At 74.1% G+C, this 55,912-nt stretch carries 58 protein-coding genes, 2 tRNA genes and 1 riboswitch (1 of these 61 cut by a window edge); of the genes, 26 read left to right on the top strand and 34 right to left on the bottom strand.

Annotated features, from left to right (window positions below):
- Positions 1-739, top strand: the final stretch of a protein-coding gene (nhaA, locus tag GCU56_RS16245; RefSeq protein ID WP_163482788.1) for a Na+/H+ antiporter NhaA. 1,910 nt of this gene lie to the left of the window's left edge; 739 of the gene's 2,649 nt are visible here — the last part of the coding sequence; its start codon lies off the left edge, out of view; the stop codon is at positions 737-739.
- Here the strand turns inward: nhaA and GCU56_RS16240 are convergent.
- From GCU56_RS16240 to GCU56_RS16225, 4 genes are all read right to left on the bottom strand, one after another.
- Entirely contained in the window at positions 711-1,571 is an 861-nt protein-coding gene (locus GCU56_RS16240; protein WP_163482787.1) for a nucleotidyltransferase domain-containing protein, read from the bottom strand. The genes nhaA and GCU56_RS16240 overlap by 29 nt on opposite strands.
- Before the next feature lie 107 nt (positions 1,572-1,678).
- The gene (locus tag GCU56_RS16235; RefSeq protein ID WP_163482786.1) at positions 1,679-2,701 is read right to left on the bottom strand and encodes an acetamidase/formamidase family protein; all 1,023 of its coding nucleotides are present in this window, start codon (positions 2,699-2,701) and stop codon (positions 1,679-1,681) included.
- Positions 2,698-4,134: an APC family permease gene (locus GCU56_RS16230; protein ID WP_345771884.1), complete on the bottom strand. Its 1,437-nt coding sequence runs from the start codon at positions 4,132-4,134 to the stop codon at positions 2,698-2,700. The genes GCU56_RS16235 and GCU56_RS16230 overlap by 4 nt, the downstream gene beginning before the upstream one ends.
- Positions 4,135-4,213: 79 nt before the next feature.
- Positions 4,214-5,257 (bottom strand): ABC transporter substrate-binding protein, encoded by a 1,044-nt coding sequence (locus GCU56_RS16225; RefSeq protein WP_163482785.1) that lies wholly within the window; start codon positions 5,255-5,257, stop codon positions 4,214-4,216.
- A gap of 20 nt (positions 5,258-5,277) precedes the next feature.
- On the opposite strand from GCU56_RS16225, the gene GCU56_RS16220 reads away from it, so the two are divergent.
- Positions 5,278-5,727, top strand: coding sequence for a MarR family winged helix-turn-helix transcriptional regulator (locus GCU56_RS16220; protein WP_163482784.1), 450 nt, complete (start codon positions 5,278-5,280; stop codon positions 5,725-5,727).
- 9 nt (positions 5,728-5,736) lie between these two features.
- Here GCU56_RS16220 and GCU56_RS16215 read toward each other — a convergent pair whose 3' ends face one another.
- Positions 5,737-6,045 (bottom strand): hypothetical protein, encoded by a 309-nt coding sequence (locus GCU56_RS16215; protein WP_163482783.1) that lies wholly within the window; start codon positions 6,043-6,045, stop codon positions 5,737-5,739.
- Positions 6,046-6,106: 61 nt separating this feature from the next.
- On the bottom strand, positions 6,107-6,691 hold the full coding sequence (locus GCU56_RS16210; protein ID WP_163482782.1) for a hemerythrin domain-containing protein: 585 nt from the start codon (positions 6,689-6,691) through the stop codon (positions 6,107-6,109).
- A gap of 128 nt (positions 6,692-6,819) precedes the next feature.
- Between GCU56_RS16210 and GCU56_RS16205 the strand changes: the two genes are divergently transcribed.
- Complete coding sequence (locus GCU56_RS16205) at positions 6,820-7,080, top strand: hypothetical protein (protein ID WP_163482781.1); 261 nt, start codon at positions 6,820-6,822, stop codon at positions 7,078-7,080.
- Between the two features lie 18 nt (positions 7,081-7,098).
- Here the strand turns inward: GCU56_RS16205 and GCU56_RS16200 are convergent, their stop codons facing one another.
- Complete coding sequence (locus tag GCU56_RS16200; protein ID WP_163482780.1) at positions 7,099-8,277, bottom strand: acyl-CoA dehydrogenase family protein; 1,179 nt, start codon at positions 8,275-8,277, stop codon at positions 7,099-7,101.
- A gap of 104 nt (positions 8,278-8,381) precedes the next feature.
- Between GCU56_RS16200 and GCU56_RS16195 the strand changes: the two genes are divergently transcribed.
- On the top strand, positions 8,382-9,413 hold the full coding sequence (locus tag GCU56_RS16195; RefSeq protein WP_163482779.1) for an ion channel: 1,032 nt from the start codon (positions 8,382-8,384) through the stop codon (positions 9,411-9,413).
- 1 nt (position 9,414) lies between these two features.
- Here the strand turns inward: GCU56_RS16195 and GCU56_RS16190 are convergent, their stop codons facing one another.
- From GCU56_RS16190 to GCU56_RS16185, 3 genes are read right to left on the bottom strand one after another with little or no spacing between them, the layout of a single operon-like run.
- Positions 9,415-9,921: a mycothiol transferase gene (locus tag GCU56_RS16190; RefSeq protein ID WP_163482778.1), complete on the bottom strand. Its 507-nt coding sequence runs from the start codon at positions 9,919-9,921 to the stop codon at positions 9,415-9,417.
- 38 nt (positions 9,922-9,959) lie between these two features.
- Positions 9,960-10,085, bottom strand: coding sequence for a hypothetical protein (locus tag GCU56_RS24705; protein ID WP_275585926.1), 126 nt, complete (start codon positions 10,083-10,085; stop codon positions 9,960-9,962).
- Positions 10,086-10,132: 47 nt separating this feature from the next.
- Positions 10,133-11,368 (bottom strand): serine/threonine-protein kinase, encoded by a 1,236-nt coding sequence (locus GCU56_RS16185; RefSeq protein ID WP_163482777.1) that lies wholly within the window; start codon positions 11,366-11,368, stop codon positions 10,133-10,135.
- A gap of 95 nt (positions 11,369-11,463) precedes the next feature.
- Between GCU56_RS16185 and GCU56_RS16180 the strand changes: the two genes are divergently transcribed.
- Positions 11,464-11,670, top strand: a complete 207-nt coding sequence (locus tag GCU56_RS16180; protein ID WP_163482776.1) for a hypothetical protein — start codon at positions 11,464-11,466, stop codon at positions 11,668-11,670.
- A gap of 31 nt (positions 11,671-11,701) precedes the next feature.
- On the opposite strand, the gene GCU56_RS16175 is transcribed toward GCU56_RS16180, so the two are convergent.
- Both GCU56_RS16175 and GCU56_RS16170 read right to left on the bottom strand, forming a co-directional pair.
- Positions 11,702-12,205: a DUF2505 family protein gene (locus tag GCU56_RS16175; protein ID WP_163482775.1), complete on the bottom strand. Its 504-nt coding sequence runs from the start codon at positions 12,203-12,205 to the stop codon at positions 11,702-11,704.
- Positions 12,206-12,274: 69 nt separating this feature from the next.
- The gene (locus GCU56_RS16170; RefSeq protein WP_163482774.1) at positions 12,275-12,655 is read right to left on the bottom strand and encodes a hypothetical protein; all 381 of its coding nucleotides are present in this window, start codon (positions 12,653-12,655) and stop codon (positions 12,275-12,277) included.
- A gap of 107 nt (positions 12,656-12,762) precedes the next feature.
- Between GCU56_RS16170 and GCU56_RS16165 the strand changes: the two genes are divergently transcribed.
- From GCU56_RS16165 to GCU56_RS16135, 7 genes are all read left to right on the top strand, one after another.
- Positions 12,763-13,248, top strand: coding sequence for a hypothetical protein (locus GCU56_RS16165; protein WP_163482773.1), 486 nt, complete (start codon positions 12,763-12,765; stop codon positions 13,246-13,248).
- Positions 13,249-13,331: 83 nt separating this feature from the next.
- The gene (locus tag GCU56_RS16160) at positions 13,332-14,183 is read left to right on the top strand and encodes an MFS transporter permease (RefSeq protein ID WP_345771883.1); all 852 of its coding nucleotides are present in this window, start codon (positions 13,332-13,334) and stop codon (positions 14,181-14,183) included.
- A 122-nt stretch (positions 14,184-14,305) separates the two neighbouring features.
- Positions 14,306-14,665 (top strand): MmcQ/YjbR family DNA-binding protein, encoded by a 360-nt coding sequence (locus tag GCU56_RS16155; RefSeq protein WP_163482771.1) that lies wholly within the window; start codon positions 14,306-14,308, stop codon positions 14,663-14,665.
- Positions 14,666-14,797: 132 nt separating this feature from the next.
- A complete protein-coding gene (locus GCU56_RS16150) occupies positions 14,798-15,256 on the top strand; it encodes a hypothetical protein (protein ID WP_163482770.1) in 459 nt (152 codons plus the stop codon).
- Between the two features lie 184 nt (positions 15,257-15,440).
- Positions 15,441-16,703 (top strand): alpha/beta fold hydrolase, encoded by a 1,263-nt coding sequence (locus GCU56_RS16145; RefSeq protein ID WP_163482769.1) that lies wholly within the window; start codon positions 15,441-15,443, stop codon positions 16,701-16,703.
- Positions 16,704-16,929: 226 nt separating this feature from the next.
- A complete protein-coding gene (locus tag GCU56_RS16140) occupies positions 16,930-18,579 on the top strand; it encodes a multicopper oxidase domain-containing protein (RefSeq protein WP_163482768.1) in 1,650 nt (549 codons plus the stop codon).
- Positions 18,576-19,757, top strand: a complete 1,182-nt coding sequence (locus GCU56_RS16135; RefSeq protein WP_163482767.1) for an FAD-dependent oxidoreductase — start codon at positions 18,576-18,578, stop codon at positions 19,755-19,757. The genes GCU56_RS16140 and GCU56_RS16135 overlap by 4 nt, the downstream gene beginning before the upstream one ends.
- Before the next feature lie 503 nt (positions 19,758-20,260).
- Here GCU56_RS16135 and GCU56_RS16125 read toward each other — a convergent pair.
- The 5 genes from GCU56_RS16125 to pstS all read right to left on the bottom strand — a co-directional run bounded on the left by GCU56_RS16125 (position 20,261) and on the right by pstS (position 24,617).
- Complete coding sequence (locus GCU56_RS16125) at positions 20,261-21,070, bottom strand: hypothetical protein (RefSeq protein ID WP_163482766.1); 810 nt, start codon at positions 21,068-21,070, stop codon at positions 20,261-20,263.
- A 1,022-nt stretch (positions 21,071-22,092) separates the two neighbouring features.
- Positions 22,093-22,317, bottom strand: a complete 225-nt coding sequence (locus GCU56_RS16120; RefSeq protein ID WP_163482765.1) for a hypothetical protein — start codon at positions 22,315-22,317, stop codon at positions 22,093-22,095.
- A 691-nt stretch (positions 22,318-23,008) separates the two neighbouring features.
- On the bottom strand, positions 23,009-23,323 hold the full coding sequence (locus tag GCU56_RS23495) for a tyrosine-type recombinase/integrase (protein WP_204332229.1): 315 nt from the start codon (positions 23,321-23,323) through the stop codon (positions 23,009-23,011).
- Between the two features lie 49 nt (positions 23,324-23,372).
- Positions 23,373-23,449, bottom strand: a tRNA-Ile gene (locus GCU56_RS16110).
- Positions 23,450-23,513: 64 nt separating this feature from the next.
- Positions 23,514-24,617, bottom strand: coding sequence for a phosphate ABC transporter substrate-binding protein PstS (pstS, locus tag GCU56_RS16105; protein ID WP_163482764.1), 1,104 nt, complete (start codon positions 24,615-24,617; stop codon positions 23,514-23,516).
- A 440-nt stretch (positions 24,618-25,057) separates the two neighbouring features.
- Positions 25,058-25,219: riboswitch (cyclic di-AMP (ydaO/yuaA leader) on the top strand.
- Positions 25,220-25,230: 11 nt separating this feature from the next.
- Here pstS and GCU56_RS16100 point away from each other — a divergent pair.
- Positions 25,231-26,448, top strand: coding sequence for a M23 family metallopeptidase (locus tag GCU56_RS16100; RefSeq protein ID WP_163482763.1), 1,218 nt, complete (start codon positions 25,231-25,233; stop codon positions 26,446-26,448).
- A gap of 66 nt (positions 26,449-26,514) precedes the next feature.
- Here GCU56_RS16100 and GCU56_RS16095 read toward each other — a convergent pair whose 3' ends face one another.
- From GCU56_RS16095 to GCU56_RS16080, 4 genes are all read right to left on the bottom strand, one after another.
- Positions 26,515-27,108 carry a hypothetical protein gene (locus GCU56_RS16095; protein WP_163482762.1) on the bottom strand — a complete coding sequence of 198 codons (594 nt, stop codon included), beginning with the start codon at positions 27,106-27,108 and terminating at the stop codon, positions 26,515-26,517.
- 30 nt (positions 27,109-27,138) lie between these two features.
- Positions 27,139-27,951: a DUF2382 domain-containing protein gene (locus tag GCU56_RS16090; protein WP_163482761.1), complete on the bottom strand. Its 813-nt coding sequence runs from the start codon at positions 27,949-27,951 to the stop codon at positions 27,139-27,141.
- A 125-nt stretch (positions 27,952-28,076) separates the two neighbouring features.
- Entirely contained in the window at positions 28,077-28,847 is a 771-nt protein-coding gene (locus GCU56_RS16085; protein ID WP_163482760.1) for a TetR/AcrR family transcriptional regulator C-terminal domain-containing protein, read from the bottom strand.
- 123 nt (positions 28,848-28,970) lie between these two features.
- Positions 28,971-29,864 carry a maleylpyruvate isomerase N-terminal domain-containing protein gene (locus tag GCU56_RS16080; protein ID WP_163482759.1) on the bottom strand — a complete coding sequence of 298 codons (894 nt, stop codon included), beginning with the start codon at positions 29,862-29,864 and terminating at the stop codon, positions 28,971-28,973.
- 127 nt (positions 29,865-29,991) lie between these two features.
- Between GCU56_RS16080 and GCU56_RS25270 the strand changes: the two genes are divergently transcribed.
- Both GCU56_RS25270 and GCU56_RS16070 read left to right on the top strand, forming a co-directional pair.
- Positions 29,992-31,119 (top strand): GGDEF domain-containing protein, encoded by a 1,128-nt coding sequence (locus GCU56_RS25270; RefSeq protein WP_345771882.1) that lies wholly within the window; start codon positions 29,992-29,994, stop codon positions 31,117-31,119.
- A 369-nt stretch (positions 31,120-31,488) separates the two neighbouring features.
- A complete protein-coding gene (locus GCU56_RS16070; protein ID WP_163482758.1) occupies positions 31,489-31,989 on the top strand; it encodes a DUF3145 family protein in 501 nt (166 codons plus the stop codon).
- A 224-nt stretch (positions 31,990-32,213) separates the two neighbouring features.
- Here the strand turns inward: GCU56_RS16070 and GCU56_RS16065 are convergent, their stop codons facing one another.
- The 6 genes from GCU56_RS16065 to GCU56_RS16040 all read right to left on the bottom strand — a co-directional run bounded on the left by GCU56_RS16065 (position 32,214) and on the right by GCU56_RS16040 (position 38,870).
- Positions 32,214-33,626 (bottom strand): carboxyl transferase domain-containing protein, encoded by a 1,413-nt coding sequence (locus tag GCU56_RS16065; RefSeq protein WP_163482757.1) that lies wholly within the window; start codon positions 33,624-33,626, stop codon positions 32,214-32,216.
- A gap of 84 nt (positions 33,627-33,710) precedes the next feature.
- On the bottom strand, positions 33,711-34,952 hold the full coding sequence (locus GCU56_RS16060) for a beta-ketoacyl-[acyl-carrier-protein] synthase family protein (RefSeq protein ID WP_163482756.1): 1,242 nt from the start codon (positions 34,950-34,952) through the stop codon (positions 33,711-33,713).
- A 91-nt stretch (positions 34,953-35,043) separates the two neighbouring features.
- Positions 35,044-35,280: an acyl carrier protein gene (locus GCU56_RS16055; RefSeq protein WP_163482755.1), complete on the bottom strand. Its 237-nt coding sequence runs from the start codon at positions 35,278-35,280 to the stop codon at positions 35,044-35,046.
- Between the two features lie 90 nt (positions 35,281-35,370).
- Entirely contained in the window at positions 35,371-36,339 is a 969-nt protein-coding gene (locus GCU56_RS16050; protein WP_163482754.1) for a beta-ketoacyl-ACP synthase III, read from the bottom strand.
- Positions 36,336-37,538, bottom strand: coding sequence for an acyltransferase domain-containing protein (locus tag GCU56_RS16045; protein ID WP_163482753.1), 1,203 nt, complete (start codon positions 37,536-37,538; stop codon positions 36,336-36,338). Before GCU56_RS16045 ends, GCU56_RS16050 begins: the two co-directional genes overlap by 4 nt.
- 153 nt (positions 37,539-37,691) lie before the next feature.
- Positions 37,692-38,870 (bottom strand): helix-turn-helix domain-containing protein, encoded by a 1,179-nt coding sequence (locus GCU56_RS16040; protein ID WP_163482752.1) that lies wholly within the window; start codon positions 38,868-38,870, stop codon positions 37,692-37,694.
- Positions 38,871-38,909: 39 nt separating this feature from the next.
- Here GCU56_RS16040 and GCU56_RS16035 point away from each other — a divergent pair, with 39 nt between their 5' ends.
- Genes GCU56_RS16035 through GCU56_RS16025 form a run of 3 tightly spaced genes read left to right on the top strand, consistent with a single transcriptional unit; the run spans position 38,910 to position 41,427 of the window.
- The gene (locus GCU56_RS16035; RefSeq protein ID WP_163482751.1) at positions 38,910-39,611 is read left to right on the top strand and encodes a phosphatase PAP2 family protein; all 702 of its coding nucleotides are present in this window, start codon (positions 38,910-38,912) and stop codon (positions 39,609-39,611) included.
- A complete protein-coding gene (locus GCU56_RS16030) occupies positions 39,608-40,171 on the top strand; it encodes a pirin family protein (protein ID WP_163482750.1) in 564 nt (187 codons plus the stop codon). The genes GCU56_RS16035 and GCU56_RS16030 overlap by 4 nt, the downstream gene beginning before the upstream one ends.
- A gap of 2 nt (positions 40,172-40,173) precedes the next feature.
- Positions 40,174-41,427: a M20 metallopeptidase family protein gene (locus GCU56_RS16025; protein ID WP_163482749.1), complete on the top strand. Its 1,254-nt coding sequence runs from the start codon at positions 40,174-40,176 to the stop codon at positions 41,425-41,427.
- Positions 41,428-41,436: 9 nt separating this feature from the next.
- On the opposite strand, the gene GCU56_RS16020 is transcribed toward GCU56_RS16025, so the two are convergent.
- Positions 41,437-42,387: an FAD-dependent oxidoreductase gene (locus GCU56_RS16020; RefSeq protein WP_345771881.1), complete on the bottom strand. Its 951-nt coding sequence runs from the start codon at positions 42,385-42,387 to the stop codon at positions 41,437-41,439.
- On the bottom strand, positions 42,384-45,185 hold the full coding sequence (gene aceE / locus GCU56_RS16015) for a pyruvate dehydrogenase (acetyl-transferring), homodimeric type (protein WP_163482748.1): 2,802 nt from the start codon (positions 45,183-45,185) through the stop codon (positions 42,384-42,386). The genes GCU56_RS16020 and aceE overlap by 4 nt, the downstream gene beginning before the upstream one ends.
- 363 nt (positions 45,186-45,548) lie before the next feature.
- On the opposite strand from aceE, the gene GCU56_RS16010 reads away from it, so the two are divergent.
- From GCU56_RS16010 to GCU56_RS15990, 5 genes are all read left to right on the top strand, one after another.
- Positions 45,549-45,974, top strand: a complete 426-nt coding sequence (locus GCU56_RS16010; protein ID WP_163482747.1) for a DUF3052 domain-containing protein — start codon at positions 45,549-45,551, stop codon at positions 45,972-45,974.
- A 98-nt stretch (positions 45,975-46,072) separates the two neighbouring features.
- Positions 46,073-46,534: a peroxiredoxin gene (locus GCU56_RS16005; protein WP_163482746.1), complete on the top strand. Its 462-nt coding sequence runs from the start codon at positions 46,073-46,075 to the stop codon at positions 46,532-46,534.
- A gap of 92 nt (positions 46,535-46,626) precedes the next feature.
- A tRNA-Val gene (locus GCU56_RS16000) sits at positions 46,627-46,698 on the top strand.
- 32 nt (positions 46,699-46,730) lie between these two features.
- Positions 46,731-47,114 carry a VOC family protein gene (locus GCU56_RS15995; protein ID WP_163482745.1) on the top strand — a complete coding sequence of 128 codons (384 nt, stop codon included), beginning with the start codon at positions 46,731-46,733 and terminating at the stop codon, positions 47,112-47,114.
- Positions 47,115-47,243: 129 nt separating this feature from the next.
- Entirely contained in the window at positions 47,244-47,642 is a 399-nt protein-coding gene (locus tag GCU56_RS15990) for a hypothetical protein (protein WP_163482744.1), read from the top strand.
- 19 nt (positions 47,643-47,661) lie between these two features.
- On the opposite strand, the gene GCU56_RS15985 is transcribed toward GCU56_RS15990, so the two are convergent.
- Entirely contained in the window at positions 47,662-48,477 is an 816-nt protein-coding gene (locus GCU56_RS15985; RefSeq protein ID WP_163482743.1) for an alpha/beta hydrolase, read from the bottom strand.
- Between the two features lie 203 nt (positions 48,478-48,680).
- On the opposite strand from GCU56_RS15985, the gene GCU56_RS15980 reads away from it, so the two are divergent.
- Positions 48,681-49,598: an alpha/beta fold hydrolase gene (locus GCU56_RS15980; protein WP_163482742.1), complete on the top strand. Its 918-nt coding sequence runs from the start codon at positions 48,681-48,683 to the stop codon at positions 49,596-49,598.
- Positions 49,599-49,628: 30 nt separating this feature from the next.
- On the opposite strand, the gene GCU56_RS15975 is transcribed toward GCU56_RS15980, so the two are convergent.
- The 4 genes from GCU56_RS15975 to GCU56_RS15960 form a co-directional block, all read right to left on the bottom strand.
- Positions 49,629-50,624 (bottom strand): NAD-dependent epimerase/dehydratase family protein, encoded by a 996-nt coding sequence (locus GCU56_RS15975; RefSeq protein WP_163482741.1) that lies wholly within the window; start codon positions 50,622-50,624, stop codon positions 49,629-49,631.
- A gap of 36 nt (positions 50,625-50,660) precedes the next feature.
- On the bottom strand, positions 50,661-52,070 hold the full coding sequence (locus GCU56_RS15970) for a wax ester/triacylglycerol synthase family O-acyltransferase (protein ID WP_163482740.1): 1,410 nt from the start codon (positions 52,068-52,070) through the stop codon (positions 50,661-50,663).
- 97 nt (positions 52,071-52,167) lie between these two features.
- Positions 52,168-53,079, bottom strand: a complete 912-nt coding sequence (locus GCU56_RS15965; protein WP_163482739.1) for an alpha/beta fold hydrolase — start codon at positions 53,077-53,079, stop codon at positions 52,168-52,170.
- Positions 53,080-53,097: 18 nt separating this feature from the next.
- A complete protein-coding gene (locus tag GCU56_RS15960) occupies positions 53,098-55,038 on the bottom strand; it encodes an FUSC family protein (protein ID WP_345771880.1) in 1,941 nt (646 codons plus the stop codon).
- A gap of 78 nt (positions 55,039-55,116) precedes the next feature.
- On the opposite strand from GCU56_RS15960, the gene GCU56_RS24085 reads away from it, so the two are divergent.
- Both GCU56_RS24085 and GCU56_RS24080 read left to right on the top strand, forming a co-directional pair.
- Positions 55,117-55,449, top strand: coding sequence for a GNAT family N-acetyltransferase (locus tag GCU56_RS24085; protein ID WP_345771879.1), 333 nt, complete (start codon positions 55,117-55,119; stop codon positions 55,447-55,449).
- Positions 55,450-55,460: 11 nt separating this feature from the next.
- On the top strand, positions 55,461-55,625 hold the full coding sequence (locus GCU56_RS24080; RefSeq protein WP_239522396.1) for a hypothetical protein: 165 nt from the start codon (positions 55,461-55,463) through the stop codon (positions 55,623-55,625).
- Positions 55,626-55,912: the final 287 nt, after the last annotated feature.

Raw genomic sequence — 55,912 nt, 5'->3', positions numbered from 1 at the left:
GCGGGCCCTGCCGATGCTCGGACCCCGGCGCGGTGCCGACCAGCGCGCCGCCGTCGACGCGGCGGCCACCGTGCCGGCCGACCTGCCCGAGACGCCCGACCGGGACGGCGCCTTCCCGCGGCTGACCGACGAGCAGCTGGCCCTGCTGGAACGGCACGGGTCGCGGCGGCGGTGCGAACCCGGCGACACCCTCTTCCGCGAGGGCGACCCCGGCTACGACTTCCACGTGGTCCTCTCGGGCGCGGTGGCGATCGTCGAGGACCACGGCCGCGCCGACCAACGGGTGATCTCCGTGCACGGGCAGCGGCGGTTCCTGGGTGAGCTCGACCTGTTCAGCGACGACCCGGTGTCGCTCACCGCGCTGGTCATCCGGCCCGGTGAGGTCATCCGCGTCCCCGACGACCGGATGCACGACGTCTTCCGCTCCGACCGGGCGCTGAAGGAACTGGTGCTCCGGGCCTTCCTCGTCCGCCGGTCGATGCTCCTGGAGCTGGCCGCCGACCTCCGCATCGTGGGCCGGGCGGGATCGCCGGACAGCCGGCGGTTGCAGCAGTACGCCAGCGCACGCCGGCTCACGGCCGCCTTCGTCGACCTCGACGGCAGCGTGGACGACGCCGCGCTCCTGGCCGAGCTGGGCGTGGCGGAGGCGGACCTCCCGGTCGTGGTGTGGCGGCGCGGCGAGCTGCTGCGCAACCCCACCGACGCCGAGGTCACCGCGGCGATCGAGGGCCGGGACTGAGGTCGCGACCGGCCGCGCAGGCGCTCGACACCTCGGCCACGAGGTCACCCGCGGCCGCGACGGCACCCCGCAGCGTCGCGGCGTCCGTGCCCAGGGCGGCGAGGACGGCCTGCGCGCGGCCGGCGAAGCCCGGCGGGGCCCCCGGCAGCCGGCCGGCCGCGGCGACCGCGCCCTTCTCGGTGACCAGCCACCGCCCGGCCCGGCCGTGCAGCGCGGCGGCGGACAGGCCGACCGCGCGGAACAGGCAGCCGGCGACGTAGGCGGTGTCGCCGCGGGCGGCGCCCTTCCCGGCGATCGTGACGCAGAACCGGGCCTCCTCGAGGCGGGCCACCAGCGCCGCGCCGAGCGCCGGCGGGTGGTCGGCCACCTGGCGCCGGAGCGCGGCGAGCTCTCCCGAGGGGTCGGCCAGGACCACGCCCAGGGCCAGCTCCCCGGCGTAGGCGGCGTCGAGGAAGCCCAGCGGGTGGCCGACCTGGGCGTGGAAGGCGACCCGCCCCGCGCGAGCGTCCCGCCCGGCCGCGGCGACCCGGTCGACGTCCCGGTAGATCCAGTCCACCGCCCGGCCGCCGATCCGCAGCCAGGCGCCGCCGTCCACCCAGGGGCCCCACTCACCGGGCCGGGTCACCGTGGCTCCGGGGCCGGACACCTCCCGGGCCAGCGTGCCCAGGGCGCCGGTGTCCAGCGGCGGGCGGTAGTACAGGCCGAGGTCGGTGTCGGAGTCGGCCGTGTGGTCGCCGCGCGCGCGGCTGCCGCCGAGGGTCACGCCGACGACGCCGGGCACGGTCGCGAGGCGGGCGGCTAGCTCGGCGATCTCGGGCGGCACCTCGGGCACGCACCCAGGGTGCACCGGCCCGGGCCCCCTCGGGACGGCGGCGCGGACGGTGTCCACGTACCGCGACCCGACGCACCCGGCGGGGAGCCGGAGCTCCCCGCCGGGCCTCAGCGCGAGCCGAGATAGGCGGCGGCGGTCTCCCGCAGCCGGTCGTGCACCCCGTCGACGGCGACGGCGCCGCCGAGGTACCGCTTGGGCAGCTTGGCGACCATCGTGTAGTTCGTGTCGACGACGTTGCCCGCCGGCGCCAGCCCGGCCTGGCTGACCAGCTGGTAGGCGTCGAGCGGGTCCCAGCCGGTCAGCTGCGCCGCCCAGGTCACCAGGTCGTGCTGGCTGACGCGGAAGGCGTCCTCCAGCGGCCGGACCGAGCCCGTGGACATGAGGAACTCGTCGCTCTCCAGCCGCGGCCAGGCCGGTGCTCCGCCCTTGACCAGGTCGACGACGACGACCGTGCGCATCGCGGCCTCGACGGCGGTGCCGCAGACCTCGCCCTCGCCCTGACGGCAGTGCCCGTCACCCAGGGAGAGCTGCCCGCCCGCGACGTTGACGCCGAAGTACAGCGTCGTCCCGGCCCGGGCCTCGGGGGTGTCCATGTTCCCGCCGTGCGCGCCGGGGGTGATGCTGGCGAACACCTCCCCGCCGGCCGGCGCGACGCCGATGGTGCCGTGCATCGGGTCGAGCGGGAGCTCCACCTCGGGGCCGCCCCGACGCGGCCGGAACAGGCAGGTGCCCCGCTCCCGGTCCACCTCGTAGACCCAGACCAGCTCCTCGAGCGCCTCGTGCAGCATCGCGGTCGAGTGCGTGGTGGTCAGCGCGCCGAAGTGCGGGAACGTCGTCGACACCGCCCAGTCACGCACCGGTGCCATCTCCACGAGGTGCACGGCGAGGGTGTCCCCGGGCTCGGCGCCCTCGACGGCGATCGGCCCGGTGACCGGGTTGAGGTAGGGGAACTCGCACACCCGGCTGGGCAGGTCGTCGACGCCCCGCACCGCACCGCCGAAGCAGTCCTCCGTGGTCAGCTCCACGACCGTGCCGGGCGCCACGGTGAGCAGCGGCTCGCCGCCACCGAAGGTGTACCGCAGCTGGTCGGCCGCCGGCTCCAGGGTGACGACCTCGAGGGACGCCGTCACGGTCGCTCCTCGCCGCGCAGCTCCGGCTTGCGGCCCGTGGCCACCAGGAAGGCCAGCAGGAGCACGCCGATCCCCAGCCACACGAAGCCGAGCTCCTGGGCGGCGACGTCGGCGTTGTAGACGACGTAGGCCAGGATCGCGAACCCGAGCACCGGGACGACGAGGTGCAGCCACCAGTTCCGGCTCTTCCGGCGCACCACGTAGTGCACGACGACGGAGACGTGCAGCAGGAGGAAGGCCGACAGGGCGCCGAAGTTCACCAGGGTGGACAGCAACGTGATGCCGTCGTCTCGGGTGGTCATGTACCAGCCGAGCACCAGCGAGACGAGGGCGACCAGGAAGGTGGCGTTGACCGGGACCCGACGGACCGGGTGCACCTGGGCGAGGAAGCCGGGCAGCTGGCGGTCACGGGCCATGGCGAACAGCAGCCGGGAGGTGGCCGCCTGGGCCACCAGCGAGTTGGCGAAGCCCCACGCCACCGCCGTGGCCACCGCGGTGAGCGTGGAGAGCCACTCCCCGCCGGCGACCGCCGCCGCGTCGTAGAACGCCGTCCCGGCGGCGTCGCCCTCGGCGATGAGGGTGTCCGGGTCGGGCACCAGCAGGGCGGCGATCCAGGTCTGGACGATGAACAGCGTCCCGGCCAGCGCCAGCGCGGCGATCATGGCCTTGCCGATCGAGCGGGCCGAGTCCCGGTTCTCCTCGGCGAGGGTCGAGATCCCGTCGAACCCGAGGAAGCTCAGCACCGCGATGGAGACGGCGCCGAAGACGAGCTCCAGCGAGAAGGTGTCAGCGTCGTAGATCGGCGAGAAGTCGAAGCCGCGGCCCTCCCCGGAGGCCAGCGCCACCACGCCGATGACCAGGAAGATGGCGAGCACGATCAGCTCGGCGACCAGCATGACCTTGTTCACCCGCGCGGTGAACTCGATGCCGAAGTAGTTGACGACGGTGTTGAGGACGACGAAGGCGATCAGCCAGACGAGGACCGGCACCGAGGTGACGATCGAGTTCATCGCGATCGCGGCGATGAGGTAGAGCAGTGCGGGCACCAGCACGTAGTCGAGCAGGATCATCCAGCCGGCGATGAAGCCGACCGGCTGGGCGATGCCGCGGCCGGCGTAGGTGTAGACCGACCCGGCCATCGGGAACGCCCGCGACATCTGCGAGTAGGACGCCGCGGTGAAGGCCATCGCCAGCCCGCCGACGGCGTAGGCCAGCGCCACCATGCCCCCGGAGGCCTGGAAGACGCCGCCGAAGATGCCGAACGGCGCGATCGGGACCATGAAGATCAGGCCGTAGACCAGCAGATCGGTGAAGGTCAGCGACCGCTTGAGCTCCTGGCGGTAGCCGAACTCCTCCACGCCCGGGTCGCCGGTCGCGTGGACGGGACCGCCGGGGTCACCGGTCGTGCTGTGGGTGGTACGGGGGTCGCTCACGGCCACTCCTCTTCCTCCGGCTCGCGGGCCGGGCGGGGAGAGAGTAGGCCGCGGTGTTTCCAGATGGAAGCAAATGCCGTCAGGCGGTGGGCACCTCGTGGAAGGCCAGTCCGTCGGCTCGCGCGAGGCGTGGTGGTTGCGCCGCCGGCCGGGCCACGCGGCCGCGGCCGGGGCCGGTGAGGGTGGCGGCCAGGCGGACCCCGTCGTAGACCCCGCGGGCGTAGGCGCACACCACCGGCGCCGTCGGCCCGGCGCGCCGCGCGTGCCGCTCCTGGAGGGCCAGTTGGCTCTCGTCGGCGGCGCCGTCGAGCGCGGCGAAGGACGGCATGCTGGCGAACAGCTCCCCGGTCCGGTCCCCGCCGATCGCGTACAGGCCGTTCTCCTCCAGCGCGCCGGACAGCCGCGCCACCCGGCGGTCCAGGCCCGCACGGGCGAACTCGCGGTTGAACGCCACCAGGTCCCGGCCCACCAGGCTCAGCAGGACGGCGTCCGCACGGGAGCGCCGCACCAGGTCCAGCATCCGGCCGGGGTCGCTCGGACCGAACGGCACGAGCATCTCGCCGACGACCTCCGCGCCCAGCCCGTGCAGGACCGACGCGGCGGCGCGGTGCACCGCCTGCGGCCAGACGTAGTCGTTGCCGACCAGCACCCAGCGCCGGGCGTGGCGGTGGCCGACCAGCCAGGCGAGGGCGGCGGCGTGCTGGTGCCGCGGGGACGGGCCGGTGCGCAGGACGCCGGGGCGTCGTCCGCCGCCCTCGTGCGGCGGGGTGAAGACGTAGCGCACCCGGCCGGCGAGGGCCGTCTCGAGCGCACGGTGGACGTCGCTGGTGTGGTAGCCGACGAGGACGTCGAAGGCGCCCGCCTCGTGCAGGGCGGCGGCCTCCGCGGCGACCACCGCCGGCGGCCGGCCGGAGTCGATGGTCACCAGCTCCACGGCCCGCCCCCGGACCCCGCCCCCGGTGTTGGTCTCGTCGGCCGCGAGCGCGGCGAGGTCCAGGGCCGACGGAGCGGTCAGTGCCAGGGGGCCGGAGAGCGGCACGGCCAGGCCGATCCGGACGACGTCCGGGCGGCGGGGGGTGAGGGCGGCCGCCCACCCCTCCACGGGACCGGTCGGGTCGGGCACCCGCTGAGTATGGTGCGGCCATGGCTGTCGAGCAGCAGGCAGACCGGGTGGCGGCGGTTCCCGACGTCACCCTGGTGGAGCTGCTGACCGTCGCCCAGCGGCGGGTCGCGCGCGGTGTCGGAGCGGTGCTCGCCGAGGACGGCGCCACGCTGGACGGCTACCGGGTGATGCGCTGCCTGGCGGCCAGCCCCGGGCGGTCGATGGGGGAGCTGGGCGCTGCGCTCTCCCTTCCGGCGCCGACGGTGACGCGGCTGGTCGACGGGCTGGTCGACACCGCGGCTGCCTACCGGCTGCCCGACCCGGGGGACGGACGGCGGGTCCGCGTCCACCTCTCGGCGCGCGGGCGGAGCCGGCTCCTGCGGCTGGAGGGCCTGGTCCGGGCCCACGAGTCGGCGTTCGCCGCGACGCTGGGCGCCGAGCGGGTGCAGGCGCTGGTCACGGCACTGGCCGCCGTCCAGCCGGGGGACTGACCGCCTCGCTCAGTCGGTGGCCGGCGGCAGCAGGCGCGGCATGAACACCTCGTCGATCGGGCGGGGACCGACGTATTGGCGGCAGGTGCAGGGCACCCAGGCGTGCCCCGACCAGCGGCCGCGCTTGTCGTAGGTGTCCCGTCGCAGTTCGGCGTAGCAGGTGTTGGTCTCGGTGTCGTGCTGGCTGAGCGTGTGCCCGCAGCCGCACAGCGGAGCCGGCGGCGCCGGGGGCGGCTTCGGCCGGCGACGACTCAGCCGGCCGCCCAGGAAACCGAACGCGAGCAGCGCCGCGCCGACCAGCAGGCTGACAGGTTCCACCGGCGTTGCTCCTCCCCGGACGTCGCCCCCCGACGGTAGCGCGGCCGGTCGGCCCGGCGCGTCAGCCGGCCGTCTTCCCCCGCCCGCTGACCGCGTCGCGCAGGTGGTCGAGGAGGCTGGCGACCGGGCCGAGCACGGTCCGGACGCCGGCCTCGTTGGGCGTCATCGGGTGCGCCCGGGTCGGTGCGATCGCCTTGACCCGCTGCACGGCCTCCGCCATCCGCACCAGCTCGTCCCGGTCGAAGGTGGCCCGCAGTTCGGCGAACATCCGGCCCTCCTCGTGCTCGACGTGCTCCCTGATCTCCCGGACGAGGGTCAGCACCTCGGTGTCGAAGCCGGGGTCGCCGGGGTCCATGCGTTCGAGCCGCTTCATTGTCTCCTCGGCCTCGGCGTGCTCGTGCTTGGAGCGCTCGGCCTCCGTCTCGTCCACCTGCTTCTCCACCCGGGGGTAGACCTGCGTCTCCTCGGCGACGGAGTGCTTGACGATGCCGATGGTCACCTCGTCCACGAGCTCCCGCTTGCGCCGCAGGGCGTCGGGGCCGGTCTGCCCGACCAGCGTCTCGAGCTCGGTGAAGACGCGGTCGAACTCGCGGTGATCGGCGCTGAGCAGGTCCACGACGTCACGCTGGTCCTCGGTCTGGGTCACGGTCGCCTCCATCCTCGACGGGCACCCCTGGTGTGCCCTCCCGGCGCGGGCGGCACACCCCGGTCCGGCATCGTCCGGTTCGCCCGGTCGGGTTGTTTCGGGCTTGTGAACTGGGGCACAAGGGAGGCGTGGAGTCCTATGCCGTGGGGTTCGCCCGACCGGACCGCTGGTCACCGGGCAGGCCCACCGAACAGCGCCACCCGTGGCACGCGGTGGAGGCGCACCGGCCGCCCGCCGAGCTGGACGGGGAGGTCGAGCTGGCCGTGTGCGGGGCCATCGTGCAGGTGTGGGGATCGCAGAAGTGGGAGCGGGTCGGCGCCGGGCGCACCGCCTGCCCCGAGTGTGGCCGGCTGACCTCGGTCGCCCAGCCGCTCAGCCGCGCCGGCTGAGGCGCTCGCCGACCGCGGTCACTGCTGGGGGCGCCGTCCGCTGATCGCGGACAGCCCGGTGATCTCCCGCCCGACGATCAGGGCCTGCACCGAGTCGGTGCCCTCGAAGGTGAACACCGCCTCCATGTCGGCGTGGTGCCGCGCGACGTGGTTCTGCAGCAGGATGCCGTCGCCGCCCAGGATGTCCCGTGCGTCGGCGACGATCGCCCGGGCCTTGGCCGCGTGGTTCATCTTCGCCAGGGAGGCCATGGCCGCCGTCATCCGGCCGGCGTCGGCCAGCTTCGACAGTCGCCAGCACATCAGCTGCATCGAGGTGATCTCGGCCAGCATGCGGGCCAGCTTGTCCTGGACCAGCTGGTAGCCGGCGATCGGCTGGCCGAACTGCTCGCGGCGCAGCGCGTGCGCGAGGGCCAGTTCGTAGGACGCCGTGGCCAGGCCCAGTGCCCGCCAGGCGACGGTGTACCGGGTCCGGTCGAGCACCTGGGAGACGTCCCGGAACGAGGAGCAGTTGGCCAGCTTGTTCTCCACCGGCACCCGGACGTCGGTCAGCGTGATCTCCGCCTGCCACACCGCCCGCAGCGCCGTCTTGCCCGTCATCACCGTCGCCTGGTAGCCCGGGGTCCCCTTGTCGACGACGTATCCGCCCACCTGACCGTCCTCGCCGCGCGCCCAGACCAGCACGTGGTCGGCGATGGAGCCGTTGCCGATCCACTTCTTCGCCCCCGTCAGCACGTAGGAGTCGCCGTCCCGCCGGGCCCGGGTCTCCAGCGCCACCGCGTCCGAGCCGTGCTGGGGCTCGGTGAGGCCGAACGCGCCGATCTTCTCCATGCGGGCCATGGCCGGGAGCCACCGCCGGCGTTGCTCCTCGTCGCCCAGGAGCGCGATGGACTGCATGGCCAGGAAGCTGTGCACGCCGTAGAAGGTGCCGATGCTGCCGTCGGCGCGCGCCCACTCGGCGGCCACCAGCCCGGCCGTGACGGCGCTCATGCCGGGGGAGCCGTACCCCTGCACCGTCCCGCCGGAGATGCCCAGCTCGGCGATCTTCGGCACCAGCTCGAACGGGAACTCCGCCCGCTCCCAGTAGTCGTTGATCCGTGGGGTGACCTCCCGCTCGCAGAAGGCGCGGACCCGGTCGCGCAGCTCGATCTCCTCCGGCTCGAGGAGGTCGTCCAGGGCGTAGAAGTCGGGACTGGTCACCCGGCGGACGGTACGACGGCACTCGGCGCGCCGCCCGTCGGTCCCCGCGGTGACCGGCGGAGCGGTGAGCGCTACCGTCCCCCGGTCGCCGTCAGGGAGGTCGGGTGCCGTTCCTCATCGCACGTCTGCTGCGTGTGGTCCGCCTGCGGCTCAGTGGGTGGCGGCTGCCCCTGGCGGTCGCCGTCTTCGTCTTCCTCTCCAGCTGGCTGGCCATGGCCCTGCTGGAGCCGGCCGACAGCGAGATCGCCGCGCCGGGCACGTACTGGTGGTACTTCGTCATCACGTCCGCGACGGTGGGGTACGGCGACGTCTTCCCGACGTCGACGGGCGGCCGGCTGGTCGGCCTCTACGTGGTCGTCGGCGGCATCGTCACGCTCACCCTGCTGTTCACCTCGCTGGCCGCCGCCCTGCAGTCGGTCAAGGGCAAGAGACTGAGGGGACTGGTCACGCTGGACCTCGCCGACCACGTCGTCCTGCTCGGCTACACGCCGGGCCGCACCGCGCGCATCGTCGCGGAACTGACCGCCGAGGAGCGCGTCCAGGTGGTGCTGTGCGCCTGGGACGACGTCCCGGAGGACCCGCTCCCCGAGCTGCCTGCCGTGCACTTCGTCCGCGGGGACCTCGGCTCCGAGGACGTGATGACCCGCGCCTGCGTGGGACGCGCCCGGACGGCGGTCGTCGACGCCCGCGACGACAACGAGACGCTGGCGGTCGCGCTGGCCGTCACGCACGCCAACCCGGGCATCCACCTGGTCGCCGCGCTGCGCGACCTCGGCCGGCTGAGCACCCTGCGCTACGTCCACGAGGGCGTGCAGGCGGTCCAGTGGCACATGCCGTACCTGCTGACCGAGGAGGCCAACGACCCCGGGATCGCGCAGGTCTACAACGACCTGATGACCAGCGGCGGGCACGGCAACACGTACTCGACCCGCGTTCCCCCCGGCTTCCCGCACGCCACGTTCGGCGAGTGCCAGACCTGGTTCGGGCGGTCGTTCGGAGCCACGCTGCTGGCCGTCCGCTCCGACGGCGGGTTGGTGGTCAGCCCGCCGTGGGACACCCCGGTCCCCACCGGCACGACGCTCTACTACGTCGCCGGTCGCCGGATCGAACCGGCGCGGCTGGCCGCCGGCCGCTGACTCAGGCGCCGAGCAGCCCGCGCAGGTACGCGGCCTGCCCCAGGTGCTGGAGGTCGTCGGACAGCACGCTGACCAGGCGGACGCCGAGGGTGACCGGCGGATCCCACCGCCGGTCGACCACCCGGTCCAGGTCGTCGTCGGACAGGCCGCGCAGGAACTCCGCCGTCCGGGCGTGCACCGCCTCGGAGTACTCGAGCAGCAGCTCGGCCGACGGCACCCGGACGGCGGCCACCTCCTCGCTGCTCATGCCGTAGCCGGTGGCCGCGTCGTCCAGGGGCAGCGCGAACCGGCCGGCGAAGCCCTGCGCCGTCCACACCTGCTCGGTGCCGGCGACGTCCGCGACGTGGTCGTCCTGCACCCGGAGCAGGTGCCAGACCAGCCAGCCGATCGGGTTGGTGTCGGGTGCGGCTCGACGCTCCAGGGCGTCGGGAGCGAGGCCCTCGAGGGTGCCGGCGAGGGTCTCGCGGACCTGGTCGTAGGCGTACAGGAGGAGGTCACGGCTGCGCATGACGGCCCGCTACCCAGCATGCGGGCGGTCCATGGCTGTCAGGAGGGGGAGGCGGGACGGTCCTCCGGCTCACTCTCTCCCTCGAGGTCGGCCGCCTGCTCGGGGGTCGCCATCTCGAGGGCGATGTCGCGGGGCTCAGGGCTCTCCGGCTCGGGCGTCGTCATCCTGCGAGCCTGCCCCAGAACCGCCGGCGCCGCCCGGGCGCGGCCGGTCAGAACCAGCCGAACGCGGCCCCCGCCACCGCCACGAGGCCGCCGACGACGGCCAGGACGAGCAGCAGCGTCAGGAGCACGGGGACGACCACCCAGCGGCGCTTGAACCGCCACCGGCGATGTGGGACGGGCGCCCCTCCTGACGCCGGGACCCTTCCGGACGCCGAGGTCCGCGCCGGCGCCCGTTCGGGGCCGACGCCCTTGCGCTCACGCCGCCGGTCGGCGAGGTGGCGGGCCTGGTCGCGGGCGTCGCGGGCCACGGTCCCGAGGGCGTGCTTGGACGCGGAGGCGAGCGCGCGCAGGTCGGCGGCGTCGAACCGCTCGACCCGGCCGCCGTCCGGCGCCGGCTCGGCGGGGACCGGAGGGGCGGGCACGTCGACCGGCGGGGTCCAGGGCGGGGGGACGGCCCCGGACAGGACGGCCTGCAGCTGCTGCCGCGCCTGCTCGACGGTCAGGCGCTGGGCGGGGTCCTTGGTCAGCAGGCCCCGGAGGACCGGCTCGAGCGGGCCGGCGAGGCGGGCCGGTTCGGGGTCCTCGGTGACCACGGCCATGAGGGTGGCCATCGGCTCGCCCCGGGCGAAGGCGAGGTGCCCCTCCACGGCGGTGTACAGCGTCGCGCCCAGCGACCACAGGTCGACCGGCGGCTGGGGCGAGTACCCGTTGGCGCGCTCGGGTGCCATGTAGGACGGCGACCCGATGATGGCGCCGGTCGTGGTGATCGCCGAGTCGCCGGTGGCGGTCGCGATGCCGAAGTCGGTGAGGCAGGCCCGCCCGTCCGGGGCGACCAGCACGTTGGCCGGCTTGACGTCGCGGTGCACGATCCCGGCCTGGTGAGCCGCCTCCAGGCCGGCCAGCACGTCCAGCCCGATGCGGGCGACCGCGGCCCACGGCAGCGGACCCTGCGCGTCGACCAGCTGCTGCAGGCTGCGTGACTCGACGTGCTCCATCACCAGCCAGGGACGGCCGTCCTCCTCGACCACGTCGTACACCGTGGTCACGGAGGGGTGGTCGAGCCGGGCGGCGGTGCGGGCCTCGCGCAACGTCCGCTCGCGCAGCACCTGGCGCTCGCTGTCGGTGAGGTGCAGCGGGTAGCTGATCTCCTTGATCGCGACCAGCCGCTGCAGCTTCTGGTCGGTCGCCAGCCAGACGACGCCCATGCCGCCCCGGCCGAGCACCTCGCGCAGTGCGTAGCGCCCGCCCACCAGGCGGTCCGCGGCGGCGGCCTCCGTGGTCATGGGCGGACGGTACGCCGAGAGGCCGCCGGTGAGCACCGGAGGGAGCCGGGTCCGGTCGCCTCGCCGGTGCGGCCGCGCCCTCCTAGGGTCCGGCCATGCCCAACTACCGCTTGTCGACCAACGACGGTGTCGTGCTGCAGGAGTGGGAGGCCGGCGACGCCCGGACCGCCGAGGAGCTGGCCGTGGAGGAGGTCACCCGGCACCGCATGACCGACCCGCCCGCGGCCGCCGAGTACCGACTCGAGGAGCAGCGCTCCGGCACCTGGGCCACGGTCGGCCACTGGGGACCGCTGGCTCCCTGACCGGCCGGACGCCGGTCGGCTGACCGGGCGGCTAGCTCGGGTCGCCCAGCCAGCGCCGCAGCACGTCGTCCTCGCGGCGCAGGACCACCAGCGCCAGCTCACGGACCGCACCCTCGACCTGGCGGCCGATGAAGGGCGCGTCGACCTCCGCCTCACCGGTCACGGTGGACCGGGTGCCGTCGCCGGCCACCGCGAGGCGACGCTCGCCGCGGATGACCGCGGTGCGACCGAAGACCTGCGCGCTGACCTGCAGGACACCGTGGTGACCGCTGTCGCCGTCGGCCGCCGTCCACGTCCGCCGGTCGACGACCGCCACCTCGCGGCCGACGAACCGGCTGAACACCGCCGGCACCCCCGTCGTCGGGGCCAGCAGCCGCACCGTCGTCTGGGGCGCGCCGTCGACCGTCGCGGTCTCGATGCCCTCGAGCCGGGCGCCCAGGGCCTGGGCGTAGTCACGGAGGAACGCCTCGTCGGTGAGGACGGCGAGCACGTCGTCCGGACCGGCGGCATAGGTGGCGATGTGGTCGATGGGCACGCCGAATCTTCCGTCGCCCCGGCGCCGACCGCCCCTCGGGCCGCGGCGCGGTGCCTGACCGCGGGCGGCTCACCCGGCGTCGAACCAGGTGACCCGGTCGGCCTGGGCGAGGAAGGGGTTGGCCCACTCCGACGGCGTACCGGTGATCGGCTGGGCGTCGGTCACCACGACGAAGGGCGAGCCCGGGTAGATGGCGAGCACCCGGGACGTCGACCCGAGCTCCTCGGTGCGTTCGAGGACCTCGCCGCGGCGCAGCTGCCGCGTCGTCCGCCGGCCGCTCAGCGCCTCTCCGACCTCGGCGACCCACTCCGCGCCGTCCTGCGTGAAGGCGATCGACTGGACGCGCTGCCCGGGAGGGGCGGGCTCGCACCCGGCGAACTCGGCGAGGGCGTCGTAGAGCCGCTCCGCCTGCTCGTCGTCGCTGGCCCGCGGGAGGAAGAAGGTAGCCACGGTCGGATCCTCCCCGTCGGCACCGACAGCGGACGACGGCCCCGGCGGTCCTGCTCCCGCCCCACCCAGCCGGACGCTGCCGGACGCGCCGCTCCTAGGATGCACGCGTGCCGTCGAGGCCCAGTCCCGTCGATCCGGCGTCGACCGAGGTCCTGCGCCTGAGCCCCGCCGGTCGACGGTCGCGGCTGGCGGCCACCGTGGTGGTGCTCGCGCTGACCGTCGGCGGGAGCCTGGTCGGCGACGACTCCTGGTTCCCGGTGGGCCCCTTCAGCATGTACTCGGGCCGGGCCGATCCCGACGGGCAGGTGGACTCCACCCGGGTCGTCGGGTTCACCGCCGCCGGTGAGGAGGTCCGCCTCTCGGGAGGAGCCGTCGGCCTGCGCCGCGCCGAGTTCGAGGGGCAACTGCCGCGCCTGGCCGGAGCGCCCGAGCTGCTCGAGCTCCTCGCGCAGGCCTACGCCGACCGGCATCCCGACGCGGAGCCCGTGGTCCGGGTGCAGGTGGTGCAGCGCCGGACCGACCTGGTCGACGGCGAACCCACCGGGGTCACCGAGCGGGTGCTCATCGAGCAGGACGTGGAAGGGGCACCGTGAGCGCGTCGACGGGGACGGCCGGGGGTGGGTCTGCTGTCCCGGGAGCGCCCGGCCGGGGCCGGTGGTCCCGGTGGCCGGAGCCGGTGCCGCTGGCGCGGATCGCGGTCTTCCGGACCATCGCCTACCTGTTCATCCCGGTCGACGTCTTCCTGACCACGGCGTGGGTGCGGGCGCACGCCGCCGTCCCGACCGAGTACTACCAGCCCGTCCTCGTCGGGCAGTGGCTGCCTCTCCCCACGCCCACCTCCACGGTCGTGCACGTCGTCCAGTGGGCGCTGGTGGCCGCGGCGGTGGCGGCGGCCACCGGCCGGGCGCCCCGCCTGCTGGGGACGGCGGTGTTCCTCCTGTACTTCGAGTGGATGGTCATCGCGATGAGCTACGGGAAGGTGGACCACGACCGGTTCGCCTTCCTCGTCGCCCTCGCGGTCCTGCCCACGATCGGCCGGGCCCGCTGGCGGGACCGGCGCCCGTCCGAGGCAGCCGGCTGGGCGATGGCCGTGGTGCTGCTCGCCGTCATGCTCACCTACTTCCTCGCCGCCTGGGCGAAGATGCGCTTCGGCGGCTGGGACTGGGCCAGCGGCTCGACCCTGGCCTGGGCGGTGCTCCGCCGCGGCACGGACCTGGCCACCTGGACCCTCGAGGTCCCCGGCCTGCTCCTCGCGGCGCAGTGGGTGATGCTGGTCCTCGAGTTCGCCGCACCGCTGATGCTGCTCGTGCGCTCGGACCGTGCCCGGGTGGCCTTGGCCGCCTTCCTCCTCGGGTTCCACCTGATGACGTTCGCCGGGGTGATGATCATCTTCCTCCCGCACTGCGTGGCGATCCTGTCCCTGGTGCCCTGGGAGCGAGTGCCGGAGGCGGGCCGTCGGCTGGGTTCCCGCATCGGCATCGGGGAGAGGGCGCAGGTGCAGCCGGCCGGGCCGGCGCCGCCGGACTGACCGGGGGGGACGCGGTCGGGTCCCAGCCGGGGGCGGACGTGCCCTGCGATCGCGACCACCGATGACTCCGGCCGGCCGTCGCGGTCGAACCCGTGTGGACGAGGCGGGAGGAGCGTCCTGACATGGCAGTGATCGAGGACGTCCGGCACCTGGGCTCCGAGCTGGAGCGCTCGTACCCGGTGTACGTCCGCGGCAGACTGAAGTTCCGCGTCGGGCAGATCGTCTACGTGGCGTTCTCCCTGGACGAGAGCGTGATGGGGTTCGCGTTCCCCAAGGAGGAACGGGAGGCGCTGGTCCGGGGCCGGCCGCACACGTTCCAGATGCCGACGGCGTCGGACATGCGTTTCCACTGGGTCCACGCCGACCTCGCTGCCCTGGACCCGATCGAGGCCCGTGAACTCGTCGTCGACGCGTGGCGCATGGTCGTCCCCAGGAAGCTCTCGGCTGCCTACGACGTCCGCCACCCCATCGGCCCGGGCTGACCGGCCAGCTCGGGGGCGAGCCCTCTGTCGTCGCGGCGGCGCCCGAGGGGCCCGCAGCCCGTGCCAGACGATGACCCGGGCCATGACCTTCGGCACCTTCGCGTCGCGGCGGCGACGCAGACCATCGGCGCCATGACCACGGACAGCCTCCGCACCACCGCCCTCGAGGCCCGCACCCGTCGCCGCAGCCTGCGCACCCCGGTGGCGTGGGGCGTCGTCTTCGGCGTCCTCCAGGCCGTCTCACCGCTGGCCCTCTCCTGGCTGGACCCCGCGACCGTCTACGCCCTCGGCCTCCCCCTGATCGCGGCGGTCTACATCGGCTTCGCCGTCGCCGACGGGCGCCCGCACGTGCTCGCCGTCGAGTCGGGCGTCGCGGCCGGGTTCGTGGTCGTCGCCGCGGCCGCGGTGACCGGGACGCCCTGGCTGATCGTCGCCGGCCTGGCCGGCCACGGCGGAAAGGACCTGTGGCAGCACCGCACCGGCTTCGTCAGGGGCACCCGCTGGTGGCCGCCGTTCTGTGCCGCCGTCGACGTCGTCGCCGCCGCGCTGATCGCCGTGGCGATCCTGGCCGACCTGCCCCTCGTCTCCTGAGCACCTGGCGAGACCACCGGGTCGGGCGCCCCAGCCGACGACCTGGCCGACCCAGCCGACGACCCCAGCCGACCAGGAGGGCCGCACGATGACCACCGTCGCACCGACCGCCGCAGCTGCCGTGCCCCCCGCCGGCCGCGCACCCCGCCGCGGTCCCCTCCGACGGGTCATCGTCGGATCGTTGGTGACCGGGGCAACCCTGGCCGCCGTCCTCACCCTGGTCGTGTTCGCCGGCGAGCCCGAGCCGGTCATCACCGGGGCGGCCCTGCTGGGGTTCGCGACCGGCTGGGCGGTGCTGGCGGTGTCGTCCGCCCGCGTGACCGCCCGGCCGCAGCGGTGGGCCTGGCTCCCGGCCGCCGGCCTGGGTGCGACCGGGCTCTGGCTGCTCGTGGCCGCCCCGGACGACCGGGTGCTGACCGCCGCCGGCTGGGCATGGCCACCGCTGCTGCTCGCCCTCGCCGTGTGGACGGTCCGCCGGGTGCGCCGATCGCTGGCCGCCGGGAGCGGCCGCCGGCTGATCTACCCGGTGGTGGCGCTGATGGCCGCCGCGGCCGTGGGGGGTGCGGTGGAGACCGTCGGGCTGGCCGCCGACCAGCGCGCCCACCCGATGCCCGGGCAGCTCTACGACGTCGGCGGCTACCGGCTGCACCTGGACTGCACCGGCTCGGGCGGCCCCACGGTCGTCCTGACCAGCGGGCTCGGCGAGTTCTCGGCCAACTGGGCGCGGGTCGCCCCGGCCGTCGCCGGCACCACGCGGGTGTGCGTCTACGACCGCGCCGGCCAGGGCTGGAGCGACGACGCGCCCTCCGAGCACGACGGTGGGGCTGCCGATCTGCACGCGCTGCTGGCCCGAGCCGGTGAGGAGGGCCCGTACGTGCTGGTCGGGCACTCGATCGGCGGCGACCACGCGATGTCCTACGCCGCCCGCCACCCCGAGCAGGTGGCCGGGATGGTCCTGCTGGACGCCACCAGCCCCTACGCGGCCACCGGCACGGGGGCGGTACACGCCGGTCCGCCCAGCGCGGTCGCCGTGCTGCCGAGCCTGGCCCGCCTGGGCATCGGGCGGCTGGTGCCGACCTCCTCCTGGTCCGCCCTGCCCGAGCCGGCCGCGAGCCAGTACCAGGCGTTCGCCGTCAGTCCCCGCGGTGCACGCAACGCGGTCGCCGAAGCCGGCACCCTGCCCGCGCTGCTGGCCCAGGCCCGGGAACTGTCCACCCTCGGCAGCACGCCGCTGGTGGTCCTCACCGCCGCCGGACACGCAGCCGATCCGGAGTGGGCGGCCGCGCACGACCGCATGGCGTCGCTGTCGACCAACAGCAGCCACCGCACCGTGGATGCGACGCACGCCGGCCTGCTCGACGAGGAGCACGGTGCGGACCTGTCGGCGCGGGCCATCGACGACGTGGTGCGGGCCGTGCGCACCGGGTCGCCCGTGCCGCCGAGCTGACCCGCCCCGGAGCGCTCGTCGGGCGCGCGGTCGACGAGGGCCGAAGGCCCCACGGGTGGGAGGACCTTGGCTCGGTGCAGTCCGGTGGTGCCTGGTTGCAGGCTCGACGGCGCTCCGGGATCCGGGAACGGCCCTTCGTCACGTGGAGCAGGGGGAACCGACCGCGGGTGTACGACGCCCGTGCAGGACCGCTGACCGTCTCAGCAACCCGACCAGGAGGTCACCCGTGGACACCACCGTCTTCTCCACCGACGTCACCGACCTGCCCGCGGCCACGCGGCCCGAGGTGATCGAGCTCGGCGACGGCGACGAACTGCACGTGCGACCCGGTCCGGTCGCCCAGCGGCTGGGCGACCACACCGTGCGGATGCTCGGCTACAACGGCTCGATCCCCGGCCCCACGCTGAGAGTCCGGCAGGGCTCGGAGGTCGTCGTGCACGTCACCAACGGCACCGACCTGGACACCACCGTGCACTGGCACGGGCTGCGCCTGGAGAACCGCTTCGACGGCGTGCCGCACGAGACCCAGGCGCCGATCCCCCCTGGCGGGGAGTTCACGTACCGCATCCAGTTCCCCGATCCGGGTCTGTACTGGTACCACCCGCACATCCGCGAGGACGTCACCCAGGAGCTCGGTCTCTACGGCAGCATCCTGGTCGAGCCGACGGAGCCGGCCTACTGGCCGCCGGCGCACCGCGACGTCGTGCTGACCCTCGACGACCTGCTGCTCGAGGACGGCGTGATCGCCCCGTTCAGCCGCACCGAGACCAACTACGCGGCGATGGGCCGCTACGGCAACGTGATGCTCACCGGCGGCGAGACCGCTCCCGCGTTCAGAGCCCGGACCGGCGAGGTCGTCCGGCTGTGGCTGACCAACACCGCCAACAGCCGCGTCTTCCGGGTCACCGTGCCGGGGGCCCGGATGAAGCTGGTCGGCGGGGACAGCGGCCGGGTGGAGCACGAGCAGTTCGTGGACGACGTGGTGCTGGCGCCGTCCGAACGCGGTGTCGTCGACGTGCTGTTCGACCGGCCGGGGGAGTTCGCGCTGGAGCACCACACCCCGAACCGGACCCACCGACTGGCGGCGATCACCGTCACCGGCGAGGTCGCCGAGCCGTCACTGGCCGACCAGTTCGAGGTGCTGCGCACCGCGCCGGAACTCGCCGAGGAGCGTGCGGGGCTGGGGCGGTGGCTGGCCGCGCCGCCGGACAAGACCCTCGCCATCGTCGCCGAGATGGACGACCCGGGCGCGCCCGCGGCGGCCGGACCGGCGATCTACGCCTGTCCGATGCACCCGGAGGTGGTCAGCGACGAGCCGGGGCGGTGCCCGGAGTGCGGCATGAAGCTGATGGCGACGGCCCCGGCCGGCGCCACTCCGGGCCACGGCATGAGGCACGGCCAGGGGGTGGAGCACGGCCACGACATGGGCCACGCGCACCACCACGGGTCCTCGACCGCCGACGGGATCGAGTGGGAGGACGAGATGGCCGAGACGAACCGGGCCACCACCGCGGAGACGATGCGCTGGAAGCTGCTCGACCGCACCACGGGGCGTGACGTGCTCCCCGTCGACTGGCGCTTCACCGCCGGGCAACGGGTCAAGATCCGGCTGGTCAACGAGATGGACTCCGACCACCCGATGCACCACCCGTTCCACATCCACGGCGCCGGCCGCTTCCTCGTCCTCACCCGGGACGGCGTGCCGGAGCCCAACCTGGTCTGGAAGGACACCGTGCTCATCCCGACCGGACAGACCGTCGACATCCTCCTCGACGTCACCAATCCCGGACTGTGGATGGCGCACTGCCACATCGCCGAGCACCTGCACTCCGGGATGATGTTCAGCTTCACGGTCGACCGGGCGACGACGTCGTGACCGCCCCGGTCGAGCCGTTCGACGTCGTCGTCGTGGGCGGGGGACAGGCCGGCCTGGCCGCCGCGTGGCACCTGCGCCGGCACGGGCTCCGGTTCGTGGTCCTCGAAGCGGCAGGGGAACTCGGGCACACGTGGCGCACGCGGTGGGACTCCCTGCGGCTGTTCACCCCGGCCGAGCACGACGCGCTCCCCGGCCTGCCGTTCCCGGCGCCGCCCGGCACGTACCCGGGCACGGAGGCGGTCGCCGAGTACCTCCGCCACTACGCCGACGCCTTCGACCTGCCGGTCGAGCTGGGCACGCGGGTCACCGGACTGCACCGCACCGACGCCGGCTTCCGGCTCAGCACCGCCGACCGCGCGTTCACCGCCCGGCAGGTCATCGTGGCCACCGGACCGTTCCAGACGCCGTTCGTCCCACCGCTCGCTGCCGGGCTGGACGCGTCGGTGACCCAGCTGCACAGCCACGCCTACCGCAGCCCCGACGCGCTGCCCGACGGTCCGGCGCTGGTCGTCGGCGGCGGCAACTCCGGCTTCCAGATCGCCGAGGAGCTGGCCCGGACCCGGCCGGTCGAGCTGTCGGTCGGCTCCGCCTACCCGTCCCTGCCGGAGCGGCTCCTCGGCAGGGACCTGTTCTGGTGGCTGACCCGGTCGCGGCTCATGCGGGTGCCTGCCGGATCCCGGCTCGGCCGCCGGATGCAGGCACGCGGCGAGTTCCTCATCGGCACCAGCCGGCGCGGGCTGCAGCGGGCTGGCGTCCGCTTCCGGCCGCGGCTGACCGGCGCCGCCGGCCACACGGTGCGGTTCGCCGACGGCAGCAGCCGGGAGGTCGGCGTCGTCGTCTGGGCGACCGGTCACCGGCCCGACCACTCCTGGATCGACGTCCCCGGTGTGCTGCGCGACGACCGGATCGCTCACTCCCGCGGCGTCACCGAGGTCCGCGGGCTCTACTTCCTGGGCCTGCCGTGGCAGCACACGCGCGGGTCGGCCCTGCTGGGCTTCGTCGCCGACGACGCCGCCCACGTCACACACGCCGTCGCGGCGAACAGTGCCCTCGTACCCGGGCCGCGCGGTGCGCCCGACGCGCAGGCGGCCCGTCCACGCGGATCGACACTCGGAGCGTCGCCCTCGACCACCGAGGAGGGGAGGTCGTCAGCCGGGCAGCGACTCACTGACGCGTGAAGACACGGCATCACCTCGGCGCCGTCAGCGTGGCGACTCCCCGTCCGTCGAGCTCGTCCTGCGCCACCGGCCGCCCGGAGACGGCCAGGAGCAACGAGAGCGCGGTGCCGCGCACCTCTGGACCGTCACCGATGGACACACCAGCGTCCACCGCCGTCAGCCGGACACGAGCCACGAGCTCCTTCGCGCCGCCGAAGGACGCGGGGGTGCGAGCCTGGAGGCGAAGCGACCTGACGACGGCCTCCTCCGGGTAGGAGTGAGTCAACCCCAGGGGGCGACGGATGTCCTCACCGTGGACGACCTCCTCGACGAGCCGGCTGTCGAGCGGCGCCGGAGGGGTCGACCTCCGCGACGCCACGTGCCTCAGTCCGCTTAGCAATCTGATGGAAGGTAGGCGACGCGGACGGGAGGGAACTTGGCTTCGTCATCTGGAAGCCTTAGACGAACTCGGAGCTACGATTCACTGTCGATGACGAAAAGACGAGACTCCGTCCAGGCGCTCGTCATACGGCATACCAGTTGGCAATGTTCAGAAGGATCACACGCGAGACCGAATTGGAGGCCTTCTCCACACGACCAGATCGGCAGCGATGCTCCAAGAGGCCGTTGTCGTCCGCAACATGAAGGCTGCCATCGGGCGTGACCACGACGCTTCCCCATCCTTCCGCGTCATTGCCGTAACGCTTCCTATAGGGATCTCGCAGAATCCAACCGTGTTCCTGACTGTGCGCGCTCCATGCTGGCTCTGTCTCGTTATCAAGCCAGACTCTACGCCGCCGAAACAAGCCGACATCGTAGCTCGCCCTCTTGCGTAGCGGTATGAGGCCGCGAGAATCGAGGCTTTCAGCGCCAGGATCATGAATGTCGGGACGTAGTCCAGCACGCATTGAATAGCATCTACTTGCTGCCCACTGCCCAAACGACTGCCATGAGTCGATGCGACGCTGCGTACTAGACATCAACATGGCGACTTGGCGGAGCCCTGCGATCTTTTTCTCGCGTGTGATCCCGCTGCGAATGGGTTGGTTGCAATACCGCAACATGTCCCCGAGGCGATCGCATGCAGTGTCCCATTCCTGCCACTGTCGCTGAGTTCCTTGTGGTGTGGTTTTGGGCTTGGAAGGTTGGCCGACCCACAAAGGCGTACCCAGAACGACCCTGTCGAAGTGCTTCCTCACCTGCTCACCGAAGACGCCCTCACGCCAGACGTGTCGACCGTTGTCTCGATCAATGACCTCAAATAGCACCTCAAGCTCGCGGCGCCACGTCACGACCGCATCGCCGGTGTACAAAGCGGCGACGGCATCGTCCATGAGTGCGCCGTTGCTCCTCGCGCGTCGACGCGCATCAGTTTCGGCCCGCCCTTCGAGGTCCTTGGATGGCTCCCACGTTCCATCAGCCTCAGCGATGCGGCGGAGGACGTCATACAACCCGCGTGGATCGCTCACCGACCGACCCGGGGGGCCGGCGCGATTCTGCGGGTCTTGATTTGCCTTCGACCCGAGCAACAGGATGAGCACATGGCCGCCCGAGGGATCTCGAAATGTCGCGGTGTACGACACGGGCTGAGCCTGGTCTGGCAATGGGCCACTGAAGAACTTGTCTTGACAGTGTAGGTTGAAGACTCCGCGGACATACGTTCCTGCGCTTACCTCCGCATCATGTACCGCGTGCGTCCGGGACTTGACGATTTCAGTCGCCTTCGCTGCGATTTCTGGCGAGGTCGGCTCCCGAGGTGGCTTCCTTGAAGCCGAGACTTCGAGTCCCGCGACGCCCGCGTCGACGTTTGCAACGACTGTCGTGTCGACGGTCCTTCGACTCGACTCGGCTTGGTGTCGCTCGACGATTGCCTGACACCTTCGGTGCGAGAGGTACCAAAGGGGGTCGGGGAGATCAAGGGTCACGAGTCATCCATCCCTTGCAGATCTCAAGCCGACGCTACGTGGTACATCATGCGGCCTGCTGAGAACGCCTGCAGGACGAAGAAGACGTTGCGGAATCAGTCACCTGGGCCTTTTCGGTCGGTCATGCCTCGGCACGCGGGTGTGCACATGCCGTCGTCGGCTCGTCCTTGCCGCCACGGCAGGTGAGTCTGGGCAGCACCATGCAAGAGGTCTGTTATGAGCCGGCGAACTCCTTGTCCCTTTGTGATGAGGCTCGCAGGGGCCCGAGCCGCGATCACAGGCGGTCACCGAGGCTGAGCCGGCGGTGTGGGTCATGAGCTCGCCCGGCTGGACCGCAAGCGGAGGCCCTTGCCGGTGAGGTAAGCCAGCTCTCGGTCCAGTCGATGTCGCTGGGCGTCAACCCGCACAACCCCGATACGCGCACACCGGTGTCAGGCAGTAGCTGCAGCACTACTTCGTCCCGGCGACCCAAAGACGTCGCGGTCGAAGGTCCCGGGCCGGCCACGGCCCACCGCGCACGCCTTGAGCAGGGCGGCGATCTCGGAGTCGGTGAGCACGGGCACCGGCTTCTCGAGTCCGCTGAGGATCTCGATACCGTCGGTCGGGGCCTTCTCCAGTTCTCCTTCAGTGTCCAGCCAGCGGCGGAAACGGCACACCCCGCGCAGCTAGGTGCCCAGCGTGGAGGGGGCGCACGTCTCGGCAGTTCCGCCCAGCGAGGCGGTTAACGCACACCCGGTCAGTGCGCCCAGCCTTCCCCCCAGGCGATGAGGCGTTCGCCCTGTGCCGGATCTTGAGATTGCCGGCGCGCGACTTGACCTCGCGACCCTCGTGACCGGCGGGGCGGGGCTGTCCGGTGTCGTTCGCGCGTCCAGCGAGCTCGGAGCGTGCACACCGCAGGGGATGGGCTGACACCGGTCGCCGCGTCCCGCCAGGTGCGCGGCGGCTTCACAACCTGTGTGTTGAGAGCATCATGTGCCGGAGGCTCGGTTTTGCCGCCGACGACTGTCACCTGCTTGTCGCGGACACCGTCCGCTTGCTTCTCCTTCGATAGCTGCTCCGAGTCAGAGACGGTCACCGAGGGGGGCGCGACGGAAGGCGGCGCGGGCCCGCTCGTCCGCCGCGCTCGCCGCATAGCGGCCGACCATCTCTCGGGAGCGCCAGCCGGCGAGCCGCATGAGGTCCTGCTCTTGGCCGCCCTCACCAGCCACGTGTGGGCGTACGTGTGCCTGAACCGATGCGGGTGCACATGGTGACGCCGGCTTCGGCCGTGCGGCGCTCGAGGATCTGCCTGATGCCCGAGTCAGTGACGCGGCCCCTTGTGCCCAACTAGAGCGCCGACAGTCCGGCCTACGGGTGGAGATCGCGGGCGCGCAGGTATCGGCGCAGTGCGTCGGCCGCTTCGGCGCCATAGGGCGCGGCGCGATCACGGCGTCCCTTGCCCAGGACGAAGGCGACGGCCTGCTCGGGATCGAGGTCCTCGACCGAGAGGCCGGCCAGCTCGCCGGCGCGCATACCGGTGTCGATCAGCATCCTCAGGATCGCCGTGTATCGGCGGTTCTCGAACGTGTTGCCCCGGCAGGTGGTCAGCAGCGCGCGCAGTTCGTCGTCGGTCAACACGTCGACCGGCTGCTCGGGAAAGGCGGGCGGGCGCATGCGCTCCATGGGCGACTGATGGACCTCGCCGTCCTCGACCAGCCAGCGTGTTCGCAGGTGGTGGGGCGGGTGGGGCTCGAACCCACGACCCAGGGATTATGAGTCCCGTGCTCTGACCGGCTGAGCTACCGCCCCTCGTCGGTGCCAGCCTGCCACGTCGGCCGGGTGACCCGGTCCGGGGGACGCCCGGCGCACGACCTCATGACGCCGCGCTGATCGCCGCGATCGCCGTCCGGGCCTGGTCCCGCAGTGCGTCGGAGATCGGTGCGGAGCCGGCCACCTCAGCGGCCGCCTGCTGACCCTCCGGGCTGACCACGTAGTCGAGGAAGTCGGCCACCAGCTCGGCGGTCCGCCGGTCGTCGTACTGCACGCAGCCGATGTGGTAGCTCACCAGCACGATCGGGTACTGGCCCGATCCGTTCGTGGCGCGGGCCAGCTCGAGCGCGAAGTCGTACTCACCGCGGCCCTCCAGCGTCTCCGACGCCTCGACGACGGCCGCGGCGGCCTCCGCCGTCGGGACGACGAACTCCGTCCCCACCCCGATCGCGGCCACCCCGAGGTCGCCGGCCTGGGAGAGATCGGCGTACCCGATCGTCCCCTGACCGCCGGCGACCGCGCCGACGACGCCGGAGTTGCCCTGCGCGGCCTCGCCGCCGGCGACCGGCCAGTCGCCGCTGGCCTCGTGCGGCCAGGCGTCACCGGCCGCGGCGGCCAGGTACTCGGTGAAGTTCTGCGTGGTGCCCGACTCGTCGCTCCGGTTGACCGGGGTGATCGCGAGCGGGGGGAGCGGGGCACCGGGGTTGTCGGCCGCGATCGCCGGGTCGTCCCAGGCGGTGATCCGCCGGTCGAAGATGCCGGCCAGTGTGCGGGGGGAGAGGCGCAGCTCGTCGACGTCCTCCAGGTTGTGCACGACGGCGATCGGCGAGATGTAGTTCGGCAGCTCGAACACCCCGGAGTCGCCGCAGCGTCGCGCCGCCTCGGCCAGCTCCTCCTCGTCCAGGGGGGCGTCGGACCCGGCGAAGTCCACGCCGCCGTCGAGGAACTGCTCCCGCCCACCTCCGGAGCCCACCGGGTCGTAGTCGACGGTCACCTCCGGCTGGACGCCGGTGTAACCCGCTGTCCAGCCCTGCATCGCCGCCTGCATCGCGCTGGACCCCGCGCCGACGAGGGCCCCCTCGAGTCGTTCGCTCGCGGTACCGGCCCGGGGGCGCTCGTTCGGCGGCACGTACCCGGCGAGCGTGACCAGGGCGCCGGCCACCACTGCCGCGCCGAGGCCGAACGCGACCTTCCTCCGGACAGTCACTCACGCCTCCCGCAGTCGGGCCGGCGCGGTTCGCCGGGACAGGCTCCCGTCGACCCTAGGTGGTCGCCGCAGTCGGCCGCGGTGTCGAGAAGTGCCAACGACGCCACCGGCGTGTCGACGGCGTGTCGATCCGGGTGTCCCGGATCTCATCCCGTCCCCGAGCGGATGCGAGCCATCGCCGGCGGGCCGGGGCCGGCGGCGGACCCGTCTCCGTCGCCCACCGAGCCGATCGCGCCATCCGCGCAGGTCGGTCCGGCGATCGCCACGACGGCCGGACTTCACTCCTCGCTAACGGGCGATGACCGGCGGTAGCGGTCGACCACCCCATCGGGCAAGGAGGCGCGCAGCAGGTGTTACTCGATCGTGACCGCCGGGGTGCACACGTAGTAGCTTCGCCAACGGCCTTGCCGGGCTGTGCTCCCCGAAACCCGAGGAGCCTCGGTCAGGCCCCGCCGAACCACCGACGCCGTCCGGGCCGAGGTGGACCGGGGACCCACCGTTCCACTGGGGTGAATCCTGCCTGCGCATGGGGGCGTAGGTGGGTAGGGCGCCGTCCGGCCCGAACCCGTCAGCTAACTCGGTAGGCGGTCACGAGGATGGGAGAACAGTCGCCTTGGCGACCCTGCACCGCCTGAACACCGTGCCCGACCGTGCCCGTTCCCCCCGCCGCAGGCGGCGCGCCCCCCAGCGGGCCGCCGTCGTCGCTGCGGCGGTCGCCGGCCTCCTCGCCGGCACGCCCGCCGCCGTCGCCGCGCCCGCCAGCACGTCCTCCGAGCAGTCGCAGCTCGCCGCCGAGGTGGCCCGCATCCAGGACCTCCTCGCGGCCGCCGAGGAGCAGCTCCAGCGGATGACCGTGGAGGCCGAGGCGGCCGCCGACGCCGCCCTGGTCGCCCGCGCCGAGCTGGCCACCGCGCAGGCGGAGGCCACCGCCACCGCTGCCGAGCTGGCCGCCGCGCAGGCCGCCGTCGGCCAGGCCACCGAGGACGTCGCAGACCTGGGCCGCGAGGTCTACATGGGTGCCGACGACCGCTACGGCGACGTCGAACTGCTGCTCGACGCCCAGAGCCCCACGGAGCTCCTGCAGCGGGCGGCGACCATGGAGGTCATCGGCGACCACCGCGCCCAGCGGCTCCAGGAGTACCTGCACGTCCAGACGCGGGTCGAGGACGCCGACCGCGCCGCCCGGGCCGCCGTCGCCCGGCTCGACGAGCTGGTCCGCGCGGCCGACGAGGCCGAGGCGGCCGCCAACGCCCACCTCGCGCAGGCGCAGGCCGAGTACGACGCCCGCGCCGCCGAGAAGGCCGGTCTCGAGGAGCAGCTCCGGCAGGTCGGGGAGCGACTGCTCGCCGCCCGGGGAGCGGCCGACCCCGGCGCGGCCTGGAGCGAGCAGCAGACGGCGCAGGCGGAGACCCGGGCTGTCGCATCAGCCACCAGCGGCATGCCGACCACCGGCCGGGTCACCTCCTGCTACGGCGCCCGCTGGGGGACGATGCACCAGGGCGTGGACATCGCCGCCCCGATCGGGACCCCGATCTTCGTGCCGGCGGACGGCGTGGTCCTGCAGTCGGGGCCGGCCAGCGGCTTCGGGCTGGCCGTGTACGTGCAGCACGGCGACGGCCAGATCACCCTCTACGGCCACGTCAACCAGTCGTTCGTCAGCGCCGGCCAGGTCGTCAGCGCCGGCCAGCAGATCGCCGAGGTGGGCAACCGGGGCCAGTCCACCGGCCCGCACCTGCACTTCGAGGTCCACCAGGGCGGTCTCTACGCCAACCGGGTCAACCCGATGCCGTGGCTGAGCGCGCACGGCATCTCGCTCGGTGGCGGCTGCTGAGTTCCCCGTCGCCGCACGAGGAAGGCCCCGCACCGACCGGTGCGGGGCCTTCGTCGTGTCAGGCGCTCAGGCGGCGTCGAAGCCGGCCCGGTCGACCTTGCGGTGGTACCGCGTGCCGAGCCGGCCGCCGAGGACCGCCCCCAGGAGGGTGACGATCAGGACGGCGACCAGCGCGATGATCCCCGCGGTGGTCGCGGTGCCCTCGTCGATCGGGATCCGCGGCAGGTTGAGCTGCTGCAGCACGTTGTACTCGGCCCCGAGGACGACGCCGGCGACCGAGAGTGCGATCACGACCAGCAGGCCGATCACCCAGACCGCGATGCCCTGACGGGCACCGTCGAACCGGGCCATGCGGCCGGCCACGTACCCGCCGGCCAGGTAGGCCAGGAAGAGGATCACCAGCAGGGCGATCCCACCGGCGATGCCGATGGTGTCCGCCTGCTGGGTGGCCTCGTCGGCGCTCGGCACGCCCTGGGTGAGGCCGAGGGCGACGCCCCCGGCCGACAGGAGGGCCACGAGCAGGACCGCGAGGCCGTTCGCCGACAGCCAGCCGAAGAACGCCGCCCCCCACTTGATGCCGCCGAAGCGGTCGTGCTGGGCATCGACGGCATCGCGGGCGGTTCCCCGCGTGGCCGAGGCGCCGTGGTCAGTGCTGGCCATGGGTCCTCCTGGCTCGAGCGGCGAGCTGGGTCAGGACCGTCGACCGGTCCCGTCGACGCCGTCGACCTCGATCTGCTCCTTGCGCACCTCGCCGGTGACCGTCTCCTGCTCGGTGACGGTCTGGGTGTCCAGGCGGACGCGCTCGACCGGGACGGCCTCCTTGGCCACGACGGGACGCTCGGCGTGGAGGGTCACCTCGTGCTCCTCCTCGGAGATCGCGGGACCGTCGAGGGCGTTGCCGATGTTGGCGTCGGTGATCGGCTCGCGCTCGACCCGGACCTCCTCGCGGGAGACGGGCACGGTCTGGCTGACGTTCTCGGTGACGACGTACTTGCGCAGCCGCGCACGGCCGGTCTCGACGCGCTGGGTGCCGACCTGCAGGTGCTCCTCGGAGCGGGTCATCGCGGTGTCCGTGGTCGGGCCGGAGGTGTCGCGGCCGACGGTGCGGCCCTCGACGTCGTCGCGGATCCCGTCGCCGTCACGGTCCTGGTGGGTGGTCGTCGTCGTGACGTCAGTGGTGCCGACGCCGGAGTCCAACCCGTAGTAGCGGTAGAGCTCGGACTCCTCCTGGGGCGACAGGTGGCCGGACTCGACGTCCACGTGCGGGGCGTTCTTGACGCGGTCGGCGTCGAAGGGGACGCGGAGGTCCTCGCCGGCGATCTCAGCGGAGGCCAGTGGGACGAAGGTCTGCTTCGTGCCGAACAGGCCGGTCTGGACGGTCGCCCACTCCGGGCGACCGGTCTCGTCGTCGAGGTAGACCTCGCCGACCTTGCCGAGCTTCTTGCCGTCGGTGCCGAACGCGGTGCTGCCGATGACGCGACGTACGTCCTGGTCCGTGATCATGAAGGGGCTCCTCGCCTCAGGATGGTTGGTGTGCGACCGGATGGGGCACCACCGGATGCGACGCGCTGTGGCGGTCGTCGACGGTGCCGCACCTGATGAGTGCCCGCCTGTTTACGTCGTAAACGTCAATCTTGCCGCCGTCGGGTGGACGCCAGCAGCCGGTCCAGGCGCTCCAGCAGGTTCTCCAGTGACTCCTCGAACTCCGCGGCCGTCTCGTCCTGGGACAGCAGCGGCTTGAGCCGGCGCAGCGTCGGATAGTCGCTGAGGTCGTCGGCGGGCCCGACCCCCTCAGGCGCGTCGGCCGGGCTGATCTGCACGCCCCGCTGCGAGACCTCGAGCATCAGGTGGCCCAGCAGGAAGCTGGTGTAGGCCCGGTAGGCGACCACGGCGGACGCGTCGGAGAACCCGCCGGCGACCATCGCCTGCAGGAAGGACTCCAGCCATCGCAGGCTGCGCAGCGGCGGCCGGATCCACGGCGCCGAGGGGGGCCGGGTGGCGATCAGCGGGAAGACCTCGGGGTGGGCCAGCGCGATCCGGCGGACGCCGTGGGCCAGCCGCTGCAGGTAGTCCTGCCAGCCGTGGGTGGCCTCGAGCAGCACGTCGGGATCGCCGTACAGCTCGTCCATCACGCTCTCGACGACCCCGTCGATGAGGCTCTCCCTCCCCGGGACGTAGCGGTAGAGGGCCATCGCCTCCACGCCGAGGTGGGCGCCCAGGCGGCGCATCGTGAGCTCGCCGATGCCGTGCTCGTCGATGAACTCGATGGCCGCGCCCAGTACCCGGCGGCGGTCCAGACCCGGGCGGCCGGTGGCAGGCGGCCCGGCCGGCAGCACGATCCCCGCACCCCCACGGACCTCGGGCAGGTCGGGATCAGGCTCCTCGTACCGGTCGGCCACGGGACCTCCTCGAGCAGCGGGCGTCGCGGCCGCGCCACCCGGTGGCACGGCCCTGTCGTCGGGCACTACCCCCGGTCCTCGCCGTCCTCCCCTCGGGAGTGGACGGCGGGGACGACGGTAGCGCTAGCGGCGACCGCGCAGGCGCCCGAGCAGGCCTCCGGCGCCACCGAGGGTCCTCGCCGCCAGCTGCAGGATCGGCCCCCCGGGGATGCCGGGTGCCGCCTGCACGATCGGCGCCAGAGCCAGCAGCCCGCCCAGCTCGTGCACCCGGAGGCGGCGGCGGGCCAGTGCGGCGACGGGGTTGACCCGGCCGGAGGCCGCCTCCAGCAGCAGGTCGGCCTGCGCCTCGACGGCCGTTCCGCCGCCGTGACCGGGGGCGACCCGGTGGACGGTCCAGCCCGCTCCGTCCGAGGCGAACGCCCAGCCGCCGTCCGGCGTGGCCAGCGTGGCGCCACCCGTGATCCCGGTCGACGCCGCGAGCGCACCGGTCACGTCGGCCAGCGCCGCCAGGCCTGCCTGCAGCACCGGCGCCGGGGGAGGGGGCGCACCGAGGGGGACGAGGTCCAGCCCGTGCACGGCGAGCTCGTAGGCCTGGCCCAGGACGACGCTGAGCAGCGGAAGCCGGCCCACCACGGCCACCGTCGGCGCGGTGTCGAGCTCGACCGGCTCGTCGGCGAGGTACCGGACGGTGGCCGCCCGGTTGCGCCGCAGGGCGGCCAGCACCTCGTCGCGGGAGGCGCCGCGGTGGGCGGTGGTCACCCGGGCGTTGGTCGCATCGACGTCCGGCGGTGTCCCCGTCCCCCCGGCGCGGGCCGACGCGATCAGGTCGGCGAGGGCGGTGTGGTCCTCCCAGCAGCCCAGGTGCACGCAGATCTCGTGTGCCCGCCAGCCGGGCAGCCGGCTGGGCCGGTCCAGGTCGACGGCGGCGGTCTGCTCGAGGAACGCGTCCCATGCCCCGAGGACCATCCCGCCCACCTCGCCGCGCCCGGCGTCGGCCATGCCGCGTGTGCCCACCATGGCCGGCCCCTACCCCGAGGGCGTGGAGGGCAGGCCCACCCCGGTGAGCTGACTCCCCGCGGGAGAGGCACCCCCTCCGGGGGAGGGCGCGGTCAAGCCCGGCCCGGTACCGGACGATCGCATCGACGTGGACGGACGACCGGCGGCGCGACGACGAGCGGGTGACCTGCGGGTCCCCGGGGTCGGCCGACTGCTGGCCGCGCTGGGCGCCGGGCTGTACCGGCGGCTGGCCGAGGACGCCGACCGCGCGCAGTACTGGGTGCGCCACGTCCGCTACGGCGTCCTGCTCAGCGAGCTCGGTGCCGGCTCGGTGCTGGGCTACGTGCTGCTGACCTCCGGTCCCGCCCGCCACTCGGTGCTGCTGCTGGTGCTGAGCTCCGCGGTGATGGTGGGCACGCCGGCGTTGCTCCTGCTGCCCCTGGCCCGGATGGTGCAGGACCATCGCGGCCCGCTGCTGTTCTACGGCTGGAGCGCCGCCGTGACGGTGCTGGTCACGATCGCCGCGCGGGTCGACGGCGGGGCCGGCAGTCCGATCCCGGTGGTGCTCTTCCTGACCTTGGGCTTCATGGCCGCCGCCTATCCGCCCTACGGCGTGGTGGCCACCGGCACTCTCATGACCGGCTGCTACCTGGGCCTCATCGCCGTGCCGCACCTCGACGTGCCGGCCCTCTTCGTCGCGGCGATCCTGGCCGCCTTCACCGTGCTCTGTGCCATGGCCTCGGCCAACCAGTGGGAGGCCTACGAGCGGCAGGCGATGCTGCTGCGCACCCACGAGGTGCTGGCGGCCACCGACCCGCTCACCGGCTGCCTCAACCGGCGGGCGTTCCTCGACCGCCTGGACCGGGCGGTGACCGCGGCGGGCACGGGCGCCCCGTCGGTGGTCTGCGTGGTGGACCTGGACGGCTTCAAGGGCGTCAACGACCGCGACGGCCACGCGGCGGGGGACGCCGTCCTGCGCGCGGTCACGGCGGCGCTCGCCGGCGTGGTGCGCGAGACCGACACCGTGGCCCGGCTCGGCGGGGACGAGTTCGCCGTCCTCTCCGCGGCCGGCCCCGACGGCGACGGTGCCGCGCTGGCCGCCCGGCTGCGCGCGGCCGTGGCAGCGGTGGGCGCCGGCTGCGGGGTCACCGCCAGCATCGGCATGACGCCGGTCGTGGCCGGCGACGACGTGCACGAGGTGCTGGGGCGGGCCGACCGGGCGATGTACCGGGCGAAGGCCGGCGGGGGCGACCGGGTGGCCGCGCTCGCCCGGTGAGCGGAGAGTCGCGGGCCGTCACTCCTGGTGCTGCTCGCTACGCTGCGTCATCCCGGCGCCCCTCCTCCCCGGGCGGGTGGGGGTGGACACGCGGGGCGGCCCGGACACGCCGGAGGGGGAGACCCAGGCGCCGCCGACCTGTGGACGGCGGCGTCGTCACCGTGGTAGTGCCGCTGACCAGCGCTTAGTGGCCACTCCCGTGACCATCCGTCACATGTGACCCAACCGCCTCATCCGCACTGGCGCGATGGGGGGCCCATCGTGCAGACTGTTCGCGGGACCCCTGGTCCGAGCCGCCGAACACAGCCTGTCACCGAATCGATCGTCCGTTGGGGAAGACGAGACCGATCGAGTCGATGGAGGTGCCCCGTGCAACGACGGTCTACCCAGGGTGTCGTCTTCGTGCACGCGTGCCCGAAGGCGCTCTGCCAGCACGTCGAGTGGGCGCTCGAACGCGTCGTCGGCGCGCCGGTCTCCCTGTCGTGGGCCGACCAGCCCGCGGCACACGGTTCCTACCGTGCCGAGGTCGCCTGGACCGGTGCCCCCGGGACGGGTGCCCGGCTGGTCGCTGCGCTGCGCGCGTGGCCGATGCTGCGCTTCGAGGTGACCGAGGAAGCCAGCCACGGCAACGACGGCGAGCGCATGTCGTACGTGCCCGGGCACGGTGTCTTCCGGGCGCCCACGAGCGCCAACGGCGACATCATGATCAGCGAGCAGCAGCTGCGGCACCTCGCTGCCACCACCAGCTCCATCGAGGCGTTCCGGCACGGGGTCGACCAGCTGCTCGGTGCGGCCTGGGACGCCGACCTCGAGGTCTACCGGCACGCCGGTGACGGCAGCCCGGTCACCTGGCTCCACCAGGTCGTCTGAAGCCCCGTCCAGAGGCTCGCCGCGAGCCTGCGAGCGGTGAGGGGGACGGGGTCCTTCATCACAATGCGGCCACGACCGGGGGGTGGCCCCCCAGCCCTCGTCGTAGGCTTGGCCGGGTCGTCCGGACGTCGTCGGGGAAGCGGCGTCCGGGCGGCACAGGCCGGGAACGGCAGGGCCCGGCACCTCCGCCGAGGTGCCGGGCCCTGCTGCGTCCGCACCGGGGGTCAGAGCGGGATGTTGCCGTGTGCGCCGCGACCCGCCGGGGCTGCCGCCAGCGCGTCCACCAGCCGGCGCCGGGTCCGCGGCGGCTCCACGACCTCGTCGACGACCCCGATCTGCAGGGCCCGGGCCACCCCGCCGGCGATCAGCTCGTGCTCGGCGGCGAGCCGGGCGTGCAGCGCCTCCCGCTCGGCCGGCGGGACGGCGGCCAGCTGCTTGCGGTGCAGGATCCCGACGGCGGCCTTGGCCCCCATGACCGCCACCTCGGCCCCGGGCCAGGCGAACACCGCCGTCGCCCCGAGCGACCGGGCGTTCATCGCGATGTAGGCCCCGCCGTAGGACTTGCGGGTCACCAGCGTCACGCGGGGGACCACGGCCTCGGCGAAGGCGTGCAGCAGCTTGGCCCCGCGCCGCACCACGCCGTCCCACTCCTGGCCGACGCCGGGCAGGTAGCCGGGCACGTCGACCAGCACCACCAGCGGGACGCCGAAGGCGTCGCACATCCGCACGAACCGGGCCGCCTTCTCCGCCGACGCCGAGTCCAGGCAGCCCCCCAGCCGCAGCGGGTTGTTGGCGACCACCCCGACCGTCCGCCCGGCCAGGCGGCCCAGCGTCGTGACGATGTTGGGTGCCCACCGGGGGTGCAGTTCCAGGCCCGGGCCGTCGAGGAGGCCGGCGACCAGCGGCCGGACGTCGTAGGCGCGGTTGGGCCGCTCGGGCAGCAGGGCGGAGAGGTCGACGTCGGGTTCGCCGTCCGCGGGCGCGAAGGACCCCTGGGTGCCCAGCAGGTCCACCGCGTCGCGGGCGGTGTCCAGCGCCGCCTGCTCGGTCCCGGTCACCACGTGCACGACGCCGCTGCGCCGGCCGTGGGTGTCCGGGCCGCCCAGCCGCTCCATGTCGACGTCCTCCCCGGTGACCGACCGGACGACGTCGGGCCCGGTCACGAAGACCCGGCCGGCCGGTCCCATGATCACCAGGTCGGTGAGGGCGGGCCCGTAGGCGGCACCGCCGGCGGCCGGGCCGAGCACCACCGAGATCTGCGGCACCCGGCCCGATGCGCGCACCATCGCCGCGAACACCTCGCCGACCGCGTGCAGCGCCGTCACGCCCTCGGCCAGCCGGGCGCCGCCCGAGTGCCAGATGCCGACGACCGGCAGCCGGTCCCGCACCGCCGTGTCGATTGCGTCCACGACGTGCCGGCAACCGTGCAGGCCCATGGCACCGCCCATCACGGTCGCGTCGGTGCAGTAGGCGATCACCGCGCGGCCCGCGACCGTGCCCCGGGCCGCCGCGACCCCCGACGCGTCGCGGGGGGCCAGCAGGGCCATCGAGTCCGCGTCGAAGAACCGGTGCAGCCGGTCCTCGGGGTCGCGCGGATCGGCGGAGGTGGCGACGGGAGCGGCGTGCACGGTGGTCACGGGACCTCCAGGGACCGGGCGCGGGCGTGCGGGGACGGCCCGACCGGCGGGTAGCCGACGGGACCCTGCAGCGGGGGTCCTTCTTCAGACGGTGGTGAACACCAGCGCGATGTTGTGCCCGCCGAAGCCGAAGGAGTCGTTGACGGCCGCCGAGAGGGTCATGCGCCGGGGCTCGCGGCGGACGATGTCGAGGGCCTGCACGGCGGCGTCGTCGTCCGGGTCGTCGAGGTTGGCCGTCGCCGGCACGATCTGCTCGCGCAGCGCGAGGATGGTGAACACCGACTCCAGCGCCCCGGCGGCGCCCAGCAGGTGCCCCGTCTGGCTCTTGGTCGCCGTCACCACCACGTGCTCGCCGATGGCGCCGCGGATCGCGGCGGCCTCGGCGGTGTCGCCGACCGGCGTCGACGTGGCGTGCGCGTTGACGTGGGCGATGTCGGCGGGGGTGAGCCCGGCGTCGCGGATGGCGGCGGCGATGGCCCGGCCGGCGCCCTCGCCCTCGGGGTGCGGGGCGACCAGGTCGTAGCCGTCGGCCGTGCCTCCGGCGCCGGCCAGCCGGGCGTGCACCCGGGCACCGCGCGCCTTGGCGGCGTCGGCGCGCTCGAGCACGATCGCCGCGGCGCCCTCCCCGAGCACGAAGCCGTCGCGCGCCTTGTCGAAGGGGCGCGAGGCGCGCTCGGGCTCGTCGTTGCGGGTGCTCATCGCGCGCATCGCGGCGAACCCGGCCATCGGGAGGGGGTGCACGCAGGCCTCGGTGCCGCCGACGAGCACGACGTCGGCGCGGTCGAAGCGCAGCAGGTCCAGACCCCAGCGGATCGCCTCGGCGCCGGAGGCGCAGGCGCTGACCGGCGCGTGCACGCCGCCCTTGGCGCCGACCGCGAGCCCGACCGCGGCGGCGGGGCCGTTGGGCATGAGCATCGGGATGGTGAAGGGGGAGACCCGCTTGGGCCCCTTCTCCTCGAGGACGTCGTCCTGGCCGAGCAGGGTCAGCGCCCCGCCGATCCCGGTCCCGAAGACCACGGCGATCCGCAGGGGGTCCACGCCCGCGTCGCCGGCGCCGGAGTCCTGCCACGCCTCCTCGGCGGCGATGACGGCCACCTGCTGGCTGCGGTCCAGCCGCCGGGCGCGCACCCGGTCCAGTCGGGCGACCGGGTCCTCGGCCAGCCGGGCGACCAGCTGCGCCGGGAACTCCTTGACCCAGTCGTCGGTGATCCGGCTGACCCCGGACCGCCCGGCCAGCAGTGCGTCCCACGTGCTGGCGACATCGCCACCGAGCGGTGTGGTGGCACCGAGACCGGTGACGACGACGTCGTCGACAGACGTGCTCATGACGGTTCCTCCTGGACGTGCGGCCGGGCGGCCGGTCAGGCCCCCCTGCGGTCCCCGCGCCGGGCGTGGGGGCAGGGGGGTCCTTCGACTCCTACTGGTTCTTCTGGATGAAGCTGATCGCGTCGCCGACGGTCTTGATGTTGCCGAGCTCGTCGTCGGGGATGGCGACGCCGAACTTGTCCTCGACGGCGGTGGCGATCTCGACCATCGACAACGAGTCGACGTCGAGGTCCTCCGTGAACGACTTCTCCGGCGTGGCGTCGGCGGGGGCGACCCCGGCGACCTCCTCCAGGATCTCGGCCAGACCGGTCTGGATGTCCTCGCTCACGCGGGGTCCTCTCTCTCGGATGGGGCGGGCGGACCCGCCGTGGTACCCGGACGAGCCGGGGGATGGTGGTGCCTGCTCATCGCAGCACGATCACGGCAGCACGACGACCTGACCGGCGAAGGTCAGCCCGGCGCCGTACCCGAGGAGCAGGGCGACGTCGCCGGTCTTGGCCTCGCCGCTCTCGACGAGCGCCGCGAGCGCGAGGGGCACCGAGGCCGACGAGGTGTTGCCCGACGTGACGACGTCGCGGGCGATCACGGTGCGCTCGGGGAGCTTCAGCCGCTTGGCCATGAGCTCGATGATGCGGAGGTTGGCCTGGTGCGGCGCGAAGACGTCGATGTCCTCCGGGCCCACGCCGGCGCGACGCATCGCCTCGACGAGGGTGTCGGTGAGCTTGGTCGTGGCCCAGCGGTACACCGCCTGCCCGGCCATGCTCATGCCGGCCTCCCCCTCGGGGATGGCGATGGCCTCGTGCAGGTCACCGTCGCTGCCCCAGACGACCGGGCCGACCGCCGGCTCGTCGGACGGCCCGAGCACGGCCGCCCCGGCGCCGTCGGCGAAGATCACCGCGGTCGCCCGATCGTCGAGGTTCGTGTAGTCGGTGAGCCGTTCCCCCCCGATGACCAGGGCGTGGCGCGCTGACCCCGAACGGATCGCGTCGGCTGCCGCGCTGAGCGCATAGCACCATCCGGCGCACCCGGCGTTGACGTCGAACGCGCCCGGTCGCGGCACACCGATCTGGTGGGCGATCCGGGGGGCGAGACCCGGGATGGCCGTCGGGGGGCTGGTCGTCGCCAGCAGGACGAGATCGATGTCGCCGGCGTCGAGGCCGCTGGCCGCCAGGGCCTTGCCGCCGGCGGCCACCGACATCTCCACGAGGGTCTCGTCGGGTGCCGCCCACCGGCGCTCGGCGATGCCGACCCGCCCCTGGATCCACTCGTCGTTGGTGTCCATGGTCTGGGCGAGCTCGTCGTTGGTGACCCGTCGGCGCGGGCGGTAGCTGCCGAAGCCGAGGATCCGCGCACCGGGCGCGCCACTGGGCAGTTGCAGGCTCGTCATTCCGACTCCTCCGGGTAGAGACGGGCGATCGGGTCCCCTGCGTCGACCAGGTCGCCGTCGTGCACCAGCCACTCGGCCAGTACCCCGTCGTACCCGGCTGAGACGTCGACCTCCTCGCGGCGGCTGCGGATCCGCCCCAGTGGCGTGCCGGCCAGCAGCCGCGTCCCCTCGGCGACGGCGGCGGGGCTGACCGTGCCCCGCACGGGGGAGACGACCACCCGCCAGTCGGGCAGGTGCTGGGCCTCGGCGCGGCCCCGCTCGGCGGCGATGAGCTCGCGTGCCCGGTCGAGGTCGGCCGGGCCGGTCACGGCGAGGACCTCGACGTCGGCGCCCTTCCACTCCCGCTTCGCGAGCCCCGCCAGTGCCCCGGCCGGGGGTAGTTCGATCGCGGCCGTGACGCCGAGGTCCCGCATCGTGGCCAGGCACGCGTCGAAGCGCACCGGGCTGGTCACCTGGGTGACCAGCCGGGCGAGGGCCTCGGCGCCGGTGGTCACCGCGGCGCCGTCGGCGTTGGAGAGCAGCAGCCGACTCGGGTCGGCCGGCGTCAGGCCACCGACCAGGCCCTCGAGCTCGGTCCGGGCGGGGGCCATGTACGCGGTGTGGAAGGCGCCGGCCACCGACAGGGGCACGACGCGGGCCTTCGCCGGCGGAGCCGCCTTGAGCGCGGCCAGCCCGTCGAGCGGTCCGGCGACGACCGTCTGGCCGCCGCCGTTGAGGTTGGCGGCCACCAGGCCGTGCCGGTCCAGCGCGGCCGTCAGCTCGTCGGGGTCGCCGCCGAGGACGGCGGACATCCCGGTCGGCGTCTGCGCGCAGGCGGCGGCCATGGCCCGCCCCCGGACGGCGGTGAGGGCGATCGCCGCCTCCACCGAGAGGACCCCGGCCAGCGCCGCGGCGGTCAGCTCGCCGACGCTGTGCCCGGCGATGACGACGTCCCGGCCGGCCTGCGGGGTGTGGGGGACCGGGCCGGGCAGCCCACCCAGCTCGCGGGCGATGAACAGGCTCATCGCGACCACCAGCGGCTGGGTGACCGCGGTGTCCTTGATCGCCTCGGCGTCACCGGTCGTCCCGAGCGCGAGGAGGTCGGCGTCGGCGATCGCGCCGGCCCAGCGGAAGAAGGACTCTGCGCCCGGGAGCTCGAGCCAGTCGCTCAGCATCCCGGGCTTCTGCGCACCCTGTCCGGGGGCGAGGACGGCCAGCACCTCCTCACCGTGCCAGGGATCGCGGCGCGGTGCGGGTGGTGGTCGGCACGAAAGGGGACCGGTGCGCTTTGGAGGGTTCCTACAACAGATGCGCGATGCCGCCGCCTGTTCGCGGGGTGTCGGTAGTGGGATCCACCACACCGGAGGGCCAGCTCAGTGCCAGAGCGAGCGGTCCTGGTCGAGGGCGGCCAGGGCCAGGGCGACCTGGAGGGTCCAGCCACCCCGCGGATCGGTGGCCGACAGCCCGGTCAGCTCGGTGGCCCGCTTGAGCCGGTACCGGACCGTGTTGGGGTGCACGAACAGCACCCGCGCGCTGGCCTCCAGGTTGCCCCCGCCGGCGAGCACCGCCCGGACGGTCTCCAGGACCTCGCCGCCGGCCGCCTGCAGGGGCAGCGTGACCCGCTCGTGCAGGGTCGCCCGCGCCACCGGGTCGCCGTCCAGGGCCCGCTCCGGCAGCAGCGCGTCGGCGGCCACCGGCCGGGGCGCCCCCGGCCAGGCCGGTGCGGCGCGCAGGCCGGCCAGTGCGGCTCCCGCCGAGTCGCCGGCCTGGGCGAGCCGGTCGACGACCGGGCCCACCACCACGGGGCCGGGGCCGAACTCGTCGGCCACGCGCTCGGCCACCGAACGGAGCTCGTCGGAGCCCCCGAGGACGACGACCAGCTGCTCGGCGTGCACCCCGACCAGCACCTCGGTGCGCATCTGCCGCGCCGCCCGCCGGGCTCGGGCGTGCGCGTCCCCCTCGGGAGGGGCCGCGCCGACCAGCACGGTGACCGGGCTCATCGCCGCCCAGCCCAGCGCGGACGCGCGCCCGGACAGCTCCTCGGAGCGCTCGCCACGGACCAGCGCATCGACCACCAGCGCCTCCAGCCGCGCGTCCCAGGCGCCCCTGCTCTCGGCGAAGGTGGCGTAGACGTGCGCGGTGGCGAACGCCACCTCGCGGCTGTACTGCAGCACCGCCAGGCGCAGCGCGTCGGCGTCCCCCGGCTCGGCGACGGACTCCACGAAGTCGTCCATGACCTCGACGGTCACCTTGACCAGGTCGACGGTGTGCTTGAGCGGGACGACGCGGGCCAGCTCGCGCGGAGCCGCGCCGAACACCTCACCGGTCAGCCGGGGCGGTCGGTCGGGGGTGCGGCACCACTCCACGAACGAGGCCAGCCCGGCCTGGGCCACCAGCATCACCCACGACCGCTGGTCGGCCGGCATCGTGCGGAACCAGGGCAGGTCGTCGTCCATCCGGGCCACCGCGCGGGTGGCCAGGGACCCCGACGCCCGCTCCAGCCGCCGCAGCGTGCCCGCCGACGGCGGCGGGCGGCTTCCCCGTTCCGACACGGGCCAACCCTGTCACGCCCGGTCGGGCACAGTGGAGCGGTGGACGTCCTGCGGCGGGAAGCGACCGGGACCGCCCGCCGGCGTGCGCTGACCGCGGTCTGCGGCGGCCTCGGGGTGCTGACCGCGCTGGGCGCGGGCGTGGTGACCGGCGCCGCTCCGCAGATCCGCGTCGACGAGGCCGTCAGCCAGGCGCTCTACGCGGGCGACGAGCGCGCCACCGTGGTGACCGTCGTCCTGGAGGTGCTCACCACCCCCGGCGTCGTCTGGTTCCGGGTGCTGGTGTTCCTCCCCGTCCTGTTCTGGCTCGGCGCACGGCGCGCGTGGTGGACCGCGGCGTGGGTGATCGCCGCGAACGTCGGGGTCAGTCCGCTCACCGTGCTGCTCAAGGAGGCGGTCGGGCGGGTGCGCCCCGCGTTCGAGGACGGCGGGCTGCACCACGGCGGACTGAGCTTCCCGAGCGGGCACTCCTCGGGTGTCGCCACCCTCGTCACGGTCGGCCTGGTGCTCGCCTGGCCACGGCTGACCCCTCGGAGGCGCCGGCTGGCCGTGGCGGGCGGGGTCGGGCTCGCCGTCCTGGTCGGGCTGACCCGGATCTGGCTGGGCGTGCACTTCCCGTCGGACGTGGTCGGCGGCTGGGCCCTCGGCGTCGCGTGGTCACTGGCGGTCGCGCTGCTCGCCGGTGCCCTCCCCGGCGGGCGCGCCGCCCTCCCGGCCCAGGAGAAGGGAGCGGACCCGACATGACCGGACCCGATGCGAGCGGGCTGGACTCGCGGGTGCTGCTGGCGCCCGACGACGGCTCGCTCGGCCCGGTGCTGCGGATCGCCGACGACCGGCTGGCACCGGGCGCCGGCTACGGGCGGCACCCGCACCGGTCGGTCGACGTGGTGGCGGTGGTGCTGTCCGGCTCCGTGCGGCACGCGTGGGGCGAGGGCGCCGACGTGGTCGCCGGGGACGTCGCCGTCCTGCGGGCCGGCACCGGCCTCGAGCACGACGAGGTCGCGGGGGACGACGGCGCGCACGTGCTCCAGACGTACCTGCGCAGCGCGGCGCCCGGCGAGTCCGCGACCCACGAGGTGCACCCCAACGCGGACGGCTGGGTGCCCCTCCGCCGCTCGGACGCCCGGCTGTGGACCGAGGTGGTGGACGCCGGGACGTGGACCACCGTGCCGCCGGGACTGCTCGTGCTCGCCGGTCCGGACGGGATGCGGGTGGAGCCCCAGCACGGCGGCCCGGTGCACGGCCCCGCGACCGCGGTCGTGTGGCAACTGGACACCACCCGGCCTGCGTGGGCAGAGTCCTGAGCATGGAACCGGCCCCCTCGCAGGGTCCTGCCGCGAGCTCGCTGGTGGCGGGGGGCGAGGGGGTCCTCTCCCTGCTCGCCGCGGCGCGCGCGGACGCCGACCGGACCGTCGACCTGCGGCGGAGGCTGCACCGGCACCCGGAGATCGGCCTGCACCTGCCGCGCACGCAGGCCGTCGTGCTCGAGGAGCTCGCGCAGCTGCCGGTCGAGGTGACCACCGGGACGTCGACCAGCTCGGCGGTCGGCGTGCTGCGCGGCGCCCGCCCCGGGCCGACCTACCTGCTGCGCGCCGACATGGACGCCCTGCCCGTGCACGAGGACACCGGGCTGCCGTTCGCCTCCGAGGTGCCCGGTGCGATGCACGCCTGCGGCCACGACCTGCACGTCGCGATGCTGCTCGGCGCCGCGCGGCTGCTCGCCGAGCGCCGCGACGAGCTGGCCGGGCAGGTCGTGTTCATGCTGCAGCCGGGGGAGGAGGGCTTCCACGGCGCCCGCTACATGCTCGAGGAGGGCCTGCTCGACGTCGTCCCCGGTGCGCCGGTGAGCGGCGCTTTCGCGCTGCACGTCTTCTCCACCCAGCCGTCGGGCTCGGTGAGCGTGCGCCCCGGCCCGATGATGGCCGCGGCCGACCACTGGGCGGTCACCGTGCGCGGGCGCGGCGGGCACGCCTCCATGCCGCACGCCGCCGCCGACCCGGTGCCGGTGGCCGCCGAGATCGTGCTGGCCCTGCAGGCGACGGTGACCCGGCGGGCGCCGGTGTTCGACCCGGCCGTGCTCACGGTGGCGCACCTCTCCGCAGGGTCGACCGACAACGTCATCCCCGACACCGCGTTCCTGGAGGGCACCATCCGCACGCTCTCGGCGGAGCGACGGGCGGACATGGTCGCGTCGGTGCGTCGGGTGGCCGAGCACGTCGCCGCGGCGCACGAGATGACCGTGGAGTTCGAGCACCGGCAGGGGTACCCCGTCACGGTGAACGACGCCGCGGTCGCGGAGCGCGTGGGGACGACGGCCGCGGCGCTGCTCGGCGCGGAGCGCAGCGTCGAGGCCCGGGAGCCGCTCATGGGCGCCGAGGACTTCGCCTACGTGCTGGAGCGGGTGCCGGGCGCGATGGCCTTCCTCGGCGCCTGCCCGCCCGGACACGACCCCGCCTCCGCGCCGGGGAACCACTCCAACCTCGTGGTCTTCGACGAGGACGTGCTGCCCGACGGGGCCGCCCTGTACGCGGCCATGGCCGCCCAGGCGCTCACGGGCTGAGGTCCTTCTTCAGCCGACCAGGGCGGCGACGTCCGCGGCGCAGCCCCACGAGAGGGTCACGCCGGCACCGCCGTGGCCGTAGCAGGTGACCACCGCCCGGCCGTCCACCTCGATCCGTTCCAGCCGTACCGTCGGTCGCCCCGGTCGCAGCCCGACCGCCCGGGAGCGGACCGGCGCGTCGCGCAGCGCGGGCACCAGCGCCCGCACCCGGGCCAGCACGGCCGCCTCGACGTCCGGGTCCGGGTCCGTACCGGTGGCGCCGACCTCCGCCGTGCCGCCGCACACGACGTCGTGCCCGCGCGGCACCACGTAGGTGAGGCCGTCGGGGTGGTCCTCGTCGAGCAGCCAGTCGGCCAGCCCGGGGTCGGCGAGCCGCACCACCTGACCGCGCACGGGGACCCCCGAGTCGTCACCGGCCAGCGGTCCCGACGCCAGGCCCGCGGCCAGGACGACGACGTCGGCGGCCACGTCGCCGAGCCGGTCGACCCGGCCGGGGACCACCTCGACCTCGGCGGCGCGGCAGGAGGCGGCCAGCCACGGCAGGTACCGGCCCATGTCGACCACCGGCAGGGTGCAGCGGGTGCCGCCCGGCGCGCCGGGCGGCAGCTCGCCCGGACGGGCGGGGCGGTGCCCCGGCACCGACGGAGCCCACCACAGGTCCGGCTCGGGCGTGCGGTGCACGACGGTGCCCGGCCGCAGGACCACGCCGGTCGCCGGGTCGGCGGCCAGCGCGGTGAGGACCGCCAGCGAGGTGGCCCCCCAGCGCAGGACGGCGTCCACCGGCGCCGCCCGGTACGGGAACCAGATGGCGGCCGCCACCGCCGACGTGGTCGCCTCGGGCGGGTCGGCGCTGTGCAGTCGCACCCGGTGCCCCGCACGGGCCAGCTCCAGGGCGCAGGTCAGCCCCACCACCCCGCCGCCGACGACGGCCACGAGCAGGCCGTCGTCGGCCTCTGTCACGTGGCCGGGCTCGGGTCCGACCGCTCCTCCGCGGGTGCCGCCTGCACGTCGCGCACCTGGTACTTCTCCACGGCATGCCGCACCACGTCGCCGTCGACCTCGCCGCGCCTGGCCAGCGAGGCGAGGGTGCGGACGACGATCGTCTCGGCGTCGACGTGGAAGTGCCGGCGCAGCGCCGGGCGGGTGTCGGACAGCCCGAACCCGTCGGTGCCGAGCGTCGCCATCCCGCCCGGCACGAAGGGGGCGATCAGGTCGGGGACGGCCTTCATCCAGTCCGAGACCGCGACCACCGGCCCCGGGGCGTCCTGCAGCGCCGAGGTGACGTAGGGGACCCGCGCCTCCTCGCCCGGGTGCAGCAGGTTCCACTCCTCGGCCTCGTCGGCCTGCCGGCGCAGCTCCGTCCACGACGTCACCGACCACACGTCAGCCGAGACGCCCCAGTCCTGCGCCAGCAGCTCCTGGGCGCGCAGCGCCCACGGCACCGCGACCCCGGAGGCGAGGACCTGCGCCTGGGGACCGTCGCCCCGCCCCGGGGCGTACCGGTACATGCCGGCGAGCAGGCCGCGGACGTCGAGGCCCTCGGGCTCGGCCGGCTGGCTGTAGGGCTCGTTGTAGACGGTCAGGTAGTACATGACGTCGGGGCTGCGGGACCCGCCCAGCGGCGCCCCCGGGTCCTCGCCGTACATGCGGCGCAGGGCGTCCTTGGTGATGTGGCCGACCTCGAAGGAGAACGCCGGGTCGTAGCTGACGACGGCCGGGTTGGTGTGCGCCAGCAGCAGCGAGTGCCCGTCCTCGTGCTGCAGGCCCTCGCCGTTGAGCGTCGTCCGGCCGGCGGTCGCGCCGAGGACGAAACCGCGGGTCATCTGGTCGGCCGCGGCCCAGAACCCGTCACCGGTGCGCTGGAACCCGAACATCGAGTAGAAGATGTAGATCGGGATCATCGGCTCGCCGTGCGTCGAGTACGAGGTGCCGACGGCGGTGAACGACGCGGTGGACCCGGCCTCGTTGATGCCCTCGTGCAGGATGACGCCCTGCTCGGACTCCTTGTAGGCCAGCATCAGTTCCCGGTCGACCGAGGTGTAGCGCTGCCCCGCCGGGTTGTAGATCTTGTGCGACGAGAACAACGAGTCCAGGCCGAACGTGCGGGCCTCGTCCGGGATGATCGGCACGAACCGCGGGCCGAGCTCGGGGTCCTTGAGCAGCTCCTTGAGCAGGCGGACGAACGCCATCGTCGTCGCCACCTCCTGCTTGCCCGAGCCCCGGCGCAGGACGTCGAAGGCCTTGTCCTCCGGCTCCTTCAGCGTCTTGAACTCGGCCCGCCGCCGGGGCACCGCCCCGCCGAGCGCCCGGCGCCGCTCGAGCATGTACTGCATCTCGTCGGAGTCCGGGCCGGGCTTGTAGTAGGGCGGCAGGGTCTTGTCGAGCGCCTCGTCGGGGATCGGCAGGTACAGCCGGTCGCGGAAGTTCGCGAGGTCCTCCGCGGTCAGCTTCTTCATCTGGTGCGTGGAGTTGCGGCCCTCGAAGTGGCTGCCCAGCGTCCAGCCCTTGATCGTCTTGGCGAGGATGACCGTCGGCTGCCCCTTGTGGTCCATGGCGGCCTTGTAGGCGGAGTAGACCTTGCGGTAGTCGTGCCCGCCGCGGGCGAGGTCCCAGACCTCCTTGTCGCTCATGTTCTCCACGAGCTTGCGGGTGCGCGGGTCACGGCCGAAGAAGTGCTCCCGGACGAACGCGCCGTCCTCGGCCTTGTAGGTCTGGTAGTCGCCGTCCGGCGTCTGGTTCATCAGGTTGACCAGGGCGCCGTCGCGGTCGGCGGCCAGCAGGGCGTCCCAGCCGCGGCCCCAGATCACCTTGATGACGTTCCAGCCGGCGCCGCGGAAGAAGGACTCCAGCTCCTGGATGACCTTGCCGTTGCCGCGGACCGGGCCGTCGAGCCGCTGTAGGTTGCAGTTGATGACGAAGGTGAGGTTGTCCAGCTCCTCGCGAGCGGCCAGGCCGATCACGCCGAGGGACTCCGGCTCGTCCATCTCGCCGTCGCCGAGGAAGGCCCAGACGTGCTGGTCGGAGGTGTCCTTGATGCCGCGGTCGTGCAGGTAGCGGTTGAACCGCGCCTGGTAGATCGCGTTCATGGGGCCCAGGCCCATCGAGACGCTCGGGAACTCCCAGAAGTCCGGCATCAGCCGCGGGTGGGGGTAGGACGACAACCCGCCGCCCGGGTGGCTGACCTCCTGGCGGAAGCCGTCCAGCTGCTGCTCGGTGAGCCGCCCCTCGAGGTAGGCGCGGGCGTAGATGCCGGGGGAGGCATGGCCCTGGAACCAGATCTGGTCCCCGCCGCCGGGGTGGTCCTTGCCGCGGAAGAAGTGGTTGAAGCCGACCTCGTACAGCGACGCCGACGAGGCGTAGGAGGAGATGTGCCCGCCGACAGCGATCCCCGGCCGCTGCGCGCGGTGGACCATGATCGCGGCGTTCCAGCGGATGTAGGCGCGGATCCGGCGCTCGACGTCCTCGTCACCGGGGAACCACGGCTCCCGCTCGGGCGGGATGGTGTTGATGTAGTCGGTGCTGCGCAGCGCCGGGACGCCGACCTGCTGCTCCCGGCTGCGCTCCAGCATCCGGAGCATGAGGTAGCGGGCCCGGCCGCGGCCCGCGTGGTCGACGACCGCGTCGAGCGACTCCAGCCACTCCTGCGTCTCGTCCGGGTCGGTGTCGACCAGTTGGCTCGGGAGCCCGTCGGTGATGACCGCGCGGGCCTTGCCTGCATCGCGGGCGGGGTCGCCGTCCGACTGCTGCGGTGCGCTCATGCGCCCATCGTCCCCCGAGGATCGAGCCGTCGTCACGTCCGGGCCCACATGTCGGGACGGCGGGCCGCGGGCGTGGCGGCTTTCGAGCGCTTGCGCCTGACCAGGCATGCCCTACGCTTCCGCCAACGCCGACCGGTGACCCGGCCGGACGAGGCCCCGGCACAGGGGCGTGGACGACCGGGACGGACGGAAGGGGTGACATGACCAGGCTGCGGGGACCGCTCCCGCTGGTCGTGTCCGGCCCCGTGGAACTCCCCTCCACCTCGATCCGCGGCGCGGACCACGTGCGCCCGTGACACCGACGACGGGGCACGACCGTGCCGCCGGTCAGCAGCATCGCCGACACATGGAGGAACAGCAGGGATGAGCGTCGACTCGGGCAGCGCCAGCATGGCGGCCCGGCTGGGCATCAAGCCGGGCATGGTCGTGCAGGAGCTCGGCTGGGACGAGGACGCCGACGAGGACCTGCGCGACTCGATCATCGACCTCTCGGGCGGCGAGATGGTCGACGAGGACACCGACGAGGTGGCCGACGTCGTGGTCCTCTGGTGGCGCGAGGACGACGGTGACCTCGTGGACGCCCTCGTGGACGCGATCGCCTCCCTCGCTGACGACGGCGTGGTGTGGCTGCTCGTGCCGAAGTCGGGGCGGCCGGGCCACGTCGAGCCCGGCGACGTCACCGAGGCCGCGCCGACCGCGGGCCTGGCGCAGACGAGCAGCATCTCCGCGGCCAAGGACTGGTCGGGCATCCGGCTGGTGACCCCGAAGGCCGCCCGCACCCGCCGGTGACGGAAGGCCCCCTCGCCCCCCACCACTCGCGAGCTCGCGGCGGGGCCCGGTGAGGGGGCGGTGCGGGCCGCCGCGGCCGGTGCGGCACGATCGGGGGCATGAGCCTCTCCGTCGGCGACGTCGCGCCCGAGTTCAGCCTCCCCGACCAGGACAAGCAGGTGGTGTCGCTCGCGGACCTGCGCGGCACGCCCGTGCTGCTGGTCTTCTACCCGTTCGCGTTCTCCGGCATCTGCACCGGTGAGCTGTGCCAGCTGCGCGACGAGCTGACCACCTACACCGACGCCGGGGTGGAGGTGCTGGCGATCAGCACCGACCCGGTCTTCAGCCTCAAGGCCTTCAAGGCGCAGGAGGGCTTCGACTTCCGGCTGCTCTCGGACTTCTGGCCGCACGGCGCCGTCGCCCAGGCCTACGACGTGTTCAACGACAAGGCCGGCATGGCCGTCCGGGGCACCTTCCTGGTCGACGCCGAGGGGAAGATCGCCTTCGCGGAGGTCAACCAGCCCGGCGACGCCCGCGAGCAGTCCGGCTGGAAGGACGCGATCACCCAGCTCGCCGCCTGAGGTCGCGGCCGGGGGCGGCCCCCCTGCAGGGTCCCGCCGCGAGCTCGCGAGCGGCGGGGGCAGGGGGGCCCTTCCTCTACCCTGGGCGCGCGGGGCGCGTAGCTCAGCGGGAGAGCTCTCGCCTTACAAGCGAGCGGTCGCAGGTTCGATCCCTGCCGCGCCCACCTTCGCACCGGCCGCCTGACAGGGTGGCGCCATGCCCGCCAACCCGGTCCGCCACATCACGATCGACGCCCACGACCCGCTGCGGCTGGCCCGCTTCTGGGCCGAGGTCACCGGCTTCGTGGTCGAGGACGAGCCCGAGGACGACGAGGTGCTGCTGGAGCCGCCGTCGGACCAGGCGCCGGGACTGCTCTTCATCCGAGTGCCCGACGAGAAGGTCGCGAAGAACCGCGTGCACCTCGACATCGAGCCGCCGACGGGCACCCGCGACGAGGCGGTGCAGCGGCTGCTCGCCCTCGGCGCCACGATGCACGAGGACCACCGCCGGGCCTCCGACGGCCTCGGCTGGGTCACCCTGCGCGACCCGGAGGGCAACGAGTTCTGCGTCGAGCGCAGCGCGGCCGAGCGGGCCGGGTAGCCGCCGTCCCCCGCTCGGGTGGATCGGAGCCCACTCCTCGCCGTTGCAGGAGGAAACCTCTTCCGCGCGGTCACCGGTGAGCGGACAGTGGGCTCCGGTTCGAGCACAGCGGACGTCCGGGGAGCAGAGATGACGGGGTCACGAGCCAGCGCCGGTGCACTGCTCCTGCTGGTGGCTGCCTGCAGCAGTCCGGCGGAGGAGCCGGCCGAGGAGACCCGCGCCGAGGGGGCGCCGACCCTGACGGCGATGGTGGGGACGGAGGAGTCCCCCAACGCCTTCGAGATCTCGCTGGTCGACGAGGACGGCAACCCGGTGACCGAACTGCCGGCCGGTGAGTACAACATCGAGGTCACCGACCAGACCGACATCCACGACTTCCACCTGCAGGGCGGCGACGGGGCGGTCGACGAGAAGACCGGCGAGAGGGAGAAGGTCGAGACCACCTGGGTGGTCACCCTCGAGGCCGGCGAGTACCGCTACCTGTGCGACCCGCACCCCAGCATGAACGGTTCGTTCACGGTCACCTGACCACCTCTGCTGGCGGTCCTCAGGCCGCGGAGACCACAGGCGACCCGCCGGCGGGGACGTCCGGGCGGGGGAAGGCCGGGCGCAGCACCAGCGGCGGGCGGAACGGCCGCCAGCGCCCCTCGGGCTGGGCGAGCCGGTCGGCCAGGGCGTACAGCGCGGCGGGGTGGTGCCCCAGGCCCAGGTGGCTGGCGAGCACGGCGATGTTCTCGCAGTGCTCGCCCGGTACGTCCAGGCAGGTCTGCCAGTGGACGATGCCGTCGAGGCGGGAGTAGATCGAGGTCGTGGGCATCGGCAGCGGGCAGCCGTCGGGCTCCAGCGGCAGCGTGCGGTGCTCGACGTGCAGGTGGGCGTAGCGCGCGAAGGCGCGGCTGGCGCGGCTCTGGCTGTGCCGGACCAACCGGAACGGGCTGCCCAGGGTGACCACCTGGCGGACGGAGTCCGGCGTCCGGCGGGCCAGGTCGCGGGCGAAGATGCCGCCCAGGCTCCAGCCGACGAGCGAGATCGGCCGGCCGTAGCGGTCGCTGAGGTCGTCGATCCGGTCCCGCATGCCGCCGACGCAGGCCGCCGTCGGGCCGATGTTGCGGCCCAGCCGCCAGCCGTGCACGCGGTAACCGAGGCGGCGCAGCACCGAGCGGAGGACGTGGGTGGAGGTGTCGTCGGCGAGCAGGCCCGGCAGCACCAGCACGGGGTGGCCGTCACCGCGCGGGAGCCGGGGTACCAGCGGCCGGGCGGCGAGGTAGAGGCCGAAGTCCGCCGCGCCGCGGGCCGGCTCGGTGAGGTACAGGGAGAGGGGCGGGCCGTCGCCCCGGAGCCGTGCGTCCCGTGGTCCTGACACGTGGTCCTCCTCGTCGCCCGGCCCGTTCCCAGCGGGTACCACCGCGGGGGGTCGGCGACACCCTGCGGACTCCTGCACCACTCATCGGCAGTCTGACGGTGACCTGTGACACATCCCAGCGGTCCGGTGGGCCGGTCCGTGGCCACCGGTCGCCGGGGACCGGTCGACGGGCCGCGGCCGCCCGGCCGTGGCAGCGTGTCGGCGTGCACGACGCGACGAGCCCGGGGCGCAGCGCCACCGTGGACCTCGGTGGTCCGGTCCACCACGTCGACTTCGGCGGTGCGGACGCCGCCCGCGCGCCCGGCCACCCGACCGTCGTCCTGGTGCACGGCCTCGGCGGCTCGCACCTCAACTGGGACCTCCTGGCACCGCTGCTGAGCCCGCACGCGCGGGTGCACGCCATCGACCTGCCCGGGTTCGGGCTCAGCGAGCCCGGTCCGCGGCTGACCCGGGTGCGGGACAACGTGGCGGTGCTCGACCGCTTCGTCCGCGAGGTCGCCGGCGCGCCGGTGGTCCTGGTCGGCAACTCGATGGGCGGGATGATCTCGATCCTCGAGGCGGCCCGGTCCCCGGCCAAGGTCAGCGGGCTGGTGCTGGTCGACCCCGCCGTCCCGGGCCCGCGGCAGCGCCTCGACGCCCGGGTCGCGCGCGAGTTCGCGCTCTACGCGCTGCCCGGCGTGGGTGAGCGCTACCTCGCCGCGCGGCGGCTGCGCCGGGGGTCGCGGGCGGCCGTGCTGGAGATGCTGGAGCTGTGCGGCGTCGACCCGGCCGCGGTGCCGCCCGCGCTGATCGACCGCTCCGTGGCGATGGTCGACCAGCGCCAGGACGTCGCGGGGATGGACCGCGCCTTCCTCACCGCCGCCCGGTCGCTGCTCCTGCTGCTGGCCGACCCACGGCTCATGCGGCGGGCGATGGCGGGGGTCGACGTCCCGGTGCTGCTCGTGCACGGCGACCGTGACCGCCTGGTGCCGGTCACCGCGGCACGGGACGCCGCCCGCCGGCATCCGCAGTGGCGGTACGTGGAACTGGCCGGCGTCGGGCACATGCCCCAGCTGCAGGTCCCCGGGAGGGTGGCGGAGCTCGTCCTCGACTGGCTGCCCTCGGTGGTGCGCACCGGCTAGGGCCTCCCAGGGGCCCGGAGGAGGGGTCCCTCAGCGCAGCGTGGCCCGCAGCGCCTCCAGGCCGGTGTGGCGTGGCGCCCAGCCCAGCCGCTCCTTGGCCCGCGAGGTGTCCATGATCGCCGGCCGGCTGACCGCTTCCACCCACTGGGCGGCCGGGGGCAGGAAGGGCAGCCGTGCCGCGCCGCGGGCGGCCAGCTGCGCCGGGCCGGCGGGCAGCGGGATGGGCAGCCCGCCGACCTCACGGACCACGTCGGCCAGGGTCAGGACGCCGTCCCCGGCGATGTTGTAGGCCCCGGGTGGGCCGGCGGCGACGACGCACAGCTGCAGGGCGCGGCCGACGTCGTCCTCGTGCACGAACTGCACCGGCAGTTCCGGGGCCAGCAGCGGGACCGGGACGGGCAGCCGGCGGGGGCGGCCGAACAGCCGGCGTCCCAACGGTGCCAGGGGACCGGGCAGCACGTCCTTGGCGCCGACCGCGTGGGGCCCGAGCACGACGCAGGGCCGCAGCAGGTAGAGCGCCGTGCCGGGCGTCCTGGCGGCCTCGGCCGCCAGCAGCTGCTCGGTCTCGGCCTTCTCCTGCGCGTAGAACAGCCGCGCGGCGGGGCGGGTGGGCCAGTCCTCGGAGATCCGCGCGGGGTTGTCCGGGTGGAACCCGTAGGCGGCCACCGAGGAGGCGTAGACGAACCGGCGGGCGCCGGCCTCCGCGGCGGCGCGGAACGCGGCGAGGGTGCCGTCGACGTTGACCGCCCGGGTGGTCGCGCGGGGCGCGTTCCCGGTGATGAGGAACGCCAGGTGGACGACGACGTCGGCACCGGAGAAGGCCTCGCGCAGGGCCTCGGGCTCCCGGACGTCGCCGCGGTGGTAGGTCATCGTGGTCCAGCCCCGCTCGGCCGGGTCGAACGGCCGCCGCGCGACCCCGACGACGCGCCGCACCCGCTCGTCGTCCTGCAGCAGGGGCACCAGCCCGGCGCCGAACGTCCCGGTCGGGCCGGTGACGGCGACGGTCAGGTCGGTCTCGGCAGCCACGCCGACCGGCTACCCCGGGCCGGCGCGGTCAACCCGTCAGGAGGCGGGCGCCCGGTCCGCCTGGCGGGCCACGGCCAGCAGTTCGTCGATGCCGCGGCGGATGCCCCCGGACAGGACGTCGACGTCGGGGAAGGCGTCGAAGTCGGCGTTGATCCCGAAGGTCATGGTCGTCAGGTAGGAGAAGATCCCGATCGAGACCCGCATGCCGCCGGCGATCGGCACGTACGCGTGGGCCGAGCGCATGCGCCGGCCGAGGACGTAGAGCGGGACCCGCGGACCCGGCACGTTGGTGGTGACGGTCTGGGAGAACCCCTGCCCCGCGGCGAGGGCGGCGCGGACGCCGAGGGCGAGCAGTGTCGGGGCCACGAAGTCGCCCATGCCGATGATCGACCGGGCGTCGACGGTCTGCATCAGCTTCTTGTGCGCGTCCATCTGCCGGCGGATCGACGTCAGGCGCGCGACCGGGTCCGGCTCGCCGACGGGCAGGTCGACGAAGACCGGGGCGATCTGGTTGTTCAGCTGGCCGCGCTGGGCGGCGGCCCGGACCGAGACCGGGACCATGGAGCGGACCACCAGGCCCTCGCTGAGGGTCCCGCGCCGCTCGAGCAGGTCGCGGAACCCCCGGGCGATCGCGCTGAGGACGACGTCGTTGACGGTGCCGCCCAGCGCCGTCCGGATCTCCTTGAGCTCGCCGAAGTCGGTGTCGGTCCAGGCCCAGCGGCGGTGCGGGCCGATCGGCCCCGACAGGGACCGGGCCACCGGCGTGGTGACCTGCCGGGCCACCTTCGGCACCCGCGAGGCGAGCGACCGCCCGGTCTTGAGGGCGGTCGTCGACGCCTGGCGCAGGCCGCTGGGGTTCGCGAGCCGGGGGAGGCGGCGCAGGGGGGAGATGAGGCTCTCCTGGACCGCCCCGGCCACCGCCTCGACGCCCGACGGGGTGCGGTGCGGCGTCCAGTCCTGCGGTTCGGGGTGGGTGGCGTCGGGGGTCAGGTCGAACACCAGCTGCATGAGGTCGGTGCCGGCGATGCCGTCGACCATGCAGTGGTGGACCTTGGAGATGAGCGCCCACCGGCCGTCCTCGAGGCCCTCGACCAGCCACAGCTCCCACAACGGCTTGGCCAGGTCCAGGCGCTGCCCGAGGACCCGGCCGGCCAGGTTGCGCAGCTGTTCCTCGCTGCCCGGCGTCGGGACGGCGGTGTGCCGCACGTGGTACAGGATCTGGAAGTGCGGGTCGTCGACCCACAGCGGCCGGCCCAGGTGCATGGGCACCTCGCGCACCCGCTGCCGGTACCGGGGCACCATCGGCAGCTTGCTCAGCAGCAGACGGACGACGTCGCCGTAGGTCGGGGCCGGCCCCTCGAACACCGACACCGACCCCACGTGCAGCGGCGTGTTCTCGCTCTCGGCGTAGTAGAAGCCGGCGTCGGTCGGGCTCAAGCGGTCCACGGTCACCCTCCCGGGCCGCCCGGTGCCGGGGCGGCGGTCGTCATCGGTCCTGGCCGCGGCAAGCCGATCACGAGCCGTGCGTCACGTCCACCGGAGGTCACCCGGCCCGGCGCTGCTGCTGATCGGCCTCCACCCGGTCGAGCAGCGCCAGGAACGCCGCGTCGACGACCCCCGTCCGGGTCAGGTTGACGCTGTGGCCGGCTCCCTCGACGACGACCAGCTCGGCCGCGTCGCCGATGCCCGCCGCGAGCGCCCGGCCGTGCCCGGCAGGGGTGAGCCGGTCGTGGGACGCGGCGACGACGGTGACCGGGACGCGCCCGAGCACCGGCAGGGCCGCGCTCTCGTCGTGGTCGAGGAACGTCGAGTAGAAGGCCGCGGTCACCGTGTACGGCGTCTCCTCGAGCAGGTCCTGCACCTGGCGGACGGTGGCGGGGTCGGCGTCGTCCCGGCCGAACAGGTAGCGGCGGGTGAACCAGCGGCCCGGCGCCGTGCCACGGCGCCGGTACCGCTCGAGCAGCGGCGCGAGCAGTTGGAGCAGGCCCAGCCACAGCGGCAGCAGCCCGAGCCACCGGACCATCCGCAGCCACAGGCCGAGGAGGCCGTTGCGCACCAGCCCGCCGGCGGAGGTGGCGAGCAGGAAGACGCCGACCACCCGGGTGCCGAACAGCTCCGGGCGCTGCCGGGCCAGCGCCATGACGCTCATGCCACCCATCGAGTGCCCGGCCAGCACCAGCGGCCCCTCGGGGACGACGGCGTCGAGCACCTGACCGAGGTCGCGTCCGGTGCGGTCGATCGTCGCGGCCGTGAGCGGCGTCCAGCCCGACCGGCCGTGACCGCGCTGGTCCCAGAGGACCAGGCGGGCGCGGTGGCGCAAGACCTCCCGCTGCAGGTCCCACTCGCCCAGCCGCGCCGTGAAGCCGTGGGAGAGGACGACGGTCAGCGGGCCGCTGCCGTCGGTCTCGACGTGCAGGTCGACGCCGTCGTCGGTGCGGACGGTGCGGGAGGTCACCGGTCCATCGAACCCGCGTCAGCCGCCGTCCGCACGGGCGCGTCCGGGTGCCGCGTCGCGGACGAGGCGGCGGGCGGCATCCACCTCCCGGGCGACCGGCGCGAGGACGCCGTCGGCGTGGATCTCGGCGTCGTCCGGCAGCCGGTGCGCGCGGATGTCGTCCTCGAGTTCCCGGATGGCTCGGCGGAGGACGGCGACCTGGGCGAGGTCGGGTGCCGGCTCGCCGTGCCGGGTGGCGATGACCGCCTCGGTGACGGCGTCCGACGTCCGTTCCAGCTGCACGATCACCGGCCAGAACGCGGCGGCGCGGGTGCTGACCGGCGGTGGCTCGGCCAGCCGGCGCTGCAGCTGGGTGTGCAGTTCGGTGAGCGCGCGGTAGCTCTTCCGGCGGGCCCGGCGGCGGTCGGCCGGGCCGCCGGTGAACGCGGCGTCGACGAAGCCGTCCAGCGCGAGCGCGGCGTCGCGCAGCGCCTCGTCCAGCGGGGCCCGCCAGGTCTGCGGCCACAGCAGGTAGCCGAACAGAAGGACGATGCCGCAACCGATGAGGGTGTCCAGCAGCCGGGCGCCGACCAGCTCCGGTCCGCCGGGCAGGGCCAGGTCCAGCAGCAGGATGATGACCGGCGTCTGGAAGACGGAGAACAGCCCGAAGTTGGCGTTGCGCGCCCACGGCAGCAGCCCGGCCGCGAGCGCCATCGCGACCAGCACCCAGGCGTTGCGCGGCAGCACCGCCAGCAGCAGCGAGCCGATGAGGACGCCGAGCAGCGTCCCCGCCCCGCGCTGCACTGCCCGGGTGAAGACCGAGCCGAAGTCCGGCTTCAGCACGATCGCGACGGTGAGCAGCACCCAGTAGGGCCGCTCGATCGGCAGGTACTGCCGGGCGATCTCGGCGACGGTCATGCACAGCGTCAGCCGGACGGCGAAGGCCCGGCTGTCGCGGCTGCCGAGCGTGCGGTCGACGACGTCGCGCAGGCGCATCCGCCAGTCGGGTCGTTGTTGGGGCACCGCGGCGATGGCCCGTTCCTCCGGGTCGCCGACGACGTTCCACACCAGCCGCAGGCCGTGACGGACCGCGCGGTGGGTGGACTCACCGCCCTCGAGGGCGTCGGGTCGCTGCGCCGGCAGTTCGCGGCTGCCGTTGACCGCGGCGGCCAAGGCGTGCGCGGCGGTGATGTCGTGCGGATCGGCCGGCACGCCGGCGCGGACGGCGGCCACGGCGCCCTCCACCAGGGCCGCCGCGGAGTTGAGCACCCCGGCCAGCTCGGCGAGCTCCCGGCTGCGGCCCGACGTCCGGCCGCGGCTGCGGATGACGCGGTCGTAGGCGCCGTTGAGGGCGGTGGTGAGGCCGCGCCGCGCCTCCTCGGTGTCCGGCGTGCCGATCGCTGCCAGCAGCTCGCCGATGCGGCTGAAGACGGCGGCCACCGCGGCGCGGTCGGGGTCGCTGGGCTCCGTCCGGTACTGGACCAGCGTGAGCAGCGTCGCCCAGGCGGCCCCGGCGACGAAGAACGCGACCTCGGCGACCGCGGACAGCGGCGTGCTGAGGCCGGACGCCAGCGCCGTGTAGACGAGCAGTTGCAGCGAGCCGAGGGACATCGCCGAGTTGACCGCGCTGATCAGCGCCGCCACCGCGGCCACGACCGCGACCGCCACCACCGGCAGCCAGCCACCGCCGGCCACGAACTGACCGATGACCAGGCCGACCCCGCCGAAGCCGATCGCCGCCGCGGTGCGCCGCAGCCGTTCCCGCAGCGGGCCCGGCTGCGGGGCGAGGCTGGCCGCGAGGGCGCCGGTGGTGGCGAACACGCCCGCACCCAGCGCCGCACCGGCCTCGATCCCGCCCTCGACGGCGACGGCGAGAGCCAGCGGTGCCGGGATGGCGACGGCGAAGCGGACGACGTCGCGCCAGGGCACCGGCGGCGGAGTGGTGCGGACCAGCTCCTCGAGCCAGGTCGGCGCGCGCACCCCCCTGTCCGCCACGGTTCCCGAGCCTCCCATTCCCGGAGGGAGGCTCGGGAACCGGCACGCTGGCAGGCTGCCGGGGTGACCACCCTCTCCTCGGTCCGCCACGCGTCGCTGCAGGAGCTGGCCGAGCTCCCGGCCGTCGAGGCCGCCGCGGACGGGTCGTTCCGGGCTCGTGGCGTCCTCGACCTGCCGCTCCCGGCGACTGCGGAGGAGCGGGCGGCGGCCTGGCGGGTGCTGGTGGCCGGAGCGCCGGTGGTCGGCTTCGCCGTCCTGGAGCGCGTGGACGACGACGTCCACCTCGAGCAGCTGTCGGTCCATCCCGATGCAGGCAGGCGTGGGATCGGCGCGGCGCTGCTGGCGGCCTCGGTCGAGGAGGCCCGGGGTCCGGTGCCCGGCGGGTCACGCTGCTGACCTACGCCGACGTGCCCTGGAACGCGTCGTGGTACGCCCGGCACGGCTGGCGGGTCACCGACGAGCTGGGGCCGGGACTGCGCGCTCTGGTCGCACGCGAACGCGCGCTCGGGTTGGATCGCCACGGCCGCCGGGTGGCGATGGCCCGCTCCGTCGACGGCGGTTCCTCCGGCTGACCGTGGCGACGTGGTCCTGCACATGACGTTCGGTGGGAGGAGGCGCCGTTCCGCAGCACCGCACCTCGAGGACGACGCTGTTCGGCACCGCCGTCGACTTCGCTGAGCAGGCCGGGGCGCCGGCGCTGTCGGGCGGGCAGGCGTTCCTTCATGCCTGCTCAGCGGCCTGGAACTGTCGTACCCGGTGTCTAGGTTCGGGGTGTGTTCATAGGTGGCGGGTTCGGGCTGGGCCTGACGGTGGCCGAGGTCGACCTTCCGGCGGTGCCCGGTCCGGCGCGGTTGTCGGA

The sequence above is a fragment of the Geodermatophilus sabuli genome, from assembly GCF_010686765.1.
In the GTDB taxonomy this organism is placed as follows: Bacteria; Actinomycetota; Actinomycetes; order Mycobacteriales; family Geodermatophilaceae; genus Geodermatophilus; species Geodermatophilus sabuli_A.
Note: the sequence above shows the minus strand (reverse complement) of the source record. Positions and strands in the feature narration are given on the sequence as shown.

Bases quoted from the DNA above. Each gene is read 5' to 3' on its own strand.
- GCU56_RS16220 (WP_163482784.1), top strand. From the start codon at position 5,278: ATGGCTGTCGAGCAGCAGGCAGACCGGGTGGCGGCGGTTCCCGACGTC.
- GCU56_RS16190 (WP_163482778.1), bottom strand. From the start codon at position 9,921: ATGCGCAGCCGTGACCTCCTCCTGTACGCCTACGACCAGGTCCGCGAG.
- GCU56_RS24705 (WP_275585926.1), bottom strand. From the start codon at position 10,085: ATGACGACGCCCGAGCCGGAGAGCCCTGAGCCCCGCGACATCGCCCTC.
- GCU56_RS16185 (WP_163482777.1), bottom strand. From the start codon at position 11,368: ATGACCACGGAGGCCGCCGCCGCGGACCGCCTGGTGGGCGGGCGCTAC.
- GCU56_RS16180 (WP_163482776.1), top strand. From the start codon at position 11,464: ATGCCCAACTACCGCTTGTCGACCAACGACGGTGTCGTGCTGCAGGAG.
- GCU56_RS16155 (WP_163482771.1), top strand. From the start codon at position 14,306: ATGGCAGTGATCGAGGACGTCCGGCACCTGGGCTCCGAGCTGGAGCGC.
- GCU56_RS16150 (WP_163482770.1), top strand. From the start codon at position 14,798: ATGACCACGGACAGCCTCCGCACCACCGCCCTCGAGGCCCGCACCCGT.
- GCU56_RS16125 (WP_163482766.1), bottom strand. From the start codon at position 21,070: ATGGACGATGCCGTCGCCGCTTTGTACACCGGCGATGCGGTCGTGACG.
- GCU56_RS23495 (WP_204332229.1), bottom strand. From the start codon at position 23,323: ATGGAGCGCATGCGCCCGCCCGCCTTTCCCGAGCAGCCGGTCGACGTG.
- GCU56_RS16095 (WP_163482762.1), bottom strand. From the start codon at position 27,108: ATGGCCAGCACTGACCACGGCGCCTCGGCCACGCGGGGAACCGCCCGC.
- GCU56_RS16090 (WP_163482761.1), bottom strand. From the start codon at position 27,951: ATGATCACGGACCAGGACGTACGTCGCGTCATCGGCAGCACCGCGTTC.
- GCU56_RS16080 (WP_163482759.1), bottom strand. From the start codon at position 29,864: ATGGTGGGCACACGCGGCATGGCCGACGCCGGGCGCGGCGAGGTGGGC.
- GCU56_RS16060 (WP_163482756.1), bottom strand. From the start codon at position 34,952: ATGAGCACGTCTGTCGACGACGTCGTCGTCACCGGTCTCGGTGCCACC.
- GCU56_RS16050 (WP_163482754.1), bottom strand. From the start codon at position 36,339: ATGACGAGCCTGCAACTGCCCAGTGGCGCGCCCGGTGCGCGGATCCTC.
- GCU56_RS16030 (WP_163482750.1), top strand. From the start codon at position 39,608: ATGACCGGACCCGATGCGAGCGGGCTGGACTCGCGGGTGCTGCTGGCG.
- GCU56_RS16025 (WP_163482749.1), top strand. From the start codon at position 40,174: ATGGAACCGGCCCCCTCGCAGGGTCCTGCCGCGAGCTCGCTGGTGGCG.
- aceE (WP_163482748.1), bottom strand. From the start codon at position 45,185: ATGAGCGCACCGCAGCAGTCGGACGGCGACCCCGCCCGCGATGCAGGC.
- GCU56_RS16010 (WP_163482747.1), top strand. From the start codon at position 45,549: ATGAGCGTCGACTCGGGCAGCGCCAGCATGGCGGCCCGGCTGGGCATC.
- GCU56_RS16005 (WP_163482746.1), top strand. From the start codon at position 46,073: ATGAGCCTCTCCGTCGGCGACGTCGCGCCCGAGTTCAGCCTCCCCGAC.
- GCU56_RS15995 (WP_163482745.1), top strand. From the start codon at position 46,731: ATGCCCGCCAACCCGGTCCGCCACATCACGATCGACGCCCACGACCCG.
- GCU56_RS15990 (WP_163482744.1), top strand. From the start codon at position 47,244: ATGACGGGGTCACGAGCCAGCGCCGGTGCACTGCTCCTGCTGGTGGCT.